The following is a 57671-nucleotide window of genomic DNA, read 5'->3' on the forward strand; positions in this document are numbered from 1 at the left end:
GGCCCGGCCCGGCCCAGCCCGGCCCAGCCCAGCCCAGCCCAGCCCAGCCCAGCCCAGCCCAGCCCGGCCCAGCCCGGCCAAGCCCAGCCCGGCCCGGCCAAGCCAGCCGAGCCAGCCCGGTCAGCCCGGTCAGCCCGGTCAGCCCGGTCAGCCCCGGTCAGCCCCGGTCAGCTTGGCCAGCCCGGTCCGGCCCGGCACGGGCAGGGGCAGGGGCAGGGGCAGGGGCAGGGGCAGGGGCAGGGGGTGTCGGCAAGGCAGGGGCCGTGGGACAGCCCGCAGCAGGCAAAAAAAAGCCAGGACGCTGGGTCCTGGCTTTTCATTCACCGCTGAGGGCAATCAATCCGGTTCATCCAACGGCAACGCACGCCGCGGCGGCGGCGGCCGTTTGCCGATGGTTACCGCGACGTCCACCGGTTTGCTCCGGCGCATCACCTTCATCTTGATCTCCGCCCCCGGCTTCAGCTGCGCAATCGAGTTCAGCAACGCCGTGGTATCGGTAATGGACTGGTTATCGACCGACACCAGCACATCCCCGGGCCTGACCCCAGCCTTGTCGGCGGGCCCGCCCTGAACGACCGCGGCAATCAACGCCCCTTCCTTCGCATCGAGCCCAAACGACTCTGCAATCTCGGGGGTCATGTCCTGCGGCTCCACGCCAATCCACCCGCGCGTCACGCTGCCAGTGGAGATGATCGACTCCATCACCTGCTTGGCGGTAGACACCGGAATCGCAAAGCCAATCCCCAGCGACCCACCCGACCGCGAATAGATCGCGGTGTTGATGCCCAGCAGATTGCCCTGCGCATCCACCAGCGCCCCACCCGAGTTGCCAGGGTTGATCGCCGCATCGGTCTGGATAAAGTTCTCGAAGGTGTTGATCCCGAGATGGCTGCGGCCTAACGCGGAGACGATACCCATCGTCACGGTCTGGCCAACGCCGAACGGATTCCCGATGGCGAGCACCACATCGCCCACCTTGACGTTCTCGAGCCGGCCGAGCGTAATGGCAGGCAGATCCTTGAGCGTCACCTTGAGCACCGCGAGATCGGTCTCAGGGTCCGAGCCCACCACCTTGGCGTTGGCCTTGCGGCCATCGGTCAGCGCGACCTCGATCTCATCGGCGCCGTCCACCACGTGGTGGTTGGTTAGAATGTAGCCCTCCGCGCTGACGATCACGCCGGAACCGAGGCTCGAGACCGGCTCCTGCCGCTGCTCGGGCGGACGATCGCCGAAGAAGAAGCGGAACCACGGGTCTTCCGACTGCGGATTGCGGGAACGCTTGGAGCCGTTCTTGCTCGTGAAAATATTGACGACGGCCGGCATGGCCAGTCTTGCCGCGTCGCTGTAGGAACCTTCGGCAGCGCTGCCGGCGACATTAGGCACGACTTCCTTCAGTGCCACGATCGGCGAGCCGGACTGCACGGCGACGCGCCCACGCTGCAGCCACTCGGGTTTCAGTGTGGCGACGACGAACCACACGGCCAGCACAACGGTGACAGCCTGCGCGAAGAACAGCCAGAAGCGGCGCAACATATCGGAGATTGGACGAGGAATGGAAACAAAAGAGTTTGAATTGTACTTGAACGATCTGCTGGAAGTTCCCCGTTTCAAGGACTATTGCCCGAACGGATTGCAGGTACAGGGTCGGCCCGAGATCACCCACATCGTCACGGGTGTGACGGCAAGCCTCGCGCTGCTCGACGCGGCGATCGAAGCCGGTGCCGATGCGATCCTCGTCCATCATGGCTACTTCTGGAAGAACGAAGATGCGCGCGTGATCGGACAAAAGCACGCGCGGCTCAAGCGGCTGCTGAGTGCCGACGTGAACCTGTTCGCCTATCACCTGCCGCTGGACAACCATCCCGAGCTCGGCAACAACGCGCAGCTGGCCGCGCAACTGGGCATCTCGCCGACCGGCCGGTTCTCCGACGATCAGCTCGGCTGGACCGGCACGCTACCCTGGCCGATGACGCTGCGCGAGTTCGCCGCGCACGTGGCGGGCGTGCTCCAGCGCGAACCGCTCGCGCTCGGCGATCCGGAGAAGGTCGTGCGCAACGTGGGCTGGTGCACTGGCGGCGCGCAGGGCTACTTCGATGCGGCGGTCGCCGCGGGCGTGGACGTGTATGTGAGCGGCGAGGTGTCGGAGCAGACCACGCATCTCGCGCGCGAGAGCGGCGTGGCGTACCTCGCGGCGGGCCACCACGCCACCGAGCGCTACGGCATCCGCGCACTCGGGGAGCATCTGGCGCAGCAGTTCGCGCTGCGCCATACCTTCATCGACATCCCGAACCCCGTCTGAGCAGGGCAGGGCGGAGGCGCGGATCTTACTGGGGACGCGCCTTCAGGCTGTCGCGGATCTCGCGCAGCAGGACGATGTCCTCGGGCGTCGCGGCGGCCGGCTTCGGTTCCTCCTCATGCTTGGCGCGCATCTTGTTGAAGGCGCGGACCATCATGAAGATGATGAAGGCCAGGATGATGAAGTTGACGACGATGGTCAGGAAATTGCCATACGCGAAAACGGGCACGCCCGCTTTTTTCAAAGCGTCGAGCGTGTAAGGCGTGTTGGGCGGCGGGTCGGCAAGCACGATGAACATCCCCGAGAAGTCCAGCTTGCCTACGATCCGGCCGACGATCGGCATGATCAGATCGTTGACCACGGAGTCCACGATCTTGCCGAAAGCCGCGCCAATAATGACACCGACGGCAAGGTCGATGACATTGCCGCGCATCGCGAACGTTCTGAACTCTTGCATCATGCTCATGCGTTTTCTCCTTCTTTGTAGCTGCCGAGAGCTGGTGAGTTGGCGTTCCGAAGTCATCAAGACTGCCGGAGGACACTCGCCGATGCAAGTCCCGAACCAGCTATCGCAAGCCCATGACCGATAATCGACCAATAACCTATAGGTAGTTCGCCTATCGCCGCCAGATGTGCCTCAGGTATAATTTTTGGTTGACGCAAGATCAAATTGACATCCCCTGGGGTTTGGAATGAGTGACCAGCAGAACGTGAATAACGTGGACAAAGGTCGCCGCAATTGGTTGATCGCGACATCCGTCGCGGGCGGCGTAGGAGGCGTGGCAGTAGCAGTTCCTTTCGTCAGTACCTTTGCACCCTCGGAGAAAGCCAAGGCCGCCGGCGCACCGGTGGAGGCTGACATCGGCGGACTCAAGCCCGGCGAGATGATGACCGTCGAATGGCGAGGCAAGCCGGTCTGGATTCTTCGCCGAACCCCGGAGATGCTTGCATCGCTCAAGAAGACCGATGCCGAAGTCGCCGATCCCAATTCCGACGTGCCCTTCACGATGAAGACGCCGGAATACTGCAAGAACGAAACGCGTTCCCGCGAGGACCACAAGGATCTGCTGGTCGTCGTCGGTATCTGCTCGCACCTCGGGTGCTCGCCTTCCGGTCCGTTCGCGGCCGGCTCCAATCCCCAGCTGGGCGCCGACCCGGGCTTTCTGTGCCCGTGCCACGGTTCCACCTTCGACCTCGCCGGCCGCGTGTTCAAGAACAAGCCGGCGCCGCAGAATCTTGACGTCCCCCCGTACCAGTTCCTCACCGACACCAAGATCGTGATCGGCAAGGACGAGAAAGGAGAAGCGTGACCATGGCGGCCGAAAAAGAAGTCAAGACAACTGGCCTGCTGGGCTGGATCGACGCCCGCTTCCCCGCCACGCAACTCTGGGAAGACCACCTCTCGAAGTACTACGCACCGAAGAACTTCAACTTCTGGTACTTCTTCGGCTCGCTCGCGCTGCTGGTGCTCGTCATCCAGATCGTGACGGGCATCTTCCTCGTGATGAACTACAAGCCGGACGGCACGCTGAACGCCGCGGGCATTCCGGTGGCGTTCGCCAGCGTGGAGTTCATCATGCGCGAGGTGCCATCGGGCTGGCTCATCCGCTATATGCACTCGACGGGCGCGTCCGCGTTCTTCGTCGTGGTGTACCTGCACATGTTCCGCGGCCTGCTGTATGGCTCGTATCGCAAGCCGCGCGAGCTGGTCTGGATCTTCGGCTGCCTGATCTTCCTGTGCCTGATGGCGGAGGCCTTCATGGGCTATCTGCTGCCGTGGGGCCAGATGTCGTACTGGGGCGCGCAGGTGATCGTGAACCTGTTCTCGGCGATTCCCGTGATCGGCCAGGACCTGTCGCTGTTCATCCGCGGTGACTACGTGGTGAGCGATGCCACGCTGAACCGGTTCTTCTCGTTCCACGTGATCGCGGTCCCGCTGGTTCTGCTCGGCCTGGTGGTCGCGCACATCATCGCGCTGCACGAAGTGGGCTCGAACAACCCGGACGGCGTCGAGATCAAGGCGAAGAAGGACGAGAACGGCGTGCCGCTCGATGGCATCCCGTTCCATCCGTACTACTCGGTGCACGACCTGATGGGCGTGACCGGCTTCCTGATGATCTTCTCGGCGGTGATCTTCTTCTTCCCCGAGGTGGGCGGCTACTTCCTGGAAGCGAACAACTTCTTCCCGGCGGATCCGCTCAAGACGCCGCCGCACATCGCACCGGTGTGGTACTTCACGCCGTTCTACTCGATGCTGCGTGCCACGACGTCGAACTTCCTGCCGATCCTGTGGCTGTTCTTCGCGGTCGTGCTGGGCATGGTGATCCTGCGCAGCAAGGACATCCGCGTGAAGATCGGTTCGATCCTGATCCTCGTGATCCTGGCGCTCGGCTTCTGGACGATCGACGCGAAGTTCTGGGGCGTGCTGGTGATGGGCGGCTCGGTGATCGTGCTGTTCTTCATGCCGTGGCTCGACTGCTCGCCGGTCAAGTCGATCCGCTATCGTCCCTCGTTCCACAAGACGATCCTGATTGTCTTCGTGGTGGTGTTCCTGGTCCTCGGCTACCTCGGCGTGCAACCGCCGTCGCCGGTCGGTGAGAAGGTGTCGCAGCTCGGTACGCTGCTGTACTTCGCCTTCTTCCTGACCATGCCGCTGTGGAGCCGCGCCGGTACGTTCAAGCCGGTGCCGGAGCGCGTCACGTTCCACGCCCATTGAGCGTCGCGCGCCATTCCCGACAAGAGGACAAGGACACAAGATGAAAAAGCTGCTTTCGATTCTCGCACTGGTCGGCGCCTGCTTCGCGACCGTGCCCGCCATGGCGTCCGAGGGAGGGTACCCCCTCGAGCCTGCACCGCTCGACGTCAGCGACATGTCGTCGATCCAGCGTGGCGCCAAGCTGTTCGTCAACTACTGCCTGAACTGCCACAGCGCATCGATGATGCGCTACAACCGGCTTCGCGATATCGGCCTGTCGGACGAGCAGATCCAGCAGAACCTGTTGTTTTCCGCGGACAAGGTGGGCGAACTGATGACGATCGCGATGCCGCCGAAGGATGCCAAGGCGTTCTTTGGCGTGCAGCCGCCGGATCTGTCGGTGATCTCTCGCGCCCGCGGCAACGACTGGCTCTACACGTACCTGCGCACGTTCTACCGTGACGACTCGCGCGCCACGGGCTGGAACAACCTGGTGTTCCCGAACGTCGGCATGCCGCACGTCCTGTATGAACTGCAGGGCCAGCGCACGGCGAAGTTCGCCGAGGTGGAAGAGCATGGCGAGAAGGTGCACAAGTTCGCCGGCTTCGAGCAAGTCACCCCGGGCAAGCTGAACACGCAGGCCTACGATCAGGCCGTGGCCGACCTGGTCAATTACCTGAACTGGATGTCCGAGCCCGCGCAGAACCATCGCAAGCGCCTGGGCGTCTGGGTGCTGCTGTTCCTCGGCGTGCTGACGGTCTTCGCATGGCGCCTGAATGCGGCGTACTGGAAAGACATCAAGTAATTTGTAACAAAAACGCCCGATCATGAGAGGGGCCGGCGCAGGGGTTGCCAGAGGCAGCAACGCGTCGGCCCTTGTTTCATGCGGCTTGCGGGGAGCTCAGTGCCCTCGGGCGCACGTCGGCTATTTGTAACTTATTTGCTTTTCAATGGGCCGTTCTGACAGAATGTTTGCCCTGTCCGAACTAGCGCTGCCCGGTTCGCCGGTCCGAAGCAAAAGCGTCTCTGCCGAGGCGCTTTTTTCGGTCGTCCGAACCCCCACCCAAGGAATCCAACCATGATGGTGTTGTATTCGGGAACGACTTGCCCGTTTTCCCAACGTTGCCGCCTTGTCCTCTTCGAGAAGGGCATGGACTTCGAAATCCGCGACGTGGATCTGTTCAACAAGCCCGAAGACATCTCGGTGATGAACCCGTACGGCCAGGTCCCCATCCTGGTCGAACGCGATCTGATCCTGTACGAATCGAACATCATCAACGAGTACATCGACGAGCGCTTTCCGCACCCGCAGCTGATGCCGGCCGACCCGGTCCAGCGCGCGCGCGCCCGCCTGTTCCTGTTCAACTTCGAGAAGGAGTTGTTCACGCACGTGTACGTGCTCGAGAACGAGAAGGGCAAGGCCGCCGAGAAGAACCACGAACGCGCCCGCGCGGCGATCCGCGACCGCCTGACGCAACTCGCGCCGATCTTCGTCAAGAACAAGTACATGCTCGGCGAAGAGTTCTCGATGCTGGACGTGGCGATCGCGCCGCTGCTCTGGCGCCTGGACCACTACGGCATCGAACTGTCGAAGAACGCCGCGCCGCTGCTCAAGTACGCGGAACGGATCTTCAGCCGTCCGGCCTATATCGAAGCACTGACCCCGTCCGAAAAGGTGATGCGTCGCTAAGACGCGGCATCGGCGGCAACGCCAGAAGGATGGACGCCACCAAGCGAATCAATGTCTGAAACTTCCACCAAGCCCTACCTGATCCGCGCCATCTACGAATGGTGCACCGATAACGGCTTCACGCCGTATATCGCGGTCTTCGTCGACGCCAACACCAGCGTCCCGCGCGAGTTCGTGAAGAACAACGAAATCGTGCTGAACGTGAGCTTCGACGCGACCAGCGGCCTGGACATGGGCAACGAGTGGATTACGTTCAGCGCCCGCTTCGGTGGCGTGTCGCGCAAGATCGATGTGCCGGTAGAAAACGTACTGGCCATCTACGCGCGCGAAAACGGCCAGGGCATGGCCTTCCCGGTAGAGCGTAGCGTCCCGGAAACGCAGGCGCTGACCGAGCGAGAAACCAACCCGCCGCCGAAGCTCGCGCCGGTGGAATCCACGGAATCCGCAGCTTCGGAAGCATCGGAAACCGTAGAGTCCGACGACGACCCGACCCCACCGCCCGTGCCCCGCATCGGCGGCAAGAAGCCTTCGCTGAAGGTCGTCAAATAGGGTTTTTCTTTGGCGACCGCATGCGATAGAATCGCGGTCTCCACACATGCCGGCTTAGCTCATCAGGTAGAGCAGTTGATTTGTAATCATCAGGTGGCGGGTTCGAGTCCTGCAGCCGGCACCAAGGTTTTTTGAAGGAAAGGCCACGCGAATGCGTGGCCTTTTTGTTTTGCAGATGACGAAAAGCGAAGTTTAGGTACAGTATTGACGCTTCCTAATGTTCGACGACTGGGACTCGCGCGCTGTTCGCAGTCAGAGGGCGATCTAATTCTCCGTGACCACAACCCCCGCACCTAACGCCACACTATTCGATGTCTTCACCCTTCCGGGGTTTGTCGCATACATCAGCGACCATCTCATAGAATCGATTGCATTGTTTGCCACGTTAGCGGCAGCACTTAGCTATGCAGTGGGCCGATCGTATTTGGACGGCTGGGCCCAAGCAGCAGGAATCCCGCCATCTCTTTTTCAATCCGATGTGCATGAGGCCATCCTCACCGGCGTAAAGCTCCGCAGAGTCTGGCTGAGTGCGTGCGTTGGCATCGGGCTCGGACTAGTTCTGAGCGCTGTGGCCCCGAAGTGGTGGGCGACCAGGCGTCGCGGCTGGACATTGCGCGACAAAGCTATCCGGATGGTGCGAGCCAGAGGCTGGGGGCAGCGTGGACTACGCTTTCGTCTTGCCGGGCAAGCCTACTTGTTCCGAAATGATTCGGATGAAGCGAGGATGATCGAGTATCGCCGCCGGCAAGCACTAGGGCCTCGCCGCGTCCGCATGCCGAAGAGCACGCACCAGCGAAGTCTTCTGTACGTGACCATGGCGGTAGTCCTATTGGCCGGCAGCATGAGCTGTGTGTTCTTGGCGTTCTACAAACTTCTCGACAGTTCGTTCATCGGCCCCGCGCGGCAGGAGGGCATAAACCGCTATGCCAAAGTCTATTTGGCTGTGACGGGTCGTCTTCCTTATCAGTTTGGCCTCAACCCACTTTCTGCAAGTGAGCAGAGCGAGTGGGCGTGCGAAGGTCGTTCAATTCTCTCTGAGTACCGTGCTGTAGACCTAGCTCCGGACGTTGGTGCTGCTGAGCCGCCTCAGACGTTCTACGTAATACAGGGCACCGACAAACTCTTTGTGTTGCTAGGGGAGAAAGGGTCAGTACTGAGGTCGTTTGGGGATGGGCCCTTTGTTCTGCAAGAGTCGTCCACACGCTTGTACTCGCGCATTGCGAAAGACTGTTGAAGTCACCAAAGAAGCCTTTCAAGAAACGCCGATAGCGCATGCCAGGTCAGCGTTATGTTCGTTCCCTGAAGCAACCATGTATAGGTTGTTGTAGTGAGGTGGGACAGAATGAAGCCGCTATCCTTCGAGAACGTCAAGTCCGTCGGTCGAGATCGTCATCGCGAAGCTCGCCGATATGACAGGTCAGACGTCGTCCTCAATAGTGTCGAGGGTCCGCGCGCTGAAAGACGACGTGCTTCGCCTTCGCGTGTTGTCAGATGGACATGACCGTACCTTGCCATTGAGCTTCGTCTCGACCCTCATTGGCAACACCGAGAAGCTGCTTAGGGCGGCAGCCTGCACGGTGCTCCGACCGCGGACCCACCATGACCGACTCAATCCTCGGGAGGCGACGCAGTTCGTGGATGCTGCGCTTTAGTCTGGCTGAAGAGGGTAGCTTCTCCCTGATGGTCGCTTGTCCGCTTCACGCAATGCAGGGACAAGGCGCTGTAGAGCTCGACCACAGTAATGAGCCCCTTGTTCGACAGGTAACACTGTCCTTGCATGGCGCGCTATCCCAGCTGACTTCTGCGATCGAGCGAAATGAGCTGGATCGACTGGTCGATGAACTAAAAAGCTCACCTACTCCGCTAGTGTCGTCGAATCTTTGTGAAGCCTTCTCGGCAATGCACGAGGAGAGAGTAGACAACTCGCTGGATGTGGCCATCGACTGGTCATTGCTCAGAACCGTCACCGCCCGTGCTGCAACTCGAACCATCCGCAGCGGGACTACTTCTCCCGCATCGAAGCGGTGCGGCGAGAATTGCGGCCTCTGGTATTCCATAAAGAGCAAACGTTCATCGGCACAGTCGAGCGCCTCGAGGGGAAGATGGGCTCAGATGGGCGGCGTGCCGGCGACATGGTGCTGTCGAAGGAGAGGCGGTCCGCGTGAGGGTAACGCTTTCCGCTGATGACTACGAGCGGGCCGGGCTGGCGCATATGCGCAATGGCGCTTGCGTGCGCGTGGTGGGACCTCTTGGACTTGGGCGCCAGCCTCGGCGGCTGACTCACCTGACGAGGTTCGAGTTGCTGAGTGAGAAATAGAAAACCCGATCGTGCTTGCGCAGAGGATCGGGCCGTATTGGTCGGTAGTGTATGTCGCGTCGTCGGCGGATAACGGTCTATTACCGTAACGTTTGACTCCAATCAAGTGCGACCAGCCTTGCCTCTTGGGCAACGCGCCCTACCGTGCGGCAATCTTTCACATAATGTGGGCGCTCACGGATCTATCCGATGGTTGCGGGGTCAGGAATAACAGGGATTGGCTCTCGCAACTGTGCGTAGTGCTCTTTGAATCCGTGGTTACAGAATCGATGAGTGAGTTGCGCGTTGTCTGGGCCGGAGTGCCCACCGTCGACTCGACGTTGGATATGATCATCGCTTGCATGTACCATGACAAGACGGGCCTTGCAAATCGCACAACGCCGTGCAGATTCGAGGCTGGCGCGGATTCGCGCTGCACTACGCGTTTCCTTCCAATTTTCGACTTTCGTCTCGTTATTCGTTTCTCCGCCCGCTACCGCAAATAGGATCTCGGAGATTTCTCTTTCCGTCTTACCGGCCTTAAGTCCTTCGAAAATCTGGCGCAGAAGCCTTTGGATGGGTTCTAAGCTGCGCTTCCAACCGCCGTAGCGGCTCAGAATTTGCTGTCCGGGTGCGTTCTTTCCGATCAAGTACTCTTCGAGCTGAGCCCGGTGGAGAGTGAATGTTGACAGCTCATTTTTCTGCAGCAAATCTTGAACAAATGATACGACTGCTAGGAACATGCTAGGACGGTGATTTCCGGTCGTCCCCCAGAAATAGACCGCAGGATGAAGGCTGAGCGAAGCAGGCTCATTGCCCGCAACATACTTCACAACACCCCAGACCTTAGAAAGTACGCGAAGTGTCTGGCTACCATCGACATCCGGATCCATGTTATCCGTCTTGCCCTTCACTCCAGCAACGATGTTTACCAGCTCGAGCGCCAAACGCAATCCATTCGCAGTCTGCGCTAGGCCGGCAGGTTGGAGCTCGGTGTGCGTGTGTGGTTGAGCGTTCTCGGGCTCGAAGATGGCGTCATAAATGTTCTTCGCGTATCTCTCGATCTCGACGACATGCGCAGGGTCAAAGTCGCCCCAGTAGGCGTGACCGCGACCCGCACTGACTAGCGCTCGCGCCGCAACGATAGTGGGTGCCTTCCTTTCGACGATCATATAGCGCTCAGTAGGATCGATTTCCACAGAACGCTGATTGATGTCTAAAAAAGACTGAAGTGCTACATCTGCATCACCAACTACCCATTGCGTTTCGACAGGTTGAGCAATATTTGTACTCCATTCCAGTTGCTCCTCCGTGCGGTTAGGCAGAAGCGTAAGCTTTTGGAGTTCCGCATACTCTAGCCCTTCAGCTTTAATTTTTTCGCGGCACTTTTGTGCGGCAATCAGCTGTGACTTTGGAATTTGATGTTTGAAAAAAGCCTGTGAAATCGGGCCATCTCCATAATCATCGTTCACCCATGCGACAAATACACTAAGGCGATGCGCGCCATCGATGACGAAGGTTGTGCCGTCTGCGGACCAGAGGATGACCGCCGGGATCAAATGGCCATTCCGGAAACTGCGGACCAGCGAAACTACGTTGTCTACATCCCAATCATTTGTTTCGCGCTGGAATAGCGGCTTACGTAGTAAGCCGTAGAAGTGCCGACCGACTGCAAGTTCCGTAACTTGGATTACGCCTTTACTTGCTTTTGGTTTCTTTGCCTCTACGTCGTCTCGTGGGATGAGCGCGTCCAGGTTGACAATCTCCTTCTGCCTCGTAGCCACCATTGCTCCTATTCGTTATAAACGAGGTAGATATTACAATGTTTCCATATTTGTTGTTTGGTCACTCAGCGACACCGTAGATGCCTCGATCTTTTCTTCAATCTAGCTAAACGGACGATTCGAGACATCGGTGGAGAGCGGAGAGCCCGAGAGCAGAATTACGCGCGGCGAGAAGGCGCGATGTATGGGATAAAAAAGGGATCTGCGAAGGCTGCGGCACGATGGGACGGCAAATCGATTCGCAGTGGCTTACGATATTAGGCTGGCGGCCGCCGTTCAAGTCGTCTCACGCCGTTGATCTGTTCGACTAGGGAGGCAATGCGGGCGGGATCCGCAGTCTCACATTCCCATATCACCATTACCGTCCAGCCCAGCGATTCTAGTTCCGCAGTGTTACGGCGATCCCGTGTCACATTACCTGAGAGTTTCGGCTCCCAGAAATCTAGTTTGGTTTTCGGAAGGCGAGCTCGGACGCAACCCTGGTGTCGGTGCCAAAAGCAGCCGTGAACGAACAAGGCGATGCGCCTGCTTGGGAAGACTAAATCGGGGGTTCCGGGTAACCGCCGATCATGCAGCCTGAATCGTAACCCGGCGGCGTGAAGAGCTCTTCGCACCCGCATTTCTGGCTTCGTATCCCGCGAACGCACCAGCGACATCTGTGCACTGCGTGCGGGATCGACGTTTGCCATGCGCTTACTCTGATGGAACGTTTGCGATAGCTAGTGCAATCGCCTCGTCATCATCGACGGCCTCGCCCGGCATGATCGCAGCGTTCTGGGCAAAGGCAGCTAAAAATTGCCTGACGATACGCGAACGGCTTCGATGAGGCGGATACATTTTGAAGTGTGCGTCGATACGACTGATGATCGTGCCCTGCGACATCTTGTCCATCAACGTCTCCGCCATTGCCCACGGCCGGCCGGGATGCATGACGTCCCATGGAGAACGCTTGTTCGCCCGAGTCTCGGCGGCGTCGCCGTGCTTGTTAATCCCCCAACAAATTTGGGAATCGTTATTCCAGATGGGCTGGAACATACCGATCAGATGCCTCTCGGCGACCAACTGTGCATTCGTCGCGCAGACAAGTCGCCTGCAAAGGAAGTCTTCAATCCGCAATGGATGTGGCAGTAGGTTCTTCTCGGCATACTCACCAACTGTCCGGATCATGCGCCGATGGTCGGCGAGCCTGCCGTACAGTTGTGGGCCTTGTTCCCGAGAGGTTCGGGCGTCGGCGCTCTTCGGGTCGGCTTTCCCGACGTAAATTGGGGTCTCGGAGCCCGATACAGCGGCATAAGCGGGATGGTCCCCCCGGTAATAGATCGCATAGACGCCAGAACCGTACGTGCGCGCGATACGAGCGAGGGGAACCTTATCCTGAGCGATTAGCGCGAGCGCAACCAAGCGGCCAGCGGTGTCGGGATCGGCTGGATCAAACGATGATCCCGGATCTTTGATGGGATCGAGCTCTGCTCGCGCCTCCTCGATCTCGACTATGACCCCGAGCAGTTCGGCCATGGCCCTGCTCGCGGCTGGGCGCGAAAGGGTGGGCAACAGCAGTTTTACCGCCGCAAGTCGGTCGCGCAACTCATTGATCAACGCCCGCTCTCGGCGAAGAGGTCTGTTCTGCATTAGGCAGCGGCGGGTGTCTCGTTACCTCGTTCGATCGCAGTGGAGATCCAGGTCCCGATTGCCTCCGCAAGCTGCGCTGGAACTGCGTTGCCGATTTGCCGCATGCTTTCCGTCCAGGAGCGAGGAAATAGATAGTTGTCCGGCAGTCCTTGAAGGCGCGCTGCTTCACGGATCGTGAAGTACCTTACAGAGCCGTCGTCCCGGACCATCATGTTCTCGCCGCCTGGCACACCATGGTCGCCAGCTTTCAGCGCTTTTGCAGGTTGGTCCAGCGGACTACCGGTGTGGCCGGGATACACGCGCGCGCCATCTTGAAATACGTGGTTCGCCTCGCCATTTGGCTCACCGAGCGTCCGAAGAGCGTCACGCACAGTCACCCATGGGCGTCCAGCTGGCGCCTCCTTCTGCGATCTCAACTGTTTCACCAACGTGCGATCGGTACTGAGAATCGCCCCATCGTCCGGCTGGGATAGACCATGATTCCTCCAATAGTCACCAGTCACCCATTGATCCCAAAGCAAACGCTCGCGCGAGTGAGTGGGTACTGGAGGCTCCAATTCCAAGTTGAGGTCAGAGCGAAGACCGGCCACGATTACGCGATGCCTCTTCTGCGGAGCTCCATAGTCCGCGGCATTAACCTGCACCACCAGGACCTTGTACTGCGATGGCAGGTTGCATGCTTCAAGACGATCCGTATGTTCGAGATGTGACTCCTCTGGTCCGCGCGCAAGCTCTGGGTGGTGCAGATGCGCGATGATCCAACGAAGGTAGTGTTTGAATGTCGGGCGGACGAGTCCGCGAACATTCTCGAACACAAAGGCTCGAGGGGAAATTTCGCGCACGGCTCGTATTGCTTCGGGCCACATGTCACGAGAGTCTTCTTGCCCGCGATGTTTTCCACCGATAGAGAACGGCTGGCATGGCGGGCCACCGGCAACGAGTTCAACGTCATTGAACTTATGCCAGTTAACGTGAAGCACGTCTTCAGCTTTCTCAATGGGCCATTCGCTGACATGTTTGATCCGGCGCCTCCGGTTGTGAAGGACCGTTGCGACCGCATCGGCATCTCGCTCAACCATGAATCGATGGTGGAAGCCCGCGCGCGACAAGCCCAACGCCAAACCGCCACATCCGCTGAAAAGTTCGACACTATGCATGTCGTTGTCCTTCTGTTTGTAGGTCGAGAGGAAGCTGGCCGCCGTTCGCTTGTTTAATGAGCCGCTCGGCGGCGCGCCGCACGAGCCAAGCGATTGCTACACCGTTCTCACTTGCGATCCTCTCTAGTTCCGCGTACTGAGTTCGACTCAACGTCGTCGTCACCCTCACGGCATCTCGGCCATCTCGTCCCACAACTGCTCCTTCCGCGGCATCTTGCTGCATTTCGCTGCACCGAATTTTGCCGCTGTCCCACCATGAGCACAAGGCCTCTTGGGATGGGCGGACCAGACATGATTGTGTGAGATGAAATAACTGTATAAATATACAGTATCTCTCCGAGCGAGTGTTGTGCCAAAAGCACGGTCGCGCGGCCGCATCGGAGCTGAGTGCGAGCCGATGCAGCGTGGCGGGGTGGACGTGCTTACGGGGGACGATTGATCGGCACGCGAATCGCCTCAATACACTAGAATGTGCTCGCTATTACAGTTATGACTAATTCGTCGTTCTCTTCGGGAACGTGTCGAGTCGTCGACGGATGGAACCGCTTGAGTTGGATGCACAAGCAGGATTTGGCCCGTCGACGGCCCAATGACGGACGCCATGTACATTCAATCCGAGCTGATTCCGCAGACTCAAGAGCCTTACAATCCCTTAGCCAAATCCAATCTAGGGGAGAGTGTCGCCAACGCGTTGCTACGTGTGCCAGTGCACGCACTGAGGGACACCAGGCATCTAGTTGGGGCAGGCGTTTACGCGATTTACTATGTCGGCAGCTTTGACGCTTATGCCCCGATTGCGGACCGCAATAAGAGCAACAGCTTTTTGCAGCCGATCTACGTGGGCAAGGCGGTTCCTAAGGGGGCACGCAAAGGCGGGATGGGTTTGGATGCTGGAGAGGGGTATGCTCTGCGCTCCAGATTGAGCCAGCATGCGGCATCCATCAACGAGGCCGACAATCTCGATCTTGCCGATTTCTACTATCGAGCGCTCACGGTCGATGACGTTTGGATTCCTTTAGGCGAAAACGTCACCATTGAAAAGTATCAGCCTCTTTGGAACCGCGTGCTCGATGGTTTTGGGAACAAGACCCCAGGTGCTCGGCGTGCGACGCAATACCGATCATTATGGGATGCGCTCCACCCGGGGCGCAAGTTTGTGCAGAAGCTGGCCTTGCCAGAACATCCAATGTCGGTGACAGCAATCGAAAACCGCATCGCGGATTTTTTTGCTGGAAAGCTTTCGGAATCTGAGAAGCTCGGCGGCGCGGAAGACGCCGACGACGAGGGCTCCTGATTTCCTGGCGAGCTGGTCGCGTGCCGCTCGGAAATCTTATGGAGACGCCGCAACCGGTTCCCGACTGCGGCGGTGACATGGAACGGGATCGTCAACTGGTGGCTTTCCGCACAAGGCGTGAAACATCTTCGACGCTAAGCCAAGAGCGCGATGAGTGCACGACGCGATGGCAGTTTGCGCAGAGCATGGCTAGGTCTTCGACCCGCGTGACCTCTCCCTCGGCAATCGTGTGTAGCGGCTTCGTATGGTGAACTTCTATCATTCCCTTGCCACGCACACCGTACGTCTTCTCAAAGTCAAAACCGCAAGCCTCGCAGAACAGCCGGCCATGTATTTTCAGCGCGTTGGCTTTGGCTTTTTTGACCAGTGCGCGATTGCGTTCTCGCACCTGATGCACTCTCGTGAGGAGGCGGCCTTCTTTCGCCTCCGTCAGCCAGTGGTCCTCGGAAGCATGTAGGTCCGTAGTGCCTACGTACTGGCGAACGGCGGATCGGATCGAGTCACAGACGGCGGAAAGTTCGTCGGGGTCATCGGCAAACTCCGCCCACACGACTTCTTCGTCTGCATTTCCTCCTTTCAAGCCCGTCTTCCCGTCTTTGGTGTAAACAGGATCGAAGCGACGAAAATTCATCATCTTCATATATACCCCATTGGGATTACGGTAGGTGTCTCCGCCTCTTGCGCCCAACACTTTGCCAATGTCGCGCAGGACTTGGGAGAGTTCCGCCACCTCTTTGCTGTGCTTTCCCGGGGGAGAGCCGGGACGCTGCAAATAGAGTTGCAGTGCCAGGATCAATTCGTCGCGCGACCAATTGGGATTTCGGGGATTTCGTACTTTCTTTCTCGATGGCAGGGATAACTCCGTCGCTCGATCCTTGATCGCGCGCGCTACTGCTTCATTAAGTTGTCCATTCTGTTCTAACGTCCGCTCGAGCTTGTGAAGCTTTGCTGTGCTAGAAGCGTTGACAATCTCGCGACCTAACTTTTCATCCATACCTGCCACACCCATCGTCTTCGGCTCATTTTTATTATTCGCCCGCTTGTTTCCACCAAGCTAAGTCGAATTCGGAAAACTCCGATCGAAATCCTAAGACGTTTCCGACACGCTGTGACTCCCCCTTGTCACATTGACGTAGCCCATCAATCACGCCCCTGTCACAACCCCTCCCTAAACTCCACCCCGCCTCAACATGTCCTTCCCATAAAACATTCCAATCCGATTGGCCTGATCAATCGCCCGACGCCATGCTTGCCCGTCCTTCTCTCAAAACATTGCTCGCCTCGTTGCTCGTGACTGCGGCGCTGGCTGCCTGCGGTGGTGATGATTCGCCGTCCGCGCCGGCGAATCCGAGTCAGCCGAATCCGCCGACGACGGGGCAACCCGCGCCTTCCAAGAGCTGCGCGCCGGATTGATCTGATGGCGGACTACGGAAAACCGTACCCACCGCTGCGCTTCTCGCCCTCTCCCCGTAATTTCTCGTACGAGACCGAGCAATGAATTCACGTCGTAACTTTCTGAAGGCGGCCGCCGGTACTGGCTTGTCCGCCGCCGCGCTGGCCGCTTTTCCGCCGAGCATTCGCAAGGCGCTGGCCATTCCCGCCAATAACGCCACCGGCACGATCAAGGACGTTGAGCATGTCGTGATCCTGATGCAGGAGAACCGCTCCTTCGATCAGTACTTCGGCACGCTGCCTGGCGTTCGGGGGTTTGGGGATCGGATGACCATTCCGATGGTCAATGGGCGCAAGGTTTGGCAGCAGGCGCGGGCTAATGGCACGCTGGTCACGCCTTACTACCTCGACAGCACGGCCAATAACGCGCAGCGTGTTTCCGGGACGCCGCACTCGTGGGCCGACTCGCAGAATGCGTGGGATTCGGGACGCATGAGCAACTGGCCGCAGTACAAGACGGACGCCTCCATGGGTTACTTCAAGGAGAAGGAGATTCCGTTTCACTTCGCGCTGGCGAATGCCTTTACCTTGTGCGATTCGTACCACTGTTCGATGCATACCGGCACCGATGCCAATCGGTCGTTCCATCTGACCGGTACCAACGGTCCGACGGCCCAGAACGTGTCGTATGTCGTCAACGAGTGGGACTACATCGATGGGCTACCGGCCTCCGCCAACACCGGCTACACGTGGAAGACCTACGCCGAGCGTCTCGAGGAAGCTGGCGTGAACTGGATCTGCTACCAGAACATGCCGGACGAGTGGGGCGACAACATGCTCGGCGCGTTCCAGCAGTTTCGTCGGGCCAATCTGGCATCCGGCTATCCCGTGGCCAGTGGTGGGTCGCCGAATTCGCCTTATGCCAACACCGGGCAGGCGCTACCTTACAAGGCGTACGACGCTGCTACCGACAATCCCGGTAATCCGCTGTACAAGGGCATTGCCAATACGCTGCCGGGCACCACGCCGGACACGTATCTCGATGCGTTCAAGCGCGATATCGCTGCGGGCAAGCTGCCGCAGGTGAGCTGGGTCAGCGCGCCGTCGATCTATTGCGAACACCCGGGGCCGTCGAGCCCTGTGCAGGGCGGCTGGTTCATTCAGGAGATTCTCGATGCCCTGACGGCGAACCCCGAGGTCTGGAGCAAGACCGTTCTGCTCGTTAACTACGACGAGAATGATGGCTACTTCGATCACGTGCCTTCGCCCTCGGCGCCGTCGCGCAATCCGGACAACACGCTCGCGGGCAAGTCGACGCTCTCCGCAGCCGACATGAAGTACGAGTACTACGACTTTCCCGCGCCGGATGGCAGCACGAACCAGCCCGCTCGCGATGGCAAGGTGTTCGGTCCCGGTCCGCGCGTGCCGATGTTCGTGATCTCGCCGTGGAGCCGCGGTGGCTGGGTCAACTCGCAGGTGTTCGATCACACCTCCGTGCTGCGATTCCTCGAGACGCGCTTTGGGGTGAAGGAGCCGAACATTTCGCCGTTCCGTCGTGCCGTCTGCGGGGATCTGACCAGCGCGTTCAACTTTGCTACGCCGAATGCTCAGTCGGTGCCGACGCTTGGCGGGCATAGCACGCGTAGTGCTGCCGATACCTTGCGTAACGCTCAGGCTGCGCTACCTGCCGTACCGGTGCCGGCGGATATGAAGCTGCCTCCGCAGCCTTCCGGTACGCGCCCTTCGCGGGCGTTGCCGTACGAGTTGCATACGACGGCGCATGCCAACAGCCTCGGGACCGTTGAGCTTGTGTTCGCCAACTCCGGCAAGCAGGGTGCGGTGTTCCACGTCTACGATCGGCTCAATCTGTCTCGGCTGCCGCGTCGCTATGTGGTGGAGGCGGGCAAGACGCTGGCCGATACGTGGAATGCGCGCGCTGACAACCTTGGGATGTATGACCTTTGGGTGTTGGGGCCTAACGGTTACCACCGTCACTTCAAGGGCGATCTGAATCGTGTCGTCGCGAAGGTTGGGCCCGAGATTCGGGTCTGCTATGACACCAATGGCGATGTGTATGTCGACCTGAAGAATGGTGGCACGGTGGCTTGCACATTTACCGTTGCCCCCCTGGCTTATCGCAACGAGGGGCCGATGCAGGTGGTGGTCGCGCCTGGTGCGGTGGTGACGCGGCAGTGGTCGCTGGCGGACAGCGGGCACTGGTATGACTTTGCTGTGCTCTGCGATAGCGATGCGGCGTTCTATCGGCGGTTCGCTGGGCGGGTGGAGAATGGGCAGGATACGGTGAGTGATCCGGCGATGGGGAATGTTTCGGCTTGATTGGGCCGCGCCCTTTCCCCGCTGAGAGGGCCCTCTCCCCGAGGGAGAGGGGAGAAAACAATAGGCTTCACTTTCACCCTCTCCCCCGGCCCCTCTCCCTCAAGGGAGAGGGGAGAGAACCATTGGTGAGTAGAGCGGGCCTCGGACTCGTGTCACCGCGCGGGGGAGAAAGCGGCGAGAGACCCCTCCCCCCGGCTTCCCTCCCCAAGGCACCGACGGAACGATCATCGGGTCGGCGCCTCTCCCGCGAGAGGGCGCAAGCAGACCTATTGCTCTTCCAACGCCCGGCATAGTGCCGTGAGGTCGGACACGATCAGGTGCGGGGCCGGTGTCGTCCTTTCCCACTTCGCGGGCTCGGCCGTAGCGCCGACTTCGCCGCGTACCACCCATGCCGCATGCATGCCCGCGCTCATCGCGCCGACGACATCCAGGTCCGCGTCGTCGCCGACATGCAGGATGCGTTCGGGCGCCACGCCGACCGCTTCCGCCGCGGCGTGGAAGATCGCGGCGTCGGGTTTGCCGCTGCCGAAGGTTTGCGCGCTGAACGCGGCCTTGAAGTATTCGTGGCCGCCGGTGACCTGCAGATTGGCGTTGCCGTTCGAGATCGCCACCAGCGGATACCTCGCACTCAGCCATTGCAGCGCGGGCATCGCGTCCTCGTAGAACGCCACTCGTTGGCGGGCGGCGAAGAAGATGTCATACGCCGCCTCCGCCATGGCGATGTCTTCCTCCGCGTGCTCCAACGCCCAGCGGATCGAGCCCAGTCGCAACGCGCGCATGTCATGCGCGAGGTCGGGGCGTTCCTCCTGAAATCGGATACGTAATTCACGCAGCGACTGCGGCGTCGTCAGCGTGCGGGCCGTGCCCGGGGCGTTCGTGATCAGCCAGTCGTGGAGCGCCTGCTCCGCGGCGAGGACGGCTGGCAGGAAGGGCCACAGCGTGTCGTCGAGGTCGAGGGAGATGGCGGCGATGTGTTTCAGGGACATGGGGCAGTCGGCGCCGGTAAGCACGGCACCGTGGTGTGAAGCGAACAGGCAATCGCGAGTGTAAACGTTTGAGCGATACCCGATGGAAAGGCCGCCCGGGCTCCCCGGAGGGGTTGCACGTCTCACCATTGCACAGAAGCTCGGGTACGGCCTCGAGACGAACCTGCCCCGTAAGCCGATCGAGGACGTGCCGTCGCACAAGCGCGCTCAGTATCGGCGGCGCTATGCGTTGGAACAGGAGCTGGAAGATTCGGTGCGAGAAGTGCTTGTTACGTCTGGTTACATTGAGAAGACGCACGTTGTTGCATTCTCGCCGCAACGCGCCGCGGCTTAAGTTCGCTGCCGCACATTCCGTAAGACGTCCAATACATAATCGATCCCCAAATACATTGACGACCCGGCCCGCGATCCGTGCGGACGACAGGACGGGCACTCACTATTCGGGGCTGTTACTGAAGGGGCGTTATGTTTGGCAAATTGGCAAGCCAGGCCTTCGTGTGCCTGCTGGGAGCGAGCGTCAGCACCGCGCTGACCGCGTGCGGGGGTGGCGGGGATGACAACGGCGGATCGACGGTGCGCGTGAGCGACAGCTCGGCGGGAACGTCCGGGACGACGTCCGGCACAACCAGCGGCCGTGGCAATACGGGTAACGGGACGAGCGGCACCGCCAACACCGGTAATACCGCCAACACCGGTAACGCCGGCACGCAGCCCACGACCTCGCGCTGGGCGCCGCAGCTCGGCGATACGTGGCAGCTGCAATTACAGGGCACCGCGAACATCAACTACAACGCGGCCGTGTTCGACGTCGATATGTACGACACGCCGCAGGCGACCATCAATCTGCTCAAGTCGCAGGGCAAGCGCGTCGTGTGCTATTTCTCCGCGGGCAGCAGCGAGAACTGGCGTGCGGATTTCTCGCAGTTCCAGCCGAGCGACATGGGCAATGGTCTCTCGGGCTGGCCCGGCGAGCGTTGGCTCGATACGCGCTCGGCGAACGTGCGCGCGATCATGGCGGCGCGGATGGATATGGCGAAGGCCAAGGGTTGCGATGGTGTCGATACGGACAACGTCGATGGCTATACCAACAACACGGGCCTGCCGCTGACGGCCGCGACGCAGCTCGACTACAACCGCTATCTGGCCGCGCAGGCCCATGCGCGCGGCATGGCCATCGGGCTCAAGAACGACGTGGACCAGGTCTCGCAGCTCGCGTCCGACTTCGATTTCGCGGTCAACGAGCAGTGCTTCCAGTACAACGAGTGCGGGGTGTATGCCGCGTTCACCACGCAGGGCAAGCCGGTGTTTCAGGTGGAGTACGACACGAAGTACAAGGTCGATGCGACGCGCGCGGCGTTGTGCTCCTCGGCGCGGGCGCTGAATCTGCGGACGCTGGTGCTGCCGCTGAACCTCGACGACGCCTACCGCTACAGCTGCGACTGAGCGGGTGAGGGCGTTGCGTCCTTGCTCTGCGCCGCTTCGAGTTCGCGCCACGCCAGATACAGGCGGGTGTCGAACTCGAGCTGATGGTATTGCGGCTCCATGTGCTCGCAGAGCCGATAGAACGCCTTGTTGTGATCGCTCTCCTTCAGATGAGCGAGTTCATGCACGACGATCATGCGCAGAAACTCCGGCGGCGCGTCCTTGAACAGCGACGCGACGCGGATCTCCTTCTTGGCCTTGAGCTTCCCACCCTGCACGCGAGAGATCGCGGTATGCAGCCCCAGCGCATGCTGCGCGGTATCGAGCCGCGCGTCGTAGCCGACCTTGTGCAGAGGCGGCGCGCTGCGCAGATATTCCTGCTTGAGCTCGGTGGTGTAGTCGTAGAGCGCGCGGTCCGTCTGCACCGTATGCCGCTGGGGATACCGCCGCGCGATATGCTCGCCGAGCTTACCGGCGGCCGCCATCGCGCGCACCTGGTCGAGCACGTTCGCGGGATATCCCCCGAGAAAACGCATCGGATCCTTCGCGGCAGGGCGCCAGACTTCAGTCACCGGCCGATGCTCAATGGTGGTGGTGATGGTGGTGCATCCAGCTATTGTCGAGCGAGTTCACGAATGACTCGACGGCGTCCTTGTCGCCCGTGGCATGGCGCATCATCTCGCCGCACTTGCAGAACCCCTGATAGGGCGTGATATGCGAGCAGGCGGAGGTCTTTTGCAGATAGAGGGTGACGGGCTTCGTGCACTTCTTGCACTTGAACTTCAGGGTCAGGGCGGGCTTCATTGGGCGTGTCGTGGCTATGCGGATCGGAATCCGAGGGCCGTATTGTAATGGGGCCGGGCGATCGCCGATGCAAGGGCGCTTCACGGTCCGCCTGCTACACTTCGCCCATTGCAATTCCACCCAATACCGCTGCCATGGCTCAGTACGTTTTCACCATGAATCGCGTGGGCAAGATCGTTCCGCCCAAGCGTCACATTCTCAAGGACATTTCGCTGTCGTTCTTCCCCGGTGCCAAGATTGGCGTGCTGGGTTTGAATGGCTCGGGGAAGTCCACGCTGCTGAAGATCATGGCGGGGCTGGATCAGGAGATCGAGGGGGAGGCCACACCGATGCCGAACCTCAATATCGGCTATCTGTCGCAGGAGCCCGAGCTCGATCCCGAGCAGACCGTTCGCGAGTCCGTGGAAGCGGCGCTCGGCGGCGTGTTCGAAGCGCGGAAGAAGCTCGATGAGATCTACGCCGCGTATGCCGAGCCCGATGCGGACTTCGATGCGCTGGCGGCCGAGCAGGCCAAGTACGAGGCGATTCTGTCCGCCAGCGATGGCAACAATGCCGAGCTGCAGCTCGACATCGCCGCCGACGCGCTGCGTCTGCCGGCGTGGGATGCCAAGGTCGGCAACCTGTCCGGCGGTGAGAAGCGCCGCGTCGCGCTGTGCCGGCTGCTGCTGTCGCGTCCCGACATGCTGCTGCTCGACGAACCGACCAACCACCTGGACGCCGAGTCCGTCGATTGGCTCGAGCAGTTCCTCACGCGCTTCCCCGGTACCGTGGTCGCCGTGACCCACGATCGCTACTTCCTCGACAACGCCGCCGAGTGGATTCTCGAACTCGACCGTGGCCATGGCATTCCCTGGAAGGGCAACTACAGCTCGTGGCTGGATCAGAAGGAAAACCGCCTGAAGCAGGAAGAGGCGAGCGAGTCCGCGCGGCAGAAGGCCCTGCAGAAGGAACTGGAGTGGGTGCGCCAGAACCCGAAGGGTCGTCAGGCCAAGTCGAAGGCGCGTCTGGCGCGGTTCGACGAGCTGAACAGCCAGGAATACCAGAAGCGCAACGAGACGCAGGAAATCTTCATTCCGGTCGGCGAGCGTCTCGGTAACGAAGTCATCGAGTTCGATGGCGTGAGCAAGGCGTATGGCGATCGCCTGCTGATCGACAACCTGAGCTTCAAGGTGCCGCCGGGCGCGATCGTCGGCATCATCGGCCCCAACGGCGCCGGCAAGTCGACGTTCTTCCGCATGATCACGGGCAAGGAAAAGCCGGACAGCGGCGAGATCAAGATCGGGCCGACCGTGAAGCTCGCGTACGTGGACCAGAGCCGCGATGCGCTCGACGGCAGCAAGACCGTGTTCGAGGAAATCTCGGGCGGCGCCGACGTGCTGACCGTGGGCCGCTACGAAACGCCGTCGCGCGCCTATATCGGCCGCTTCAACTTCAAGGGCGGCGACCAGCAGAAGCAGGTGGGTACGCTGTCGGGCGGTGAACGTGGCCGTCTGCACATGGCCAAGACGCTGATCGCCGGCGGCAACGTGCTGCTGCTGGATGAGCCGTCGAATGACCTCGACGTGGAAACGCTGCGCGCGCTGGAAGATGCGCTGCTCGAGTTCGCGGGCTGCGTGATGGTGATCTCCCACGATCGCTGGTTCCTCGACCGGATCGCCACGCACATCCTCGCTTTCGAAGGCGATTCGCACGTGGAGTTCTTCGCGGGCAACTATCAGGAGTACGAGGCGGACAAGAAGCGCCGCCTTGGCGAGGAAGCGGCCAAGCCGAAGCGGATCCGCTACAAGCCCATCACGCGTTGATGGCGCATTGATGGCGCATCACGGTGCGCGCTCAGGCTGCAACGAGCCGCACCCTGGTGATCTCCGATGGGGCGCCGAATCGTTTCGGCGGTCCCCAGTATCCGGTGCCCCGGCTGACGTAGATCCACATCCGCTCATGCCGCCGCAGACCGTGCACATACGGCTGCTGCATCGGCACGAACAAATTCCATGGCCAGAACTGGCCGCCATGCGTGTGTCCCGATAGTTGCAGGTCGAACCCCGCGGCCGCCGCTGCCGGCGCGCTGCGCGGCTGATGGGCCAGCAGCACGCGCACCGCCGCGTTGACCGGCGCCCCCGCCAGCGCGCGTACGGGGTCGCTGCGATGGCTCGGGATAAAACTCCCCGCCGTGAAATCCGTCACACCACCGAGCACCAGCGACGCGCCGTCGCGTTCCACCACCACATGCTCGTTCAGCAGGACGCGCAGGCCGATGCGCCGCAACTCCTCGATCCATGCTTCCGCCCCCGCGTAGTACTCGTGATTGCCAGTGACCACGAAGGTGCCGTGACGCGACGCCAGCCGTCCGAGCGGCGCCGTGTGTCGAGACAGGTCGCGCACGCTGCCATCGACGAGGTCCCCCGTAATGGCCACGGCATCCGCATCGAGGCTGTTTACGCGATCGACGATGCGGTCGATGTACGGGCCCTTGATCGTCGGCCCCACGTGGATGTCGCTGATCTGCGCGATGGTGAAGCCGTTGAACGCGGCGGGCAGTCCGGCCACGGGCACGTCGACCTCGACCACCTTTGCCACGCCACGCGCATTGAAGAACCCGATCGCGCTGACGACGAACGCCAGTACGGGCGGCACGACCGCGCTGGTCGCGACGAGCGAAGGTGTATGCCAGCCGGCCAGCATCGCCACGAGCAGGAAGATGTCGCGCAGGAACGTGAGCACCAGTAGCGACGAGAACAAGCCCATCGCCGACATGCCGATCCAGCTGATACGGTCCGCCCAGGGCGGCTCGTAGCGGCGCGCGCGCATGCCGGCGGGTACCAGCAGCGCGGAGATCGCGAGGAAGATCGCAAATGCGATCTTGATGGCCATCGCGCCGGGCAGGTCCGGCACGAGCCGGACACCGATATAGGTGTGGAGCAGGATCGGGGTCAGCGCGGAGAACAGAATCGCGCGGCGCGGACGCATGGAACTCATGGTGTTTCCACGGGAGGAGACATCTCGCTGAAATGAGGCCGGATGTGGAGGGCTTCAAGGGGTGTGTGCGCGGCGTGTGCGATGTCGCTCGGCGCGCACTTCGGTGTGCACCGGTTTGGCGCGGAAGCGAGCTGAGGGAACGGCGGGTAAGCGTGGGAAAGCGAGGCGATGTGCGGAAATTCCGATGGGATCTGAAGTTTTTTATGCGGGATTGTTCCGGAATGCGCGCTAATTTAGAGTGAAGCACCGTTCATGGAGCGCGAACCCGTATGCAACGCCTTCTCCTCCGTTGTCGTCGCGTGTATGCGGGTGGGCTTGCCGCCTGCCTGACCGCGTGTCCAGTCGCCTGCTTTGTCGCTGCAACCCTCTTTACGATGGACGCGCTTTCCCCGAGGTCTGCGCTTGCGGCAGCGCCGGCGCCGCGTGCTTCGCTGCAATGGCCGAGGCAGTTCGATGCGGCAGGCCAGCGCATCGAGGTGTATCAGCCGCAGATCGAACGGTGGGAGGGCAACCAGCTCGGCGGCCGCGCGGCGGTGGCGATGGGGCCTAGGGATGGCGCGCCGACTTATGGGGTGGTCCGGTTCTCCGCGACCGCGGACATCGACAAGCCGTCCGGGCTCGTGCAACTGTCGCAGCTCCGCATCGACAGTGTGGACGTCCCCACGCGTCCCGATGCGGCCGAGCAGGTACGACAGGGGCTGATCGCGCAGTTGCCGCCGCGGGGGCTGACGGTGCCGCTCGAGCAGTTGCAGGCCAGCTATGCCGTGGCGCAGCAGATCGCGCGGGGCCAGCGCGTGGCCGTGCGCAACGATGTGCCGCAGATCCTGTTTGCGACCACGCCCACCGTGCTCGTGCTTGTCGATGGGGATCCGGTATGGCGGCGGTCCAGTCCGCACTACGAACGCGCGCTCAACAGCCGTGCGCTGCTGCTCCGCGACGACGCGGGCGAGTTGTTCCTGCAGGCGGCCGGCTACTGGTACCGCTCGGAATCCGCCGGCGGCGCATGGGAGGTGTTGCCCACCCCGCCCGCCGCGCTGCTGGCGCTTGCAAGCAACGCCGCAGGCAAGCTCGCAAGCGAGACCCCAAAGCCCGACCCCATGCTCCCCGCCGATGGCCGCAAGCCCGCCACCGCGCCCGCCGTGCTGCTGTCCACGCGCCCCGCCGAACTCATCGTCACGAGCGGCGCGCCGCAGATGATGCCGGTGGACGGCGTGAGCCTGCTCACCGTGTCGAACGCCGACCACGCCGTGTTCGTCGATCCGACGTCAAACCAATCCTACGTGCTGCTATCCGGCCGCTGGTTCCGCGCCCCGATGCTGACCGGCCCGTGGGAGTACGTCCCGGGCGATCAACTGCCCGCCGACTTCGCGAAGATCTCGCCGAACGATCCCAAGGCCAACGTGCTGGTGTCCGTGCCCGGCACCGCGCAGGCCCGCGAGGCGGAGATCGCGGCCAACATCCCGCAGACCGCCACCGTCTCCCGCGCAAAGGCGTCGCTGACCGTGACCTATGATGGCGCGCCGCGTTTCGAGGCGATCGACGGCACCGCGCTGCGATACGCGATCAACACCGGAACGCCGGTCATCGAGGCGAGCGACCGCTTCTTCGCGGTGGCCAACGGCATCTGGTTCGTCGCGCCGTCGCCCGCGGGTCCATGGAGCGTCGCCACCGACGTGCCGCCCGCGATCTATGCGATGCCGCCGAGCGCGCCGCTGTACTACGTGACCTACGTGCGCATCTATTCGGTGACGCCAGACGCGGTCGTGGTGGGCTATACGCCCGGCTACATGGGCGTGGTGGTCGGCCCCGCGGGCACGGTGGTCTATGGCACGGGCTATGTGTACCCGCCCTACGTGGGAACGGTGTACTACGGCTATCCCGCGACGTACGGTTATGGCGCGGGATTTGGCATCGGCATGGCGGAAGGGTTCGCGTTCGGCTTCGCGGCCGGGGCGATATGGGGCGCGGCCACGCCTTATTGGGGACCGTATTGGGGGTCTTATTGGGGTGGCGCGTATGGATGGAACTACGTGAACGTGAATCAGGCCAACGTCTATGGCCGATGGGGGCAGGGCACGGTCACGCACGCGCAGGGATGGAACGCCTGGACGGGCACGCAATGGCGCGGCACGGCGGCCTCGGGCTATAACCCCGCGACTGGCGCGCAGTTCCAGGGCGGCCGCGGTGCCGCGTTCAATCCGTACTCGGGCAACTACGCGGCGGGACGGCAGGGTTCGTTCTCGAATCCTTCCACGGGCAGCGCGGGCGCTGGCCGCGGCGGCGTGGTGGGCAACGCGGCGACGGGCGACTACGCGGCCGGGCGGCAGGTTGCGGGCTACAACGCGCAAACCGGACGCGTCGGCGCGGTGGAAGCGGGCATCGCCGGCAACACGCAGACTGGCGTGCAGACCGCGGGCAGTCGTGGCGTGGTGGCGAATCCGGGCAAGGACAACGCCGTCGTCTGGAACAACGGCAATGTGTATGCGGGTCACGATGGCAATGTCTATCAGCGAACGGAGGACGGCTGGCAGAAGCACACGTCGAACGGATGGGAGCCCGTGCAGCCCAGCGGTGCGAATAGCGATGCGGCGCGGCAGGTCACCAGCGGGCTCGATAGCCAGCATCAGGCGAGGCAACTCGGCAATCAGCGCACGGCCGCCACCGCGCAGCAATGGCAGGCACGCTTCGGTGGCGGTGGCGGCTTTCACAGATTCCGCCGTTAGCATCGAAACTACTTAAGTCCGCGCCCGAAAACATTGAATGGTGCCTCAGGCGGCGCGCACGTAACCTCGACAATAAGGTGGCGGGCGTCCCCGGATGCCGTGCCCCAAACGAGGGAGCGGCCAATGAGGCAGCGTGCAATGATGGGGCAGGTCCGGGCGGTGGGGGCAACCATGGCGGCCGCGACGGCGAAGCATGCTGACCTGCGATGGTGGCTATGCGCGATGGGGGGCGCGGCACTGATGCTCACCGCTTGCGGCAGGCAGGAACCGCCGCCCGCCGCCGCGCAGGCGGTGCCCGTACAGGTGTTTCAGACGCGCGCGCACGATCTTCCTGTGACCTTCGAGTTCGTCGGCCAGACGCAGAGCGATCAGGCCGTGGACGTGCGCGCGCGCGTGTCCGGCTTTCTGGTCAAGCGCAACTATGTGGAAGGCGCGATGGTCAGGGAGAACCAGGTCCTCTTCGAGATCGATCACAAGCCGTTCCAGACGCAGCTCGATGCGGCGCAGGCACAGCTGTCGCAGCAGAAGGCGCGGCTCGACGTCGCGCGCGCCAACCTCGCGCGCGTCAAGCCGCTGGCCGCGCAGAATGCGTTGTCGCAGAAGGATCTCGACGATGCCACGGGGCAGTTCCATTCCGCCGTGGCCGGCGTGGAGCAGGCCACGGCGGAGGTGGAAACGCAGAAGCTCAATCTCTCCTATACGTATGTGCGCGCGCCCGTGGATGGGGTGTCGAGCTTCGGCGTGTTGCCGGTGGGGGCGTATGTCAGCACGACCAACAGCCTGCTGACGACGGTGTCCACGCTGACGCCGATGCGGATCAACTTCAGTATCTCCGAGCCGCAGACGCTGGAGTTCCGCGCGCAACAGCAGAACAGGCAGCTCGTCGTGCCGCCGGATCGGCACTACTCGGTGTCGATCGTGCTGGCCGATGGCTCCGAGTATCCGCACAAGGGGCGCATCACGTTCGCGGACGCGACGTATAGCCCCCAGACCGGGACCTTTCTCGTGCGCGCGGAGATGCCGAATCCGAACAACGAGTTGCAGCCCGGACAGTTCGTGCGCGTGCTCGTCGGCGGCGCCACACGACCCAATGCGATCGTCGTGCCGCAGCGCGCGGTGATGCATGGGCCGAAGGGCGATCTCGTATTCATCGTAGACAAGGAGGGCAAGGCGCAGCCCCGGCCCGTGACGGTCGGCGAGTTGTCGGGGCCGATGTGGCGCATCGCGCAGGGACTAGAGGCCGGTGAGACCGTCGTTGTCGATGGCGCGGGCAAGCTCACCGCGGGCGCGCCCGTGCAGGTTACGGGCGAGGCGCCGCTCGCGGCGGTGGGGGCGGGGAGCGCATCCGCGCCCGCGAAATCTGCCACACCCTCGGCCACACGCTGAGAGGGGACCGCCATGATCTCCGCCTTCTGCGTCCGGCGTCCGATCTTCGCGATCGTGCTGTCGCTGGTCATCGTCATCGGTGGCGGCGTGGCGATGTTCGCGCTGCCCATCGCGCAGTATCCCGACATCACGCCGCCGCAGGTCACGGTCACCGCGACCTATGCGGGCGCGGACTCGGATACCGTGGCCCAGACCGTCGCCGCGCCGATCGAGACGCAGGTCAATGGCGCCGACAACATGATCTACATGCAGTCGACATCGTCCCCGACCGGTTCGATGACGCTCAACGTGTTCTTCGATATCGGCACCGATCCCGATACCGCGCAGGTGCAGGTACAGAACCGCGTGAATCTTGCGCTGCCGCAGTTGCCCGATACCGTCCAGAAAACCGGCATCAATGTGCAGAAGCGCTCATCGAGCTTCCTGCTGCTGATCGCCGTGCATTCGCCCGACGGCCGCTTCGACCAGCAGTACATCAACAACTATGCAAACCTGTACGTGCTCGATGCCATCAAGCGCATCAACGGCGCGAACCAGGCGCAGATCATGGGGTCGGCGGACCTCGCCATGCGCATCTGGCTCAAGCCCGACCGCATGGCCGCGCTCGGTATCACCGCGCAGGACGTGCAGCGCGCGGTGCAGAGCCAGAACGAGCAGTTCGGCGCGGGCAGCGTGGGGCAGGCGCCGAACGCGCGGCCCGTGGAGTTGTCGTTTCCGCTCGTGACGCCGGGGCGGCTCACCACGCCCGATCAGTTCGACAACATCATCCTCCGGGCGGACAACCAGGGCGCGGCGATCGCGCGGCTGCGCGACGTCGGCCACGCCGAGGTGGGCCAGCAGCTCTACACGCTGCGTTCGTCGCTCAACGGGAAGCCGGCGACGATCATCGCGGTGTATCAGCAGCCGGGTTCGAATGCCATTCAGGTGGCGAAGGAAGTGCGGCGCACGCTCGACGATATGTCGAAAACATTCCCGCCGGGCATCGCGTACAAGGTGTCGCTCGATACCACCGAGTTCGTCAGCGCGTCGATCGAAGAGGTGGTGCACACGCTGGCGGAGGCCGTGGTGCTGGTCGTGCTCGTGGTGTTCATCTTCCTGCAGAACGTGCGCGCGACGATCATTCCCGTGCTGGCCGTGTTCGTGTCGATCATCGGCACGTTCGCGGGTTTGCTGGCGCTGGGTTTCTCGATCAATCTGCTGACGCTGTTCGCGTTGGTACTGGCCATCGGGATCGTCGTCGACGATGCAATCGTGGTGGTGGAGAACGTCGAGCGCAATATGGCCGAGTTCCATCTTTCGCCGCGGGAGGCCACCCTGCGCGCGATGGAGGAAGTCACGGGCCCCGTCATCGCCATCGTGCTCGTGCTGTCTGCGGTGTTCATCCCGGTGGCATTCGTCTCGGGCACCACGGGCCAGCTGTACCGGCAGTTCGCGCTGACGATCGTCGTCTCGGTGGTGATCTCGGGCTTCTGCGCGCTGACGCTGTCGCCGGCGCTCGCCGCGATGATTCTCAAGCCCGGCCATCACACGCCATGGCGCGGCTTCGTATGGTTCAACGACAGGTTCGACCGGCTCGTTCATCACTATGGCAACTGGGTGCGCGCGTTCATGCGGCGCGCGGTGCTGGCGCTGCTGTTCTTCGTGATCATGCTGCTGGCGGTATGGCAGCTGTTCGCGCGTATTCCGACGGCGTTCGTGCCGCCCGAGGATCAGGGCTATCTGCTGGTCGCGGTGATGATGCCGGACTCCGCGAGCCTCGACCGCACGGACAAGGTCACGCAGCAGGTTGCGGCGATGTTCCGGGAACATCCCGCCGTGGAAGACGCGTCCGCGCTTTCGGGGTACAGCTTCATCGACAGCCAGTACAAGACCAACGCGGGCACGGTGTTCGTCGGCCTCAAGAGTTTCAAACAGCGCGGCACGCGCGATCTGTCGGTGCGCGCGGTGATCGGCTCGCAAATCGCCAAGCTGCGCGCGATTCCGGAGGCCATCATTATCCCGGTCAATCCGCCCTCCATCCCGGGCCTTGGGTCGCAGGGAGGCTTCGAGTTCTGGATCCAGAACCGCGGCACGGGTAACGCGGCCGAGCTCGAGGGCGTGACGCGCAGTTTCATCAAGGCAGCGGCATCGCATCCCGAACTTGGGCGACTGACGAGCACGATCCAGGCCGCCTCCCGGCAGATGCGCGTGGAGGTGGACAAGGAGAAGGCCGAGACGATGGGCGTGCCGATCGCCGATGTCTACGGCACGCTGCAGACGCAGTTTGGCTCGCTCTACGTCAGCCAGTTCTCGCAATACAGCCGCGTATGGCAAGTGATATTGCAGGCGGAGCCCCAGTATCGCGCGGATCCCGACGACCTCCAGTTCCTGTACGTGCGGCAGCAGAGCGGCAAGATGGTGCCCGTCACGGGCCTGCTCACCACGCGTTATGCGAGTGGGCCCGATCTGCTCTCGCGCTTCAACAATTTCCCCGCGGCAAAGATCACGGGCGACGCGGCGGCCGGGTATAGCTCGGGACAGGCGCTGGCGGCGATGGAGGCAGTGGCGCGCGAGTCGTTGCCCGCGAGCTACAGCTTTGCGTGGAGCGGCGAGGCCTTCGAGCAGAAAAAGTCCGGCAATACGACGGCGATCGTGTTCGTGTTTGGCATCGTGATGGTGTTCCTGATCCTCGCCGCGCAATACGAGTCGTGGTCGTTGCCCGTGTCGATCCTCAGTGCCGTGCCATTCGGCATCTTCGGCGCGTTGCTCGCGATTCTGCTGCGCGGGCTGTCGAACGACGTGTATTTCCAGATTGGCATGGTCACGTTGATCGGGCTCGCCGCGAAGAACGCCATCCTGATCGTCGAGTTCGCAGTGCTCAAGCAGAAGGAGGGCATGTCGCATGGGGACGCCGCGATAGAAGCGGCCAAGCTGCGGCTGCGGCCGATCGTAATGACGTCGCTCGCATTCATCCTCGGCGCGGTGCCGTTGTTCATCGCGGCGGGCGCGGGCGCGAACTCGCGGCATTCGATCGGCACGGGGATCATCGGCGGCATGCTGGCGGCCACGACGCTCGCCCTGCTGTTCGTGCCGCTGTTCTCATGGCTGATCGGGACGGGCGTGGACAAGTTCCGCGCGCGCCGCGGCAAGGCGTCGCCGCCGTCGGCCGCGGGGCCGGTGGCGCCGCACGAGCCGACAGCGGGAGAGCCGTCGTGAAGGCAGCGCTGACACGTGTCATATCGGCGACGGCGCTCGCCGCCGCCATCGCGGGCTGCGCGATCGGCCCAGATTATCGGCGGCCCGAAGTCGCATCGCCGCCGTACTATCGGCTCGATACCGGCGCGCTGGCCATCGAAGCGGACATCGCGTGGTGGAACACCTTCGACGATCCGGTTCTCACCGCGCTCGTCGAGACCGCGCTGCGCAACAGCTACGACGTGCGCATCGCCACGGCGCGTATCGACGAGTTCCGCGGCCAGCTGATGATCGCGCGCTCGGCGTTCTATCCGCAGATCGGCGCGACGGCCGCTGCCGCGCGGCAGCGCAGCGGCACGTTCAACACGCTGATCGGCACGCCGCTCGAGGCGTTCAGCGGGCCGCGCAACAGCTATCAGCTCGTGGGCAACGCAAGCTGGGAGATCGACGTCTGGGGCCGCATCCGCCGCCAGGCCGAAGGCGCGGAAGCGGATCTCTGGAATGCCGAGTACACGCGGCGCGGCACGGTACTCGCGCTTGCGGCGTCCGTGGTGCAGGGCTACGCAACGTTGCGCGGCCTCGACGCGCAGCTCGATATCGCGCGGCAGACGCTGGACGTGCGCGCCAAGGCGGTGAACATTTTCCGGCAGCGCTTCGAAGGCGGCGTGGTGTCGCAGGTGGAACTGGTACAGGCGGAGAACGACTACTACGCGGCTGAGTCCTCGATTCCGCCGATCCGAGCGTCGATCGCGCAGACGGAGAATGCATTGTCGGTGCTGCTCGGCCGTGAGCCCGGCCCGATCGAGCGCGGCAAGCCGTTCGATGCGCTGCAGGCGCCCGCTGTCGGCCCCGACATGCCCGCGATGCTGCTGTCGCGGCGTCCCGATGTCCTGCAGGCCGAGCAGGCGGCAGTGGCCGCGAACGCGCGGCTTGGCGCGGCGGAGGCGTTGTATCTGCCGGCGGTAGACCTCTCGGCGATGTTTGGCGCGATCGCCGCTACGCCGGGCGCGTTGTGGCACAGCGCGTCGCGCGTGTGGGGCGTGGGGGCAAGCATCACGCAGCCGATCTTCCAGGGCGGGGCGATCCGCGGGCAGGTGCAGAGCGCCAGCGCCGTGCGCGATCAGGCGATGCTCGCGTATCAGGCCAGCGTACTCAACGCGCTCGCCGACGTGAACAACGCGCTCGCGGCGAACATGGAGACGCGCATCCGGCTTGCGAGTCTGCGACGGCAGGAGCAATCGCTCGTCATCTATGCGGATCAGGCTACCGCGCGTTACGAGGGCGGCTATACCAGCTATCTGGAGGTTACCGATGCGCGCGAGAAACTCTATTCGGTGCAGCTCGCGGCGGTGCAGGGGCAGGTGGATGTGCTGACGGGTGTAGCGACGTTGTATAAGTCGCTTGGCGGCGGGTGGCCGGCCGTGCCGGCCGAGGTGCGGGACGGCGGGATGGTTGGCGATGCGCGGCAACTGGCACCGGCATCGGCACAGACATCGGCACAGACCTCGCCGCAGTCCTCGCTGCCGTCACCTTCGTCACCTTCCTCCCCTGCGTCCGACCCTCAGGCGTCACGCTAGCGGCGTCGTGTCCGCGCGCGTCATGCCCGTCATGCCTCTTCGTCCATCATCGCCGCCACGGGCAGCATCGCGTTGAAGCGTTCCAGCTCGGTCCGAAACGCCTTTGCACCCGGCCCGGGCACGATCTCCACGTCGCCGAGCGTGATCTCGCTGCCATCCTCGCGCATGAGCCGGGGCGGGCGAATCTCGGTGCCATCGCGTCCATCCTTGAGGATCGTCAATGGCCCGTGTTCGGTCGCGCGCCAGCGATCCGCCCATCCCTTCAGCGAGACGAACACCGGAAAAAACTCGCGCCCCGATTCGGTCAGCGTATAGACGTGACGGGCGCCGCCCCCCGGCGTATGGGTTTTTTCGAGCAGCCCATGCTCGACGAGGGCCTTGAGGCGATTGCTCAGAATGTTCGGCGCGATGCCGAGCCGTCGCTCGAATTCGTCGAAGCGCGTACTGCCGTAGAACGCCTCGCGCAGGATCAGCATGGCCCAGCGCTCGCCCAACACGCTCAGCGCGCGGGCAATCGGACAGGGCATGGCGGAGAAATCTGTGGATGCCATGACATCGTCACTTTGGTGGTACAAGTCTGTATCATCATAGCTTGCATCATGAAAGCGTGCTCGTGAGATTTTTTCATGGCGGCATGACGGCAAGGAAAATCGACCGGCGGTACGCCAGCGCGCGCCGTTTGCGTTCGCAGATCGCGCGCAGTCCGCGTGCTGTTCGCGCGGATCGGCATGGGTTTTGTCGGGCCCCCGCCATGCGCGGCGTATAGTGACGGGGTCTCATCGTTCCCACGCCGCCCGTCTTACGGCCGCCGCAAGATCGCTGCTTCATGACCGAAACTAACGAACCCTCCCGCCCCGAGCCTTCCTCCGAGTCCGCGCCCGGGTCAGCCGGGTCCGCATCCGAGTCGCCGGGGTCCGCATCCGCCGCCGACGCTGCAGCGCGCGGCATTCGCCACCGCGCCAGACACGCCATCGCGCGCAAGTCGCGCCAGGCTGGCCGGATCTCGCGTACGACGATGCGCTACGCAGTGTTCATGTGCGGCGCGGCGGGCGTGGCGCTGTTCTCGCTGGTCTTCGCATGGATCGCCGAAACCGCGCTGCGCTGGAACGCCAAGCTGACCGCCGCCACGCCGTGGCTGGCGTTCGTCATGCTGCCGTTCGGCCTCGCCGCGTTGCGCTGGCTGACGATTCGGTACGCCGCCCAGGCGCGCGGCAGCGGCATTCCGCAGGTGCTGGCCGCGATCTCGCTGCCGCCGGACAGCGCGCCGCAGCGCATCCTCGTGTCGTTCCGGCAGGCGATGTGGAAGGTCGTGCTGACGGCGGCGGCACTGCTCGCGGGCGCCTCGGTCGGCCGCGAGGGCCCGTCGGTGCAGGTCGGCGCGGCGGCGATGCTGTCGTGGGGCCGGTGGTGCGAGCAGAAGCTGCGCTTTCGCACGGGCTTCCATCCCAACGCGCTAATCTGCGCGGGCGCCGCGGGCGGGCTCGCGTCGGCCTTCAACACGCCGCTGGCCGGTGTGGTCTTCGCAATCGAAGAACTGGGACGCGGCGCCGCGATGCGCTGGGATCGCGTCGTGCTGTCCGGCGTGCTGACCGCCGGCTTTCTCACGCTATCGCTGCTCGGCAACAATCCGTATTTCAGCATCAAGGTGCCGATCCTCGCGCTGCACGATGCATGGGGTCCCGTGCTGATGTGCGCGGTCGTCAATGGCGTGCTCGGCGGCATGTTCGCGAAGCTGCTGATCGGTGGCGTCCCGGGCCTGCTGCCCGCGCGCTGGCGCAAATGGCCGCAGGCCCATCCGATCTGGGTCGCGTTCGGCTGCGGGCTGATCGTGGCCGCAATTGGCTACGGCACGGCGGGCGCGACGTTCGGCACGGGCTACGAGCAGGCCTCGGCCCTGATCAATGGTCACGGCGACAGTACGCTATGGTTCGGCGTGGGCAAGTTCTTCGCGACCGTGCTGTCCTACTTCGCGGGCATTCCGGGTGGCATCTTCACGCCCGCGCTGGCCATCGGCGCCGGCATCGGCGACAACGTCGCGCACTTTCTCGGCTTCCTGCCGGAGCCGCGCATGCTCGCGCTGATCTCGATGGCCGCGTTCCTCGCCGCCGCCACGCAGGCGCCGATCACCGCGAGCGTGATCGTGATGGAGATGACGCGCACGCAGGACCTGACCGTGTTCCTGCTGGCGTCGTCGCTGCTCGCATCGTTCCTGGCGCGGCAATTCTGCCCGCACCCGTTCTATCACCACATGGGTCACGCGTTCCGGCGCGAAGCACTGACCGTGACGCGTCGGCCATCGTCGGCGGAGTAAGCGCTCAGGGGCGAAAAGGCCCGCGCGAATCGTGCGGCAACGCATGGATTTCCGTAACGCTTTGGCCTACCATGTGCCGCGCGCGTACCTGAGGCGGCAGACCCGGGGCGCGTGTGTGTTCCGGCGGCACACGTACCGCGCCGGCAGCCTTTCGATGCACTCGGGGGAGCGCCAGATGGCCACGCAACGACCTGTTGGCAGGGGACAGTCCCAGCAGCAAGCGCAGCAACCGCAACGTTCGGCGCCCAACCGGCCGGCCGAGATCGATCTTGCCGCCGACAGCATGTGGCACACCCGCGGCCTGCAGAGCAACACGCGCATGCGTGCGCCGCTCGCCCGCCGCACGCCGCCGCGCCAGCTACCGCCCAGCCGTCTGCCGCGCCTGCTGCTGTGGGCCGTGCTGCTTGCCGTGGCCGGCATGCTCGCGAACGCCGCGATGCATATGCTGCGCTAGCCACCTCGAGCGCCGGGCGAAGATTCGTAACGAACTCCCACATCCGGGCACGGAACATCTGGTATCAGGCAAACTCCAACCCGAGCCATTTCCAGGAGTTCCGTTTTGAAATTCTCAGTCGCCGCGCTTGCGGCCGCTGGCCTGTTTGCCACGTTTGCGGCATCCGCGGCCGGCACCCCCGCGGACGCCAGCGCGCAGATCCCGGGTCAGGGGGACGCGCTCACGTCCATGTTGTCCACGCTCGAGATCGGCAGCCCGCTGCCCGAGATGCCGGATTGCGCCGACCATCGCACCCCCAACGGTCGAGACGTGACCGCGCTCTGCGTGGAACTGCGCGGCGACGGGACCATGCGGCAGATCGGCGTGCCGCGCGACAAGCGCCCCGCGTTCATGGATGGCCCGCACCTCGTCGGCTTCGTCGACGGCAATGCCCTGGTGGGCGTGATCATTCCGACCGATGGCATCCGTTCGCAGGATGCCGCGATGCAGAGCCTCAGCGCGCGATATGGCAAGCCGTTCCGCCAGGAGCAGGAAGACCTGCGCGACAAGGCCGGCAAGTCCGTCAAGGCGACGCACGCGGGCTGGATGAAGAAGCCGCTGACGGTCGAGTTCTATGCGATTCCGGACGATCCGTCGGAAGGAACGATCGAATTGCTGCTGCCGCGCGCGCGGGCGCTGATGGCCAATCGCGACGCGGAAGTCGCCAAGTCGCTGGCACCGGCATCGGCGCCCGCCGCCAAGGGTGGGAAGGTGGCCGAGAGGGCTGCCGACAAGCCCGTGGACAAGCCAGCCGAAAAGGCCGCGGACAAGAAGTGGCCGGTGAAGCCCATCGATCCGGGAAAATGGTGATACAAGCGGTGACGCAAGCGGTGAGGGGACGGGGTCGCGCGGGCTAGTCCGCCGCGCGCCGCCGATCGATTTTCCGCGCGAGCACGATCGACGTGGTCGTGTGATTGACCCCATCGAGCATGCCGATCTCGTCGAGCAGCTTGTCGAGCCGGGCATGCGTGTCGCAGCGAATCACGGCCATATAGTCGACGGGCCCGCTGACCGAGTTCAACTCTTCCACCTCAGGTAGCCGCTGGAGCGCGCGCACCACCGTCGGCGCGGCCTTCGGCTGCACCGACAGCCCGCAGAACGCGAGGATCGCGCTGTCCTCCATCTGCCGCCCCAGCCGGACGCCATAGCCCGCAATCACGCCCGTTTTCTCCAGCCGCGCGATGCGGGCGACCACGGTCGTGCGCGCGATGCCGAGCGCGCGCGCAAGGTTCGCGGCGGACTCGCGCGCATTGCCTTGCAGCAGCGACAGCAGGTGGCGATCGATCTGGTCCAGTTCGGTCATTGCGTCGGAATGTCTCGTCGTTTCGACGGATTATGCAGGGCATTCGTCAATCTTGTCTCTACATTCCGTCGGCGCCGTTCTCCATACTGGAGGTAACGACAACGCACATCCGGAGCCGACATGCTGACCTCGACCCTTCGTCCAACGCCCGTCGCCGTCCTCGGCGCCGGCAATATCGGCCGCATCATCGCGACGATGCTGCACGACACTGGCGACTATCGCGTGACCCTCGTCGATCGCGATGCGAGCCGCTTGAGGGGCCTCGATGACGCCATCGTCGTCCGCACGGCCGATCCGACCGATGCGGCGGCCTGCGCGGCGCTGCTGACGGACGCCACGGCGGTCCTCAATGCGCTGCCCTTCCACGCCGCGATCGGTGTGGCCACCGTGGCCGCGCGGCTCGGCGTCCATTACTTCGACCTCACCGAAGACGTGGCGGCAACCCATGCGATCGGCGCGCTCGCCGAGGGCGCTCGCGCCGTGCTGATGCCCCAGTGCGGCCTGGCTCCCGGCTTTATCGGCGTGGTCGGCCACGATCTCGCGCGGCAATTCCTCGATGGCGGTGCACTGCTGGACCTGCGCATGCGCGTGGGCGCATTGCCCCGCTATCCGGACAACGCGCTCAAGTACAACCTCACGTGGAGCACGGAGGGTCTGATCAACGAGTACTGCAACCCGTGCGAAGCGATCGTCGATGGCCGCCGCGTCGAACTCCCGGCGCTCGAGGGGCTGGAGAGCTTCGCGGTGGACGGCATCGAATACGAGGCGTTCAATACGTCCGGAGGGCTTGGCACGCTACCGGAAACGCTGGCCGGCCGCGCGCGCCATGTCGACTACAAGTCGATCCGCTATCCCGGCCACTGCGCCCAGATGAAGCTGCTGCTCAACGACCTCCGCCTGCGCGAGCGCCGCGATTGGCTCCGCGACATCTTCGAACGGGCGATTCCCGTGACGGAGCAGGACGTCGTGATCGTATTCGCCAGCGCGACGGGGTATCGGGGCGGCAACACCGGATCGGCCAGAGGTCCACTGACGCAGGCCTCGTTCTCAGCCAGAATCGGCGGCATGGACACCCCGCAGGGTCACGTCAATGCGATTCAGCTGACCACCGCGGCAGGCATCTGCACGGCGCTCGACCTCGTGATCCAGGGCGAACTGCCGCAGGCGGGCTTCGTGCGGCAGGAGGCCATACCGCTCGACCGGTTCCTGGAGAATCGTTTTGGCCAGCACTATGCGCACCATCCATTGAGGGAAACCATCGCATGAGTGCGCGACCGGCAATCTGAGCTCAGCGGGGCCTATCTGCAACACGGGGCCCCGCGTTTTGTCACAGTGCTCCGTTTCTCCTATACAGTTCGATTCGCGGTATCGAACAGACCGCCCGGGCACCACTGGCGGACCTGAACGCGCGCCCGCGCGGACGCGTGCCTGAAAGCATTTCCAGTACGAACGATTAAATTTTCGAGTCATTCCAGCGGATGTTATGCAGACAGGTACCGATTTAGCGAATCCGCACAGGTTATGGTCCGATAAAAATTATCAAAAGCTCGTTCCGTGGTTGATTCCGCTGGTGACGGTGTGCGTCATGTCGCTGTTCATCATGCCGAGACGCGCCATTGGGCTATCGAGCGATGACGGATTATTCCTGACGCTGTCGTGGCAGGTCGCCAATGGGTTTGGGCTCGACCACCTGGCGCTGCCACAGACGCCGAATTACCTCGTCAATGCGGTGTTCATGGGGCTTGGGTTTCATGAGATATTCTGGTTCCGCTTTCTCAATGTGTTCCTTTGCGCATTGTCGTCCTTGGCGCTCTTCACGGCGCTGAAGAAGGACGAGACGCCTGGATACGTCACACCGGTCGCGGTCGCCGCGTCTTCCGGTATTTACCTTTACACGATTCAAGGCCCCAATAGCCTCGCACTGAATTTCTTCATGCTGGGACTTGCGGCGTTCATCGCGGGACATGCGCAGGCGGATCGACGGCGCACGAGCTGGCTCGTCGTTTCCGGCCTCCTTCTCGCGCTTGCCGGGTTCATGCACGTCGTAGTGGCGGCGGCGCTCACCGTCTGGATCGTTTTCTCCATGGCGCTCGGCTATCGGAGCAGGGTGGTCTTGCTGGTGTATGTCGTCTGCAGTGCGATTCTGTGGGGCTGGTATATCCATGCCGTGGGCCCGTCCATTTTCTTTTCTGCCCCAAAGGCGCACAGCGGCGACACCTTCCACCTGTTGGGACGCCTGCTGTCGATTCTTCGTTATTACGGGGAAATTGCGCTCTTTTCGCTGTGCTGCCTGATCGCGCTTGGCGCCGTCGTGAAGCTGAACAGGATCGGCATATTCCTGTGCGCGTGTCTGGCCGCGTTCTTTGTCTACCACCTGTGCGACTACGTCTATCACACGATTCACCTCGATGAGCCGATACAACTCGGCCCGGCGTTCCTGTGGCATGGAAAGTATCTGCTCAGCGACGAAGGCCTGTGGATCAGCGCGCTGCCGGGGGCGTTCGCATTTCATGTATTGATCGCCGCGTTCCTCTACTACTGCCTTTCGCCATGGCAAGGCGCGTGGCTGTTCCGGAAACGTCAGGGCAACGACGCGGCCGCGCGCCGTCCCGCGCGGCGCGATCGCGAACTGGTTATCGCCGCTGCGGGGATCGTTACCCTGCAACTGGCGACGAGCGTCGGGAGCAATACGGGTATCAGCCAGGGCATGATTTTCTTCGCGGGACCCGCTTGTGGATTAACGATCATGCTCCTGTGCGGCGCCGGTGAGGACCGCAGCGCATTCGATCGCGTGGCGCACAAAGGCTTCTGCGCCCTATGCCTCGGCACCATCGCGCTGTTTTCGCTGTTCTACGACCACACCGAGAACCAGCGGATTTTTTCGCGCGGCATCGCCCCGATATCGGTGTCTCCCCTGCGTGGTCTATGGGCGCATCCCCAATACTCGAGCGCGATGAGCAAGTTGATCGACGCTTATGAGAAGAACGGATGCGCGAACAAACGCATGATGGCGATGGATTACGTTCCACTGCTGAATTACGTGGTGAGGCATCCCTTCGATGCAGCCGTGGGTCTTGTGCGTCCGCTGTTCTTTTTCTCCAACGAGAAAATACTGTCAGAATTCAACAAGGGTGAAAGCTGGTGTGTCATCGACGTGACGTCCATCGAAACCCGCGCCTATATCGACAGAACCGGGACGGATCCGAGATCGGATGTCCGCAACTGGCTGGAACAGCATAGTCACGTCACGGAGAAAATGGAAACGGAGGGGTTGGTCGACCTTTCGGATATGGCATTTTATGTTGTCAAATAGCGCTACAGGTTAACAAGGCACGACCTCGCCTTCGAGTTTCAGGTTTTTGATTTCTGATTTTTGACTTTGCTGGTTAATGATTGAAATCCAAGATGGCTACTCCCAAGTTGTTAACGGCGGACGAGATCGTTCGCGCGCGCACGCGTCTGCTGCAGATGCATTTCGACAGCGGCGTGGGCCACATCGGCGGCAACCTGTCCGCGCTCGATGCCCTGTTGATCGTCTTCAATGAATATCTGGACGCCAACGACAGGTTCATCCTGTCGAAAGGGCATTCCGCGGGGGCGCTCTATATCGCGCTATGGAGCATTGGCCGGCTCGACGAGCAGGACCTGAAGCTGTTCCACAAGGATGGCACATTGCTCGCGGGGCATCCGCCGGCGAGGGGCATCGCGGATATCCCCTTCGCGACTGGCAGCCTCGGGCATGGCCTGTCGCTTGCCGCGGGCACCGCGCTGGCGTTCCGGCTCAAAGGCAGCGACGCGAAGGTCGTCTGCCTGACCTCCGATGGCGAGTGGCAGGAGGGCTCGACCTGGGAGGCGCTGATCTTTGCCCGGCACCAGAACCTGAGCAACCTCACCGTCCTGATCGACCATAACAACCTGCAGGGCTTTGGCTCCACGACGGACGTGGCCTCCATGTCGCCGCTCTGGGACAAGCTGAAGGGCTTCGACATCGATACGCAGATCGTTGACGGCCACGATGCCGATGCCATTCGCAGTGCCCTTGCAGCGGACCACACGGGCCTGCGCATCATTGTCTTGCGCACAGTGAAGGGCCACGGTGTCAGCTTCATGGAGAACCGCATGGATTCTCACTACCTCCCGCTGACCGAAGACAAGTTCCGGCACGCGATCGCCGAGCTGGCGCTGGAGTCGAGCCCACAATGAGAAAGCAACTCTGTGACGCGCTGGTCGAGCGCGCCGTCAATCCCGACATGGTCTTCATGACGGGCGATCTCGGGTTCATGGCGCTCGAGCCGCTGCAGGCGGCGATGGGGCACCGGTTCATCAATGCCGGGGTCGCCGAGCAGAACATGGCTTCGGTTGCCGCCGCGATGTCGAGGCAGGGGCTCGACGTCTGGGTCTACAGCATCGCGCCGTTTCTCTACGCGCGGGCATTCGAGCAGATTCGTAACGACATCGCTTTCCATGCGTTGCCCGTGAAGCTGCTCGGTAACGGGGGCGGCTACGGATACGGTGTCATGGGGCCGACGCATCATGCGATCGAAGACTATGGCGTGATGCTCGCTTTGCCGAACATGTCGGTGTACGTGCCCGTGTTCGACGAGGACATGGCGGCGGTGATCGCGCGCGCTGGCGCGTCGCCGCGCTCCGCCTACATTCGCATGGGGCGCGGGGAGCCGCCCAAGGGATATGCGGTGCCTGCCTATGCACCGTGGCGGCAGCTGACGTGCGGCGACGGGCCGCTGCTGATCGCCGTGGGACCGCTGGCGAGCACCTATATCGAGGCCTTCGAGGCATTACCCGTCGCGCAGCGGCCCAACCTCTGGGCTGTGGCTGAATTGCCCATCTCCGAGTCGCCGATGCCGGCGGAACTGCTCGCGCAAATCCAGCGGGCCGATCTCCTTTGCGTGGCGGAAGAGCATGTGCAGCGCGGCGGCTTCGCTTCCGAGCTGCTGTTGCACCTTGCAACACAGCAAGTCTCCGTACCGCGCTTCAGGCATCTCTACGCCCGCGCCCATCATTTCGAGCGATACGGCTCCCAGGGTTTCCTTCGACGTCAGTCGGGGCTGGATGCAGGCAGTGCGCTTGCCGCTCTCGAACTCAATTAACATGTCCGACTTGCAAGAATACATACGCGCCCTGCGCGGTCCGATCCTCGTGACAGGCGCATCGGGTTTCGTGGGCGCGAACCTGTTCCACACCATCAACGCGTTCCGCAACGACGTGTTCGCGGTGGTGCGCCGGGAGAAGAACTGGCGCCTGGCGGATATCAAGGACGAGCAGGTCATTGCGGTGGACTTCAATGACTATGCGGCGGCAAAAAACCTGGCGGACAGCATTGCGCCCCAGACGGTATTCGATTGCATGGCCTATGGCGCTTACTCCTTCGAGCAGGACGCCACGCTGATCTATCAGACCAACTTCCAATCGCTGGTCAACTTCACCGACTGCCTCGCGCGGCAGTCTATCGCCGCGTATATCCATGCGGGCAGCTCTTCCGAATACGGGACCAACAGCGCCGCGCCGCGCGAGGATAGCGTGTGCGAGCCCAACAGTCCCTACGCCGTCTCGAAGGCCGCCGCGTCCAACTATCTCCGGTTCATGGGAAAGCATCGCCGCTTTCCCTGCGTGAATCTGCGGTTGTACTCCGTATATGGACCGCTCGAGGATACCTCCCGGTTGATCCCCAACCTGTTGCGTCAGGCGCTCGACGGCAAGCTGCCCCCGTTCGTCGACCCGCGGACCTCGCGCGATTTCGTCCACGTGGCCGACGTCTGCGCGGCGTTCATCATGGCCGCGGCGCGGATGCATCCCGACCTGTACGGCGAGAACTTCAACATCGGGAGTGGCACCAAGACCACGATTGCCGAGCTGGCGCAGATCGCGCGCGACGAATTCCATATCGAGACGCCCGCGCAGTTCAACACCATGGAGGGCCGGACATGGGATCTGGCCGAATGGTATTCGGATCCGCGCAAGGCACGCGAACAATTGGGCTGGAGGCCCAGTATCGGCTTGATCGACGGATTACGCGGCACGGCCGGCTGGGTGAAGCAGCTCAGCGACGACGCGATGCTGGCGTCAACCAAGAAAAACCAGAAGACACGAAAGCGCAGCGTATCGGCCATCATTGCGTGCTACAAGGACGGCCAGGCAATTCCCGTCATGCACCGGCGGCTGACGGAGACCTTCCGCAAGCTCGAGATCGATTACGAAATCATCTTCGTCAACGATGGCAGTCCGGACGACAGCGCGCAGGTGATCAACGAGATCAGCGCGAAGGATCCCCATGTTCTTGGGATCACGCACTCGCGCAACTTCGGTTCGCAGATGGCGTTCCGCAGCGGCATGGAGCTGTCGACGAAAGATGCCGTGGTGCTCCTCGATGGCGATCTGCAGGATCCGCCAGAACTGATCGAATCCTTCTACGCCAAGTGGGAAGAGGGCTACGACGTCGTCTATGGCCGCAGGGTCAAGCGCGATATGGCATGGCACTGGGGCCTGTTGTACAAGCTGTTCTATCGCGTGTTTGCCATGTTCAGTTACGTTCCCATACCGCTCGATGCCGGCGATTTCTCGCTGCTCGACCGTCGCGTGGTGGGATGGCTGCTCAACTGTCCCGAGCGTGACCTGTTCGTGCGGGGGCTGCGCGCTTATGTCGGCTTCAAGCAGACGGGCGTTGACTATGTACGTCCTGAACGCATGTTCGGGGTGACGACCAACAGCTTCATCAAGAACATCGACTGGGCGAAGAAGGGCATCTTTTCCTTCAGCAACACGCCGCTGACCATGCTGACCGCCACCGGCGTTGTCGCGCTGGGTCTCTCCACGATCGCGGCCATCATCGTTGCGGCGTTGCGAATCTTCAGTCCAGACATCGCGCCACGTGGCGTGACCACGTTGCTGATCGCCATCCTGATGTTCGGGTCGTTCAATATCTTCGCCGTGGGTCTGGTCGGCGAGTACGTCGCCAAGATCATGGCCGAGGTCAAGGGCAGGCCGCGCCTGATCCGTGCCGCGCTGATCCGCAACGGCAAGGCCACGGAGCTGCTACCGGACGGAAAGGCCATCAAATGACGCGGCCCGGAACCGGCAACACGCAGCGACGGGAAGGATTCCAGCCGATTTCCGTCAAGTCACCGGCGACCCATCCCTTTCTGTTCCGGCTGCGGTGCCTGATCGACCTCCAGTTGGGAACGATCGTCCAGTACCTTCGCCCGGCGCTCGCGCAGGTGAGCGGCCGTGTGCTGGACGTCGGCGCCGGCCAGTCGCCGTGGCGCGCGTGGCTGCCTGCGTCCGCGACCTATCAGGGCATCGACGTCGGCCATGCCGACGAATTCGGAATGGGCAGCAAGCGCGCCGACGTCGTCTATTACGACGGCCGGCTGATGCCCTTCGACGATGCCGCCTTTGATTGCGCGCTGTGCATCGAGGTGCTGGAGCACTCCGAGGACCCGCAACTGCTGGCCAGCGAAATCGCGCGGGTACTACAGCCCGGTGGCGTGCTGCTGCTCACGGTACCATGGTCGGCAAGACAACATCACCTGCCACACGACTACCACCGCTTCACCCGCGAGCGCCTGCATGGCCTGTTCGTCGAGAACGGCTTCACCGACATCGAGATCCGCGAGCGAGGCAACGACATCGCCGCCATCGCCAACAAGCTGACGGTGCTGACGATCAGGCTGCTGCGTCCCAGCAGACCGATCTGGTCCATGCTGTGGAAACTACCGCTATCGCTGGTTTGCGGGGGACTCGCCACAGGCTTCATCGTCGCGGCCCACCTCTCCATCTCGCTGGGCATGGGTTCGAAAGAAGACCCGCTCGGGTACTTCGTTCGGGCGAAGAAGGGCGCGTGAGGAAAAGACATCACCGATAAGGGCACCCGCATGTGTTGGAGCCCACTGCTTAACCAAGACAAGTTGATATGACCAGTCGATCCTGCCCAGTCTGCGGCACGCAAGCGTCCGAGGCGAAGCTTTTCATGAAGCAGAACATCGATCCCGCGCAGATGTCGGCTTTCAGCTTTGCTTCGCGCAAGCTGCCCGAGTTCATGAACCATCAATTGGTACAGTGTCCCACTTGCGATCTGGTGTATGCCAATGATCCGCCGGATCAGTCGATACTTGCGCAGGCGTATCACGTCGCCAGCTTCGACAGCGCGCAGGAGGCGGACGATGCCGCCGCGGCGTATGGCAAGGCCGTGATGCCGGTGTTGAGCCGCCTCCCGCGCAGGGACGCGGCACTGGAGATCGGAGCGGGCACGGGAATTTTTCTCGATGTCCTGCGGTCGCAGGGGTTCAAGGTCACGCAGGGTGTCGAGCCCTCGGCGGCCGCCATCGCCGCCGCGCCGCCGCATCGGCAAGGCTGGCTCAAGGAGGCGATCTTCAGGGAGTCGGATTTTCAGCCCGAAAGCTTCGACTTCATCTGCTGCTTCATGACGCTGGAGCATGTCAGGGACCCCCATGACATCGTGGCCGCGGCCGGTCGCCTGCTCAGGCCCGGTGGCGCCATCGCGCTCGTGACGCATGATTATCGCAGTGGCGTGAACCGGCTGCTCGGCAAGCGTTCCCCGATCATCGATATCGAGCACATGCAGCTGTTCTCGCCGAAGAGCATCCGGCAGCTCCTGGAGCGCAACGATTTCGACTCGATCGACGTCCACAGTTTCCGGAATCGCTATGCGCTGCGTTACTGGATGCGGTTGCTTCCCCTCGGCGTCGGGCTCAAGCAGAACTTGATCAAGAGCCTCGACGCGATCGGCCTGGCCGACATGAAGCTGAGCTTCAATGTCGGCAACATGCTGTCATTCGGTTACCGGCCGCTACGATGACTTTCCAGCGTTACGCAACGCTCATCCGGTTCCTCATCGCCGGCGCCTTCAACTCGCTGTTCGGATGGCTCGTGTATTCGGGAGCCATCCTGCTGGGTGCGTCGCCATGGCTAGCGTTGATCGTGGGCATCGTGATGGGCATCTGCTTCAACTTTGTCACGCTGGGGGGCTATGCGTTTCGCGATATGACGCTTGCCAGATTGCCCCGGTTTGTAGTGACATATGGTTTCATCTACGTCGTCAATCTCATTTGCCTGACGCTGCTGGAACGATGGATCGCAGAGCCGATTCTCGGGCAACTGATCCTCACACCCTTCATGGCCATGGTGTCCTATGTGGTGTTGTCGCGCATGGTGTTCACGGGCCGGCGGGAAAGAACCTGAACCCACTGCTTGGGAAACCATCGCATGAAAGCACAAGACGTTGCGGCCTGCTGGCAGGCCATGGGGTTGCCGCCCGCGTGGGAGGCTTTGGAGGGCGGCGTGGCCGGCAGCCGCGCTGGGATGTTGCCGTTGCGCTCGCCGGTCGATGGGGAGGTGTTCGGGCATCTGCGCGAATGCGATGTGGCCGAGGCCGACGAACGCATTGCACGTGCGCACGAGGCATTCAGCACCTGGGCGCTCGCACCGGCGCCCGCGCGCGGCGAGCTGGTGCGCCGATTTGGCGAGACCCTGCGACGCTACAAGGAGCCGCTGGGAAGGCTCGTCTCGCTCGAGTCGGGCAAGATCCTTCAGGAAGGTCTTGGCGAAGTGCAGGAGATGATCGATATCTGCGACTTCGCGGTGGGATTGTCGCGGCAGTTGCATGGCCTGACGATCGCCTCCGAGCGGCCGCGGCATGCCATGCGCGAGACGTGGCATCCGTATGGGCTGTGCGGCGTGATCTCGGCGTTCAACTTTCCCGTGGCGGTGTGGGCGTGGAATGCCGCGCTCGCGCTCGTCTGCGGCAATGGCGTGGTGTGGAAGCCGTCGGAGAAGACGCCGCTATGCGCGGTGGCCGCGCAGGGGCTGCTCGATCGCGTGATCGCGTCCGAGGCGCCGCAGTACGTCGGCATTGCCACGGTGCTGCCGGGCGGCCACACGCTGGGGCATCACCTCGTGCGACATCCGTCCGTGCGGCTGATCAGCGCGACCGGTTCCACGCGCATGGGGCGCGAGGTCGGTACGGTATGCGCGGGGCTGTTCAAGCGGACGATTCTAGAGCTCGGCGGCAACAACGCGGCCATCGTCGCGCCGTCGGCCGACGTGGAACTCGCCATTCGCGCGATGACCTTCGCGGCGGCCGGCACCGCCGGGCAGCGCTGCACCACCCTACGGCGCGCGTTCGTGCATGCGGATCTCGTCGAGACCGTCGTGGAACGGCTGCGGCAGGTCTATGCGCGGTTGCCGGTGGGCGATCCGCTGCAGGAGGGCACGCTCGTCGGGCCGCTGATCGACACCGCCGCCGGCGACGCGATGGCCAATGCGCTGGCCAGTTGCCGCGCGCAGGGTAACGTCGTGCATGGCGGCGAACGGCTGCTGGCCGACCGGCTCCCGCGCGCCTCCTACGTCCGTCCGGCGCTCGTGCTGACGGACACGCAGCACGACACGATGCTGACCGAAACCTTTGCGCCGATTCTCTACGTCATGCCGTACACCTCGCTGGACGAAGCCATCGCGCTGAACAATGCGTCCGCGCACGGGCTGTCGTCGTGCATCTTCACCGAGTCGATGCGCGAGGCGGAGTACTTCCTGTCGGCGGCCGGCAGCGACTGCGGCATTGCCAACGTGAACATCGGCACCAGCGGCGCCGAGATCGGTGGCGCGTTCGGCGGAGAGAAGGCGACGGGCGGCGGGCGCGAGTCGGGGTCGGACGCGTGGAAGGCCTACATGCGTCGCGCGACCAATACCATCAACTATGGCGATGCATTGCCGCTCGCGCAGGGCATTCGCTTCGACGTGTAACGGCGAGGGCGTGTAGCAAAGCGTAACAAGGGTTACAGCGGCTTGACCCTGTATTACCAAAGGCAGCCGTATAACGTTCTGGAAGGCGAGGGCATCACAACAAGCCCGCCTGCCCCAAGGACGAAAACATGAAAGCAATCCTGACTGGAATGGTCGCAACAGGTGCCGCGCTGCTGATGGGTGGCTGCGCGGTCTATCCCACCCCCGTCGGACCGGCCGTGGGTCCGGCGGTCGCCGTCGCCCCGGCGCCGGCGTACTATGGCCCGCCCGCGGCGGTGGTCGTGTCACCGCGGCCGTATTACTACGGCGGCTACGGCTACTACGGCCGTCCGCGCTACTACCGCCACTGGTAAGCCCGCAAATGTCAGGCGTCGTTCGACGGCGCCGGGTTGAACCCGCCCCAGCCCGGCGCGAGCGTTTCGCCGACATGATGCAGGTCGACGAGATCGAGCACGCGGCCCACGGTGTGGTCGACCATCTCCTCGATCGTGCGCGGCTTCTGGTAGAAGCCTGGCACGGGCGGAAAGACGATGCCCCCCATCTCCGTGACGGCGGTCATGTTGCGCAGATGCGCGAGGTTGAGCGGGGTTTCCCGAACCATCAGCACGAGCTTGCGCCGCTCCTTGAGCGTGACATCGGCGGCGCGCGTGATGAGGTTGTCGGACAGGCCGTGCGCGACGGCAGCAAGCGTGCGCATCGAGCAGGGAGCGACGACCATGGCATGCGCGCGGAACGAACCGCTCGCGATGGTCGCGCCAATGTCGCGCACGTTGTGCACGACGTCGGCCAGCGCTTCCACTTCCGCGCGGCCGACCTCGAGTTCATGCTGCAGATTCATGACGCCGGCAGGCGAGATCAGCAGATGCGTTTCCACATCCGCCACATCCTTCAGAACCTGTAGCAGCCGGACGCCGTAGATGGCGCCCGTTGCGCCCGTGATGGCGACGATCAGTCGTTGCGGCACGGGCATCGGCGCATCAGCCCTTCAGCAGGGTCTGCAGTTCGCCGTTCTGGTACATCTCCATCATGATGTCCGAGCCGCCGACGAACTCGCCGTTCACGTAGAGCTGCGGAATGGTGGGCCAGTTGGCGTAGGCCTTGATGCCCTGGCGGATGCCGTCGTCCTCGAGCACGTTGACCGTGGTCGGGGTGTCCACACCGCAGGCCTTCAGGATCTGGATGGCACGACCCGAGAATCCGCACATCGGAAACTGCGCGGTGCCCTTCATGAACAGCACGACGGGGCTGCCCTTGACGATCTGGTCGATCTGTTGCTGTACGTCACTCATGATTTTGCCGGGGAGAAATGGAAACTGCGATGGAGCGGATTTTACCGGAATCGGGGGTTTACTTCAGATGACGCCTTCAGCCGCGGAAATCAAGCGCTCAGCCGGCCGCCCGTGCAGCGCTCGTGTCCGCCCAGGTCGCGGGCGCTGAACACCTCGGCGTAGCCGGCACGTTCCAGCAGCGCGCGCGTGGCGGCCGCCTGATCATACCCGTGTTCCATCAGCAGCCAGCCGCCAGGCTTCAGGCGGACCGCCGCGCCGGCCACGATGGCGGCGAGGTCGGACAGGCCGTCCCCATGGTCGGTCAGCGCGTCGATGGGTTCGAAGCGCAGGTCGCCCTCGGCGAGGTGCGGGTCGCCGGCGGCGATATAGGGCGGATTGCTGACGATAAGGTCGAAACGCAGCTCGTCCGGCAGCGCGTCGTACCAGTCGGAGATCCGGAAATGCACGTTGGCCGCGCCGAGCGTGCGCGCGTTGCGCTGTGCCACGGCCAGCGCGCCCTCGGAGATATCCGTTGCCCAGACCTCGGCGTCCGGTCGCTCGCACGCGATCGTCACGGCCAGCGCGCCCGAACCCGTGCCGAGGTCGAGCACGCGCGGCGTCTGCAAGGCGTCCAGCCGCGTCAGCACGGCTTCCACGGCGATCTCGGTATCGGGACGGGGAATCAGGACATCGGGCGTGACGTGGAACGTCCGGCCGAAGAATTCTCGCTCGCCGAGGAGGTAAGCCATTGGCTCGCCGGCGAGGCGCCGCGCCAGCAGCGAGGCCAATGCCTCGTGCTGGGCGGCGGTCAGCGGGTCACCGTCGCGGGTGATCAACTGCGTGCGCGACAGCCCCGTCACGTGGGTCAGAAGCATGCGCGCCTCGAGCGTCGGCAGACCGGCCCTGGCGGCCAGCATCTGCGCTTCGCGAACGGTCGGCGGGCATGCGGTCATTACTTGTTGACGGCGTCCTTTGCCTTGTCGGCGGTGGTGTTCACCGCATCGCGCGCTGCGTCCTTGGCGTTGGCCATGGCGGAGCCAGCGTCGATCTTGGCCTTTTCCGCCGCGGCGGAGACATCCGATGCCACGCCGCTGGCGGCGGCCTTGGCGGCGTCGGCAGCGTTGGCCGCTGCGGCAGCGGCATCGCTGGCGGCAGCCTTCGCCGACTCGGCCGCGCTTTGCATGGCGGCGTCCGCATTCGTCTTGGGAGCTTCCTCCTTCTTGCCGCAGGCGGCGAGGGCGGTCGTGATCATCAGCAGCGCGAGCAGTTTCTTCATGATTTCATCCTTGTGTCTGATTTCGGAGTCGACATCTGCCGGGCCATGCGTGCGCCTCGCGTGCTCTCTGATCTTGCAGAAGTGACGAGGAGGCGGCCCGGTCGAAATCGATTATAGACACCGCCCTTTACGCAACCAGTGCTGTTTCAAGCATTTACAAGAGATACAAAACCTCACGCATCGTCGCCGAGCGCGGCCAGCTGGTCCGCCTGATGCTCGGCCGAGAGCGCCGCGATGAGTTCTTCCATGTCGCCGTCCATGATCATGTCGATCTTGTAGAGCGTCAGGTTGATGCGGTGGTCCGTCACGCGGCCCTGGGGAAAGTTGTACGTGCGAATGCGGTCGCTGCGGTCGCCGGAACCGATCAGGTTGCGGCGCGTGCTGGCTTCCTTCGCCTGCGCGGCGCGCAACTGCATGTCCTTGATGCGCGCGGCGAGCACCTTCATCGCCTTGTCCTTGTTGCGATGCTGGCTGCGATCGTCCTGGCATTCGACGACGATCCCCGTTGGCAGGTGCGTCAGGCGTACGGCCGAATCGGTCTTGTTGATGTGCTGGCCGCCGGCGCCCGATGCGCGAAACGTATCGACGCGCAGGTCGGCGGGATTGATCTCGACCTCGCCGACTTCATCCGCTTCCGGCATCACCGCAACCGTGCAGGCCGACGTGTGGATGCGGCCCTGCGTTTCGGTGGCGGGCACGCGCTGCACGCGATGGCCGCCCGACTCGAACTTCAGGCGCGAGAACGCGGCCGCACCGGCAATGCGAACGATCACTTCGCGATAGCCGCCGAGGTCCGATGGCGACTCGCTCATGACCTCCACCTGCCAGCGCTGGCGCTCGGCGTAGCGCGTGTACATGCGCAGCAGATCGGCCGCGAACAGCGCGCTTTCCTCGCCGCCGGTGCCGGCGCGGATTTCCAGCAGCAGGTTCCGGTCGTCGTTGGGATCCTTCGGCAGCAGCAGCGTCTGCAGGCTGGACTCGAGCGTTTCCAGCCGTTCCCGCGCGGCGCCGATCTCGTCGGCGGCAAAGTCCTTCATCTCGGGATCCGACAGCAGCGCCTGCGCGGTGGCGAGGTCTTCCTGCGCCTGCCGGTATTGCCCGTATTGCTCGGCGACCGGTGACAGTTCGGCATGCTCGCGCGAGAGCTTGCGGTACTGGTCGATATTGGCGGTGGCATCCTCGCGCGCGAGGAGCGCGTTGACTTCGTCGAGCCGCTCGGCCAGTTGGTCGAGCTTGTTGAGCATGCTGGGTTTCATGGGCGAAGCGGGATGGTTGGAGGCGTTGCCGGCCGGTTGAAATGGCCTGCCTGATTGGTCTGCCTGAGGTGGCTTGCCTGAGCTGGCTTGCCGTCAGGCGCGCGGGAGCGAGGCCGGCCCGCACGGCGGGGCCGAGGCGATGCGCAGCGGGGCTAGCGCTCGGAATGGCTGCTGTGGCGGAACAGGCCGGGCACGAGGCGCAGCAGCGCTTCGCGGTCGTCGCCTTGCGTGTGGTTCAGCGCATGCGTCGGGCCGTGCAGGAACTTGCGCGTCAGCGCGCCGGAGAGGGCTTCGAGCACGGCTTCCGGATCGTCGCCGCGCGCGAGCATCTTGCGCGCGCGTTCGAGCTCGGCCTGGCGCATCGACTCGCCCTGCGCCTGGATCTCCCGGATGACAGGCACCACGCTTCGCGTTTCCAGCCAGTGCATGAAGTTCTGCACGCGCGTCTCGATGATCGCCTCGGCCTGCGCCACGGCGGCCTGACGCATCGCATTGCCTTCGCGGACGATCGCACCAAGGTCGTCGACGGTGTACAGGAACACGTCGTTGAGGCGCGCCACTTCAGGCTCGACGTCGCGCGGCACGGCCAGATCGACCATCATGATCGGGCGATGCTTGCGTCGCTTGACCGCGCGCTCTACCGCGCCGAGGCCGATGATCGGCAGCGAGCTCGCCGTGCAGGACACGACGATGTCGAATTCATGCAGCCGTTCGCCGAGTTCGGACAGGCGGATCGCCTGCGTCGTCAGGCCCTGGCCTGCCAGTTGTTCGGCCAGCTTCTCGCCGCGTTCGACGGTACGGTTGGCCACGACGATCTGGCGCGGCATCTGCGCGGCAAAGTGCGTCGCGCACAACTCGATCATCTCGCCCGCGCCGATGAACAGCACGCGCTGCGTGGAGACCGACTCGAAAATCCGTTGGGCCAGACGCACCGCCGCGGCGGCCATCGACACCGAATGCGCGCCGATCTCGGTCTGGCCGCGGACTTCCTTGGCCACCGCGAACGTGCGCTGGAACAGCTGATTCAGGTACGTGCCGAGCGCACCGGCTTCCCCCGCCGTCCGCACCGCATCCTTGAGCTGACCAAGGATCTGCGTCTCGCCAAGCACCATCGAATCCAGCCCGCTGGCCACGCGGAACGCATGACGCACGGCTTCCGACTGCGGCAGTGCATACAGATGCGGCGCGAGGTCGCCCGCCGGCACGTTGTGGTGCTCGGCCAGCCAGCGCAGCGTGTGCTCGAAACCTTCCGCGCCGGGCTTCAGTACGTCCGTGGCGCAGTAGATTTCCGTGCGGTTGCAGGTGGAAAGGATGGCGGCTTCGGTCCCGCTGCGGCCCGCGAGGTGCGAACGCAGCGCGCCGAGCGCGGGTTTGATCTGCTCGAGCGGAAACGCCACCCGTTCTCTGAGCGAGACGGGTGCCGTCGTGTGATTGATGCCGATCGCGAGCAGTTGCATTTGTGGGGGAAAGTCGTGCTTGCCGGGACGTTGCCGGAGCGCTGGTCATTATACGCCCCGGCGCAACTCTTGCAGGTCTTAGCTGCAATCCCCGACATATGCAGTATCGTATGGTCGCGCGCGGGGTACGATCCCGTTTGTGGTGTTTTAGGCACAGTTGAAAGCGGAGAGAGCGATGTTCGGGATGCTGGTGGTCGGCGCGATCGTGGGATGCGTGGCTCGGATGACACATCCGGCGGGCCGGGTGGTCAGCCTGATCGCGGCGCCCGCGCTCGGTGCCGCTGGCGCGCTGCTCGCCTTCTACGGCGGCCGGGCGCTGCACCTCTTCACCGATGGCCAGCTGATGGGTTGGGGCGCCGCCATCCTTGGCGCCGCCTTGCTGGTGGCGGTCTGGGGACTGCTCCGCCCGCGCGCGCAGGCGGCATCGCGGGGCGCCGGCGGCCGGAGCGCGCGGCGCGCGCGGTAGGGGCGCTCGGCAGATGACCCTCGGTGGGTCTCGGTAGGTGGGTCTCGGTAGGTGGGACTCGATAAGCAGCCGCTAAAGCTCGATCATCGCCCCGGTGGGCGACAACGCGCTTTCCAGCGTCACTTTCACCGCCTCCAGCCACCCGGCCGCCTCGGCAGTCGCCGACGTCAGCCCCAGATGCAGGCGGCCATCCACCGTCGCGACCCCAAGCATGTGATCGCCCCGATCGCCGGTCTGCACGAACGGTCCCCAAAGCGCGGTCATCTCGTAGGGCCCCATGCGGGTGTCGTACCGCAACGGCCCGATATTCGACACGATGAGGTCGCGCGCCTGACCCATCCTCCGCGCGCGGACGACCCCCGCCGCGTCGAGGCCATTGCGAAGCTGGCCGCACAGGTCCCTCGTTTCGGCCCTGACCGATGCGCGCGATCCCGGCACGTTCGTTGTCCGCAGGATATGGCGCGCCATGTCCCAGAACCCGTGCCGCTCGTCGGGCTCCACCAGCGCGTTGCCGACGGTCACGTACACGGCGCAGTCTTCCTCCGTGCCGAACTGCCGCCGCAGGTCGATCGGCGACACGAGCTTGATCGCCGACCGCCGCCACGCCGAAAGATGCGCCCGGCCCGTCGACAGCATCGCCGCGCACAAGGCGCCATGCACCGTGGTGTGGGCCGCTCTCGCGTGAAGGCGCAGCGCGCCCGTGAGCGTATGCGACAGCCGCAGGCGATGGACGGTGGGTGTGCCGGCATCCGGCGATGGCGGTAAGTCGAGCGACACCGGGCGGGTCGGCGGCGGGGCATCGGCGACATCGAGCAACTGATTGAGCGAGGGCGGCACCGGCAACGGCGCGAGAGCCGCGCCCGCCAGCGCGCGCAGGACGTCGCGGATGCAGCCTGCCAGACCGATGCCATCGAAGATCGTATGGCTGCCCGCGACGATCAGCAGCGACCGCCGACCATTGTTTCCCTCGCTCGCGACGATCGCGCGGATCAATGGCGCCCGGTCGTGATCGATCGGCTCGATCAGCTCCCGCGCAATCTCCCGGTCGAGCCATGCCGCATCGATGCCATCGGCATGCCATGGGGCGTCGTCGGTGACGTGCACGGGAATCGGCCGATCCGCGCCCGCATCGAAGTAGGGATAGCCATTCGGCGTGGCGGGAATGCGTACCCGAAGCAGCGGATGGCGGCGTTGCAGCGCATCGAACGCGGCGCGCCAGGCGTGCGGCGGCGCGGTGCCGTCGATCTCCGCAGCGTAAACGATATGGTTGCTCGTGCTGCGGCCGAGCAGCCAGAAGCAGTGCTCCTGGGATCCAAGCGGACGGGGCATGGCCGGCGGACTCCATCGTGATTGACGGCGCCCAGCGTGCCATTGCCTCTGCATCCCGCTGTTCACGAAGCCATGGTCTTGTCCGAATTACCGAAGCCGATACAAACGGTTACGCGCGCGCCGTCGTGAACCGGCAACGAAAGCTCAGCGCCGCTTGAGGAAGGCGTGCGGATGTCGCGGGAACGTTTATTTCCGCGCGGGCTGGCGCGCGCGGAGGAAGCGTTCGAGAACGCCTGCCGAATAGTGGCTGGCCACATCCTTCAGGAACGCGGCGAAGTCGATGTGCGCGCTGTCGTCGGCGCGGTCGGAGATCGTTCGCATGACCGCGTAGGGCACGCCGAACTCGTGGCACACCTGTGCGAGCGCGGCGCCTTCCATCTCCACGGCCTCCAGCGCGGGCAGGCGGGAACGCAGTTCGCCCACCGCGGCGGGCGCATTGATGAACTGGTCGCCGCTCGCGATCATGCCGACGTGCAGGCGCGGCTCGCTGACGCCAAAGCGGGCGCGCACGTCCGGCGGCACCGAGGTGGGAAGGTCTTCGCGCAGAAAGTCTTCCACCGCGCGGCACAGCTGCGCGGTGAGTCCGGCGTCGGCGGGGAACTCGGCGCGTTCGAGCAGCGGCACCTCGTGACGCGGAAAGAACGGGCGCGCGTCGAGGTCGTGCTGGAGGGTGCGATCGGCGACGACCACATCGCCCACGCGCGTTTCGGCACCCACGCCGCCCGCGAGTCCCGTGAATACGATCTCGTCCACGTTGAACTCGCGGATCAGCGTGACCGTCGTCGCGGCGGCCGCGACCTTGCCCATGCGCGCGAGCACGAGCACCACCGGATGGCCATGCAGATGGCCGACGTGATAGTCGCGCATGCCGATCGTATGGACGGTGGCACGGGCATCCTCATGCCGCATGGCGGCGATCAGGGCATCGACTTCGTCGTGGATGGCGGCAAGAATTCCCAGGGTCATGGCGGGGCGTGGTGGTTGGGCATTGCAGGGGGTAACTGCGGCGAAGCATAACCGCAGCGGTGGCGCGCGCCTACCGATTTTGACCTATCCGCACGGCCTGCTACATTGCGACCATGCCGACACACGGAGAATGCCGGTTGGAAAACCTCTCGGATCGCATCGATACGCGCCGCATCGTCCAGCAGGCGCTCGCCGACTGGCGCGCGCAGGGGCGGCTTGCATCGCAGGACATGGAGGCGGTGTGGCAAACCTCGCTGCCGACGCGCGCGGACTGGCGCGGGTGGCTCGATCGCGCATTGCTGATATTGGGCGCGGCGCTGATCTGCGCGGGCGTGATCGTCTTCTTCGCGTTCAACTGGGCGGCGCTTCACAAGTTTGCGCGGTTTGGTCTGCTTGCCGTGGCGCTGACCGCGCTGGCGGGATTTGCGATGAGCCGCCCGGCGGTGCGCGCGGTCGCTCGTCCGATGCCGGGCCCGGATGCTGACACGTCGGCGCCCCCGGCCGTTCGTTCGGAGGCTTCCCCGCTGGCCGGCTCGTCTGCCGACCTGCCGGGCCTTGCCGCGCTGGGCGCCGCGCAGATCCTGTCCGGCGTGCTGATGGCCG

At 63.5% G+C, this 57671-nt stretch carries 51 protein-coding genes and 1 tRNA gene (1 of these 52 running past the window's edge); 31 read left to right on the forward strand and 21 right to left on the reverse strand.

The annotated features are described in order from the left end of the window. Window positions 1-336 precede the first annotated feature (336 nt). Window positions 337-1533: a Do family serine endopeptidase gene (locus KHP16_RS25560; protein WP_109585145.1), complete on the reverse strand. Its 1197-nt coding sequence runs from the start codon at window positions 1531-1533 to the stop codon at window positions 337-339. 19 nt (window positions 1534-1552) lie between these two features. Between KHP16_RS25560 and KHP16_RS25565 the strand changes: the two genes are divergently transcribed. Then, complete coding sequence (locus KHP16_RS25565) at window positions 1553-2299, forward strand: Nif3-like dinuclear metal center hexameric protein (RefSeq protein WP_109585146.1); 747 nt, start codon at window positions 1553-1555, stop codon at window positions 2297-2299. 25 nt (window positions 2300-2324) lie between these two features. On the opposite strand, the gene mscL is transcribed toward KHP16_RS25565, so the two are convergent. Beyond that, window positions 2325-2762: a large conductance mechanosensitive channel protein MscL gene (mscL, locus tag KHP16_RS25570; RefSeq protein WP_109585147.1), complete on the reverse strand. Its 438-nt coding sequence runs from the start codon at window positions 2760-2762 to the stop codon at window positions 2325-2327. 226 nt (window positions 2763-2988) lie between these two features. Here mscL and petA point away from each other — a divergent pair, with 226 nt between their 5' ends. The 6 genes from petA (at window position 2989) to KHP16_RS25600 (ending at window position 7354) form a co-directional block, all read left to right on the forward strand. Beyond that, window positions 2989-3606, forward strand: a complete 618-nt coding sequence (gene petA / locus KHP16_RS25575) for a ubiquinol-cytochrome c reductase iron-sulfur subunit (protein WP_109585148.1) — start codon at window positions 2989-2991, stop codon at window positions 3604-3606. A gap of 2 nt (window positions 3607-3608) precedes the next feature. Next, window positions 3609-5012, forward strand: coding sequence for a cytochrome b (locus tag KHP16_RS25580; protein ID WP_115955518.1), 1404 nt, complete (start codon window positions 3609-3611; stop codon window positions 5010-5012). Between the two features lie 40 nt (window positions 5013-5052). Continuing rightward, window positions 5053-5796 carry a cytochrome c1 gene (locus KHP16_RS25585; RefSeq protein WP_109585150.1) on the forward strand — a complete coding sequence of 248 codons (744 nt, stop codon included), beginning with the start codon at window positions 5053-5055 and terminating at the stop codon, window positions 5794-5796. Between the two features lie 273 nt (window positions 5797-6069). Next, window positions 6070-6681, forward strand: coding sequence for a glutathione S-transferase N-terminal domain-containing protein (locus tag KHP16_RS25590; RefSeq protein ID WP_008643086.1), 612 nt, complete (start codon window positions 6070-6072; stop codon window positions 6679-6681). 51 nt (window positions 6682-6732) lie between these two features. Beyond that, window positions 6733-7230 (forward strand): ClpXP protease specificity-enhancing factor, encoded by a 498-nt coding sequence (locus KHP16_RS25595; RefSeq protein WP_115955516.1) that lies wholly within the window; start codon window positions 6733-6735, stop codon window positions 7228-7230. Between the two features lie 48 nt (window positions 7231-7278). Continuing rightward, window positions 7279-7354, forward strand: a tRNA-Thr gene (locus KHP16_RS25600). 2375 nt (window positions 7355-9729) lie between these two features. Here the strand turns inward: KHP16_RS25600 and KHP16_RS25605 are convergent. The 4 genes from KHP16_RS25605 to KHP16_RS25620 form a co-directional block, all read right to left on the reverse strand. Then, entirely contained in the window at window positions 9730-11313 is a 1584-nt protein-coding gene (locus KHP16_RS25605; protein ID WP_211961391.1) for an HNH endonuclease family protein, read from the reverse strand. Window positions 11314-11567: 254 nt separating this feature from the next. Continuing rightward, window positions 11568-11999, reverse strand: coding sequence for a very short patch repair endonuclease (locus KHP16_RS25610; protein ID WP_280528152.1), 432 nt, complete (start codon window positions 11997-11999; stop codon window positions 11568-11570). 4 nt (window positions 12000-12003) lie between these two features. Next, window positions 12004-12825 (reverse strand): Eco29kI family restriction endonuclease, encoded by an 822-nt coding sequence (locus KHP16_RS25615; RefSeq protein ID WP_211961392.1) that lies wholly within the window; start codon window positions 12823-12825, stop codon window positions 12004-12006. Between the two features lie 113 nt (window positions 12826-12938). Next, window positions 12939-14096, reverse strand: a complete 1158-nt coding sequence (locus KHP16_RS25620) for a DNA cytosine methyltransferase (RefSeq protein ID WP_211961393.1) — start codon at window positions 14094-14096, stop codon at window positions 12939-12941. 589 nt (window positions 14097-14685) lie between these two features. Here KHP16_RS25620 and KHP16_RS25625 point away from each other — a divergent pair. Beyond that, window positions 14686-15390, forward strand: coding sequence for an Eco29kI family restriction endonuclease (locus KHP16_RS25625; protein ID WP_211961394.1), 705 nt, complete (start codon window positions 14686-14688; stop codon window positions 15388-15390). 91 nt (window positions 15391-15481) lie between these two features. On the opposite strand, the gene KHP16_RS25630 is transcribed toward KHP16_RS25625, so the two are convergent. Then, window positions 15482-16384 (reverse strand): HNH endonuclease, encoded by a 903-nt coding sequence (locus KHP16_RS25630; protein ID WP_211961395.1) that lies wholly within the window; start codon window positions 16382-16384, stop codon window positions 15482-15484. 500 nt (window positions 16385-16884) lie between these two features. Between KHP16_RS25630 and KHP16_RS25635 the strand changes: the two genes are divergently transcribed. Then, a complete protein-coding gene (locus KHP16_RS25635) occupies window positions 16885-19119 on the forward strand; it encodes a phosphocholine-specific phospholipase C (RefSeq protein WP_211961396.1) in 2235 nt (744 codons plus the stop codon). 266 nt (window positions 19120-19385) lie between these two features. On the opposite strand, the gene KHP16_RS25640 is transcribed toward KHP16_RS25635, so the two are convergent. Next, on the reverse strand, window positions 19386-20105 hold the full coding sequence (locus KHP16_RS25640; protein WP_121492927.1) for an HAD family hydrolase: 720 nt from the start codon (window positions 20103-20105) through the stop codon (window positions 19386-19388). Window positions 20106-20187: 82 nt separating this feature from the next. Here KHP16_RS25640 and KHP16_RS28715 point away from each other — a divergent pair, with 82 nt between their 5' ends. Next, a complete protein-coding gene (locus KHP16_RS28715) occupies window positions 20188-20439 on the forward strand; it encodes a DUF535 family protein (protein WP_211961397.1) in 252 nt (83 codons plus the stop codon). A 131-nt stretch (window positions 20440-20570) separates the two neighbouring features. Further along, window positions 20571-21548 carry an endo alpha-1,4 polygalactosaminidase gene (locus tag KHP16_RS25650; protein ID WP_211961398.1) on the forward strand — a complete coding sequence of 326 codons (978 nt, stop codon included), beginning with the start codon at window positions 20571-20573 and terminating at the stop codon, window positions 21546-21548. Here the strand turns inward: KHP16_RS25650 and KHP16_RS25655 are convergent. Both KHP16_RS25655 and KHP16_RS25660 read right to left on the reverse strand, forming a co-directional pair. After that, window positions 21533-22063 (reverse strand): M48 family metallopeptidase, encoded by a 531-nt coding sequence (locus tag KHP16_RS25655; protein WP_211961427.1) that lies wholly within the window; start codon window positions 22061-22063, stop codon window positions 21533-21535. The two genes, KHP16_RS25650 and KHP16_RS25655, sit on opposite strands and share 16 nt — an antisense overlap. A 46-nt stretch (window positions 22064-22109) precedes the next feature. Then, entirely contained in the window at window positions 22110-22331 is a 222-nt protein-coding gene (locus KHP16_RS25660) for a hypothetical protein (RefSeq protein WP_109585170.1), read from the reverse strand. Window positions 22332-22465: 134 nt separating this feature from the next. On the opposite strand from KHP16_RS25660, the gene ettA reads away from it, so the two are divergent. Beyond that, the gene (gene ettA, locus KHP16_RS25665) at window positions 22466-24133 is read left to right on the forward strand and encodes an energy-dependent translational throttle protein EttA (protein ID WP_211961399.1); all 1668 of its coding nucleotides are present in this window, start codon (window positions 22466-22468) and stop codon (window positions 24131-24133) included. 31 nt (window positions 24134-24164) lie between these two features. Here the strand turns inward: ettA and KHP16_RS25670 are convergent, their stop codons facing one another. Further along, window positions 24165-25298, reverse strand: a complete 1134-nt coding sequence (locus KHP16_RS25670; RefSeq protein ID WP_211961428.1) for a metallophosphoesterase — start codon at window positions 25296-25298, stop codon at window positions 24165-24167. A gap of 383 nt (window positions 25299-25681) precedes the next feature. Between KHP16_RS25670 and KHP16_RS25675 the strand changes: the two genes are divergently transcribed. The 4 genes from KHP16_RS25675 (at window position 25682) to KHP16_RS25690 (ending at window position 34167) form a co-directional block, all read left to right on the forward strand. Then, window positions 25682-28030, forward strand: coding sequence for a carbohydrate-binding family V/XII (locus KHP16_RS25675; protein WP_211961400.1), 2349 nt, complete (start codon window positions 25682-25684; stop codon window positions 28028-28030). Between the two features lie 123 nt (window positions 28031-28153). Beyond that, window positions 28154-29416, forward strand: coding sequence for an efflux RND transporter periplasmic adaptor subunit (locus tag KHP16_RS25680; RefSeq protein WP_244836037.1), 1263 nt, complete (start codon window positions 28154-28156; stop codon window positions 29414-29416). A 12-nt stretch (window positions 29417-29428) separates the two neighbouring features. Beyond that, window positions 29429-32611 (forward strand): efflux RND transporter permease subunit, encoded by a 3183-nt coding sequence (locus KHP16_RS25685; RefSeq protein ID WP_211961401.1) that lies wholly within the window; start codon window positions 29429-29431, stop codon window positions 32609-32611. Next, window positions 32608-34167, forward strand: coding sequence for an efflux transporter outer membrane subunit (locus KHP16_RS25690; RefSeq protein WP_244836040.1), 1560 nt, complete (start codon window positions 32608-32610; stop codon window positions 34165-34167). Before KHP16_RS25685 ends, KHP16_RS25690 begins: the two co-directional genes overlap by 4 nt. A 29-nt stretch (window positions 34168-34196) precedes the next feature. On the opposite strand, the gene KHP16_RS25695 is transcribed toward KHP16_RS25690, so the two are convergent. Continuing rightward, entirely contained in the window at window positions 34197-34718 is a 522-nt protein-coding gene (locus KHP16_RS25695) for a winged helix-turn-helix transcriptional regulator (RefSeq protein ID WP_109585176.1), read from the reverse strand. A 275-nt stretch (window positions 34719-34993) separates the two neighbouring features. Here KHP16_RS25695 and KHP16_RS25700 point away from each other — a divergent pair, with 275 nt between their 5' ends. The 3 genes from KHP16_RS25700 to KHP16_RS25710 all read left to right on the forward strand — a co-directional run bounded on the left by KHP16_RS25700 (window position 34994) and on the right by KHP16_RS25710 (window position 37781). After that, window positions 34994-36478 carry a chloride channel protein gene (locus tag KHP16_RS25700; protein ID WP_211961403.1) on the forward strand — a complete coding sequence of 495 codons (1485 nt, stop codon included), beginning with the start codon at window positions 34994-34996 and terminating at the stop codon, window positions 36476-36478. Window positions 36479-36653: 175 nt separating this feature from the next. Then, window positions 36654-36932 carry a hypothetical protein gene (locus tag KHP16_RS25705; protein WP_211961404.1) on the forward strand — a complete coding sequence of 93 codons (279 nt, stop codon included), beginning with the start codon at window positions 36654-36656 and terminating at the stop codon, window positions 36930-36932. Between the two features lie 105 nt (window positions 36933-37037). Beyond that, the gene (locus KHP16_RS25710; RefSeq protein ID WP_211961405.1) at window positions 37038-37781 is read left to right on the forward strand and encodes a hypothetical protein; all 744 of its coding nucleotides are present in this window, start codon (window positions 37038-37040) and stop codon (window positions 37779-37781) included. A 43-nt stretch (window positions 37782-37824) separates the two neighbouring features. Here KHP16_RS25710 and KHP16_RS25715 read toward each other — a convergent pair whose 3' ends face one another. After that, a complete protein-coding gene (locus tag KHP16_RS25715) occupies window positions 37825-38274 on the reverse strand; it encodes an Lrp/AsnC family transcriptional regulator (RefSeq protein ID WP_109585180.1) in 450 nt (149 codons plus the stop codon). 120 nt (window positions 38275-38394) lie between these two features. Here KHP16_RS25715 and KHP16_RS25720 point away from each other — a divergent pair, with 120 nt between their 5' ends. From KHP16_RS25720 to KHP16_RS25765, 10 genes are all read left to right on the forward strand, one after another. Continuing rightward, on the forward strand, window positions 38395-39540 hold the full coding sequence (locus KHP16_RS25720; protein ID WP_211961406.1) for a saccharopine dehydrogenase C-terminal domain-containing protein: 1146 nt from the start codon (window positions 38395-38397) through the stop codon (window positions 39538-39540). Window positions 39541-39757: 217 nt separating this feature from the next. Then, entirely contained in the window at window positions 39758-41587 is a 1830-nt protein-coding gene (locus KHP16_RS25725) for a hypothetical protein (protein ID WP_211961407.1), read from the forward strand. 92 nt (window positions 41588-41679) lie between these two features. Continuing rightward, window positions 41680-42477 (forward strand): transketolase, encoded by a 798-nt coding sequence (locus KHP16_RS25730; protein WP_211961408.1) that lies wholly within the window; start codon window positions 41680-41682, stop codon window positions 42475-42477. After that, window positions 42474-43382, forward strand: coding sequence for a transketolase family protein (locus KHP16_RS25735; RefSeq protein ID WP_211961409.1), 909 nt, complete (start codon window positions 42474-42476; stop codon window positions 43380-43382). The genes KHP16_RS25730 and KHP16_RS25735 overlap by 4 nt, the downstream gene beginning before the upstream one ends. Before the next feature lies 1 nt (window position 43383). Then, window positions 43384-45351, forward strand: coding sequence for an NAD-dependent epimerase/dehydratase family protein (locus KHP16_RS25740; protein WP_211961410.1), 1968 nt, complete (start codon window positions 43384-43386; stop codon window positions 45349-45351). Then, the gene (locus KHP16_RS25745; RefSeq protein ID WP_211961411.1) at window positions 45348-46133 is read left to right on the forward strand and encodes a class I SAM-dependent methyltransferase; all 786 of its coding nucleotides are present in this window, start codon (window positions 45348-45350) and stop codon (window positions 46131-46133) included. The genes KHP16_RS25740 and KHP16_RS25745 overlap by 4 nt, the downstream gene beginning before the upstream one ends. A 125-nt stretch (window positions 46134-46258) precedes the next feature. After that, a complete protein-coding gene (locus tag KHP16_RS25750) occupies window positions 46259-47107 on the forward strand; it encodes a class I SAM-dependent methyltransferase (protein ID WP_244214862.1) in 849 nt (282 codons plus the stop codon). Further along, entirely contained in the window at window positions 47104-47490 is a 387-nt protein-coding gene (locus KHP16_RS25755) for a GtrA family protein (protein WP_115955461.1), read from the forward strand. Before KHP16_RS25750 ends, KHP16_RS25755 begins: the two co-directional genes overlap by 4 nt. A 24-nt stretch (window positions 47491-47514) precedes the next feature. After that, on the forward strand, window positions 47515-49050 hold the full coding sequence (gene amaB / locus KHP16_RS25760) for an L-piperidine-6-carboxylate dehydrogenase (protein ID WP_211961412.1): 1536 nt from the start codon (window positions 47515-47517) through the stop codon (window positions 49048-49050). A 128-nt stretch (window positions 49051-49178) separates the two neighbouring features. Further along, on the forward strand, window positions 49179-49403 hold the full coding sequence (locus tag KHP16_RS25765; protein ID WP_109585183.1) for a hypothetical protein: 225 nt from the start codon (window positions 49179-49181) through the stop codon (window positions 49401-49403). Between the two features lie 11 nt (window positions 49404-49414). Here the strand turns inward: KHP16_RS25765 and KHP16_RS25770 are convergent, their stop codons facing one another. The 6 genes from KHP16_RS25770 to hemA all read right to left on the reverse strand — a co-directional run bounded on the left by KHP16_RS25770 (window position 49415) and on the right by hemA (window position 54307). Next, a complete protein-coding gene (locus KHP16_RS25770; protein WP_415831416.1) occupies window positions 49415-50014 on the reverse strand; it encodes a UbiX family flavin prenyltransferase in 600 nt (199 codons plus the stop codon). 13 nt (window positions 50015-50027) lie between these two features. After that, window positions 50028-50339 (reverse strand): Grx4 family monothiol glutaredoxin, encoded by a 312-nt coding sequence (gene grxD / locus KHP16_RS25775; protein ID WP_109585185.1) that lies wholly within the window; start codon window positions 50337-50339, stop codon window positions 50028-50030. Window positions 50340-50428: 89 nt separating this feature from the next. After that, window positions 50429-51271: a peptide chain release factor N(5)-glutamine methyltransferase gene (gene prmC, locus KHP16_RS25780; protein WP_115955455.1), complete on the reverse strand. Its 843-nt coding sequence runs from the start codon at window positions 51269-51271 to the stop codon at window positions 50429-50431. After that, window positions 51271-51594, reverse strand: a complete 324-nt coding sequence (locus tag KHP16_RS25785) for a hypothetical protein (RefSeq protein WP_109585187.1) — start codon at window positions 51592-51594, stop codon at window positions 51271-51273. The genes prmC and KHP16_RS25785 overlap by 1 nt, the downstream gene beginning before the upstream one ends. Window positions 51595-51767: 173 nt before the next feature. After that, a complete protein-coding gene (prfA, locus tag KHP16_RS25790) occupies window positions 51768-52850 on the reverse strand; it encodes a peptide chain release factor 1 (RefSeq protein ID WP_109585188.1) in 1083 nt (360 codons plus the stop codon). Window positions 52851-53002: 152 nt separating this feature from the next. Then, a complete protein-coding gene (gene hemA / locus KHP16_RS25795; RefSeq protein WP_109585189.1) occupies window positions 53003-54307 on the reverse strand; it encodes a glutamyl-tRNA reductase in 1305 nt (434 codons plus the stop codon). 175 nt (window positions 54308-54482) lie between these two features. On the opposite strand from hemA, the gene KHP16_RS25800 reads away from it, so the two are divergent. Continuing rightward, window positions 54483-54773, forward strand: a complete 291-nt coding sequence (locus KHP16_RS25800) for a hypothetical protein (protein ID WP_211961414.1) — start codon at window positions 54483-54485, stop codon at window positions 54771-54773. Between the two features lie 72 nt (window positions 54774-54845). Here KHP16_RS25800 and KHP16_RS25805 read toward each other — a convergent pair whose 3' ends face one another. After that, window positions 54846-56102: a phthiocerol/phthiodiolone dimycocerosyl transferase family protein gene (locus KHP16_RS25805; RefSeq protein ID WP_211961415.1), complete on the reverse strand. Its 1257-nt coding sequence runs from the start codon at window positions 56100-56102 to the stop codon at window positions 54846-54848. A 186-nt stretch (window positions 56103-56288) separates the two neighbouring features. After that, the gene (locus KHP16_RS25810; protein WP_115955449.1) at window positions 56289-57068 is read right to left on the reverse strand and encodes a 5'-methylthioadenosine/adenosylhomocysteine nucleosidase; all 780 of its coding nucleotides are present in this window, start codon (window positions 57066-57068) and stop codon (window positions 56289-56291) included. A gap of 137 nt (window positions 57069-57205) precedes the next feature. Here KHP16_RS25810 and KHP16_RS25815 point away from each other — a divergent pair, with 137 nt between their 5' ends. Further along, window positions 57206-57671, forward strand: the beginning of a protein-coding gene (locus KHP16_RS25815) for a DUF2157 domain-containing protein (RefSeq protein ID WP_244836042.1). The gene runs 689 nt beyond the window's last position; the window shows 466 of its 1155 coding nt (coding positions 1-466); it begins with the start codon at window positions 57206-57208; the stop codon falls past the right edge of the window.

It is taken from the genome of Cupriavidus plantarum, assembly GCF_905397285.1.
Lineage (GTDB): Bacteria > Pseudomonadota > Gammaproteobacteria > Burkholderiales > Burkholderiaceae > Cupriavidus > Cupriavidus plantarum.

Coding starts and splice junctions, on each gene's coding strand:
- KHP16_RS25560 (WP_109585145.1), bottom strand. CDS start 1,533: ATGTTGCGCCGCTTCTGGCTGTTCTTCGCGCAGGCTGTCACCGTTGTG.
- KHP16_RS25565 (WP_109585146.1), top strand. CDS start 1,553: ATGGAAACAAAAGAGTTTGAATTGTACTTGAACGATCTGCTGGAAGTT.
- mscL (WP_109585147.1), bottom strand. CDS start 2,762: ATGAGCATGATGCAAGAGTTCAGAACGTTCGCGATGCGCGGCAATGTC.
- petA (WP_109585148.1), top strand. CDS start 2,989: ATGAGTGACCAGCAGAACGTGAATAACGTGGACAAAGGTCGCCGCAAT.
- KHP16_RS25580 (WP_115955518.1), top strand. CDS start 3,609: ATGGCGGCCGAAAAAGAAGTCAAGACAACTGGCCTGCTGGGCTGGATC.
- KHP16_RS25585 (WP_109585150.1), top strand. CDS start 5,053: ATGAAAAAGCTGCTTTCGATTCTCGCACTGGTCGGCGCCTGCTTCGCG.
- KHP16_RS25590 (WP_008643086.1), top strand. CDS start 6,070: ATGATGGTGTTGTATTCGGGAACGACTTGCCCGTTTTCCCAACGTTGC.
- KHP16_RS25595 (WP_115955516.1), top strand. CDS start 6,733: ATGTCTGAAACTTCCACCAAGCCCTACCTGATCCGCGCCATCTACGAA.
- KHP16_RS25605 (WP_211961391.1), bottom strand. CDS start 11,313: ATGGTGGCTACGAGGCAGAAGGAGATTGTCAACCTGGACGCGCTCATC.
- KHP16_RS25610 (WP_280528152.1), bottom strand. CDS start 11,999: ATGGCAAACGTCGATCCCGCACGCAGTGCACAGATGTCGCTGGTGCGT.
- KHP16_RS25615 (WP_211961392.1), bottom strand. CDS start 12,825: ATGGCCGAACTGCTCGGGGTCATAGTCGAGATCGAGGAGGCGCGAGCA.
- KHP16_RS25620 (WP_211961393.1), bottom strand. CDS start 14,096: ATGCATAGTGTCGAACTTTTCAGCGGATGTGGCGGTTTGGCGTTGGGC.
- KHP16_RS25625 (WP_211961394.1), top strand. CDS start 14,686: ATGACGGACGCCATGTACATTCAATCCGAGCTGATTCCGCAGACTCAA.
- KHP16_RS25630 (WP_211961395.1), bottom strand. CDS start 16,384: ATGGATGAAAAGTTAGGTCGCGAGATTGTCAACGCTTCTAGCACAGCA.
- KHP16_RS25635 (WP_211961396.1), top strand. CDS start 16,885: ATGAATTCACGTCGTAACTTTCTGAAGGCGGCCGCCGGTACTGGCTTG.
- KHP16_RS25640 (WP_121492927.1), bottom strand. CDS start 20,105: ATGTCCCTGAAACACATCGCCGCCATCTCCCTCGACCTCGACGACACG.
- KHP16_RS28715 (WP_211961397.1), top strand. CDS start 20,188: ATGGAAAGGCCGCCCGGGCTCCCCGGAGGGGTTGCACGTCTCACCATT.
- KHP16_RS25650 (WP_211961398.1), top strand. CDS start 20,571: ATGTTTGGCAAATTGGCAAGCCAGGCCTTCGTGTGCCTGCTGGGAGCG.
- KHP16_RS25655 (WP_211961427.1), bottom strand. CDS start 22,063: ATGCGTTTTCTCGGGGGATATCCCGCGAACGTGCTCGACCAGGTGCGC.
- KHP16_RS25660 (WP_109585170.1), bottom strand. CDS start 22,331: ATGAAGCCCGCCCTGACCCTGAAGTTCAAGTGCAAGAAGTGCACGAAG.
- ettA (WP_211961399.1), top strand. CDS start 22,466: ATGGCTCAGTACGTTTTCACCATGAATCGCGTGGGCAAGATCGTTCCG.
- KHP16_RS25670 (WP_211961428.1), bottom strand. CDS start 25,298: ATGCGTCCGCGCCGCGCGATTCTGTTCTCCGCGCTGACCCCGATCCTG.
- KHP16_RS25675 (WP_211961400.1), top strand. CDS start 25,682: ATGGACGCGCTTTCCCCGAGGTCTGCGCTTGCGGCAGCGCCGGCGCCG.
- KHP16_RS25680 (WP_244836037.1), top strand. CDS start 28,154: ATGAGGCAGCGTGCAATGATGGGGCAGGTCCGGGCGGTGGGGGCAACC.
- KHP16_RS25685 (WP_211961401.1), top strand. CDS start 29,429: ATGATCTCCGCCTTCTGCGTCCGGCGTCCGATCTTCGCGATCGTGCTG.
- KHP16_RS25695 (WP_109585176.1), bottom strand. CDS start 34,718: ATGGCATCCACAGATTTCTCCGCCATGCCCTGTCCGATTGCCCGCGCG.
- KHP16_RS25700 (WP_211961403.1), top strand. CDS start 34,994: ATGACCGAAACTAACGAACCCTCCCGCCCCGAGCCTTCCTCCGAGTCC.
- KHP16_RS25705 (WP_211961404.1), top strand. CDS start 36,654: ATGGCCACGCAACGACCTGTTGGCAGGGGACAGTCCCAGCAGCAAGCG.
- KHP16_RS25715 (WP_109585180.1), bottom strand. CDS start 38,274: ATGACCGAACTGGACCAGATCGATCGCCACCTGCTGTCGCTGCTGCAA.
- KHP16_RS25720 (WP_211961406.1), top strand. CDS start 38,395: ATGCTGACCTCGACCCTTCGTCCAACGCCCGTCGCCGTCCTCGGCGCC.
- KHP16_RS25725 (WP_211961407.1), top strand. CDS start 39,758: ATGCAGACAGGTACCGATTTAGCGAATCCGCACAGGTTATGGTCCGAT.
- KHP16_RS25730 (WP_211961408.1), top strand. CDS start 41,680: ATGGCTACTCCCAAGTTGTTAACGGCGGACGAGATCGTTCGCGCGCGC.
- KHP16_RS25735 (WP_211961409.1), top strand. CDS start 42,474: ATGAGAAAGCAACTCTGTGACGCGCTGGTCGAGCGCGCCGTCAATCCC.
- KHP16_RS25740 (WP_211961410.1), top strand. CDS start 43,384: ATGTCCGACTTGCAAGAATACATACGCGCCCTGCGCGGTCCGATCCTC.
- KHP16_RS25745 (WP_211961411.1), top strand. CDS start 45,348: ATGACGCGGCCCGGAACCGGCAACACGCAGCGACGGGAAGGATTCCAG.
- KHP16_RS25750 (WP_244214862.1), top strand. CDS start 46,259: ATGAAGCAGAACATCGATCCCGCGCAGATGTCGGCTTTCAGCTTTGCT.
- KHP16_RS25755 (WP_115955461.1), top strand. CDS start 47,104: ATGACTTTCCAGCGTTACGCAACGCTCATCCGGTTCCTCATCGCCGGC.
- amaB (WP_211961412.1), top strand. CDS start 47,515: ATGAAAGCACAAGACGTTGCGGCCTGCTGGCAGGCCATGGGGTTGCCG.
- KHP16_RS25765 (WP_109585183.1), top strand. CDS start 49,179: ATGAAAGCAATCCTGACTGGAATGGTCGCAACAGGTGCCGCGCTGCTG.
- grxD (WP_109585185.1), bottom strand. CDS start 50,339: ATGAGTGACGTACAGCAACAGATCGACCAGATCGTCAAGGGCAGCCCC.
- prmC (WP_115955455.1), bottom strand. CDS start 51,271: ATGACCGCATGCCCGCCGACCGTTCGCGAAGCGCAGATGCTGGCCGCC.
- KHP16_RS25785 (WP_109585187.1), bottom strand. CDS start 51,594: ATGAAGAAACTGCTCGCGCTGCTGATGATCACGACCGCCCTCGCCGCC.
- prfA (WP_109585188.1), bottom strand. CDS start 52,850: ATGAAACCCAGCATGCTCAACAAGCTCGACCAACTGGCCGAGCGGCTC.
- hemA (WP_109585189.1), bottom strand. CDS start 54,307: ATGCAACTGCTCGCGATCGGCATCAATCACACGACGGCACCCGTCTCG.
- KHP16_RS25800 (WP_211961414.1), top strand. CDS start 54,483: ATGTTCGGGATGCTGGTGGTCGGCGCGATCGTGGGATGCGTGGCTCGG.
- KHP16_RS25805 (WP_211961415.1), bottom strand. CDS start 56,102: ATGCCCCGTCCGCTTGGATCCCAGGAGCACTGCTTCTGGCTGCTCGGC.
- KHP16_RS25810 (WP_115955449.1), bottom strand. CDS start 57,068: ATGACCCTGGGAATTCTTGCCGCCATCCACGACGAAGTCGATGCCCTG.